Origin of the sequence: Streptomyces qinglanensis (assembly GCF_900111245.1) — a bacterium.
GTDB lineage: Bacteria > Actinomycetota > Actinomycetes > Streptomycetales > Streptomycetaceae > Streptomyces > Streptomyces qinglanensis.
Genome location: NZ_FOGO01000009.1, coordinates 167,739 through 225,409 on the forward strand (window position 1 = coordinate 167,739; position 57,671 = coordinate 225,409).

The window sequence follows — 57,671 nt, forward strand, 5'->3', positions numbered from 1 at the left end:
GAGACGGTGGTCGGGAAGCGGTCCAGGATGGTCTGCCAGACCGGGTCCTGGTTGGCGAAGGAGTAGCCGAAGCACGGTGCGGGGCAGTCCCCGACGTTGAACTGCCGGCCGGCGACGATGCCGACCATGAAGTGCCAGTACTGCATGGGGATCGGTTCGTCGATGCCCATGTTCTTGCGGATGACCGCGAGCGCGTCCGGCGTGCAGTTCTTGCCGCAGGCCAGCGTCGCCGGGTCCCGTGGGACGGCGTAGAAGAGGAAGAAGGTGACGGCGCTGATGATCAGCAGGATCACCACGGCGCCGAGCGACCGGCGGATGAGGAATCGCAGCATGACGGAACGCAGCTCTCGTGCGACAGCGGAATCGAGACGTGCGGGGCAGCGGGGTCCGGACGAGCGGACTCCGGGCTCCGCCGCCCGGCCCTGCGGGCCGGGCGGCGGAGGCGGCGCCTACCGGCGCCGGGCGGGTGCTACTTCTTCACGTACAGCGACGTCGGCTGGATGTCGTGCAGCTGCTCGTCGTAGTACATGCCGCCGATGTTCGAACCGGAGAGCTGGACGGCCTTGTAGTAGTGCATCGGCACGGCGGGCACGTCCTCGGTGAGGATCTTGTCCGCGAGCTTCTGCCACTCCTCGGCCGCCTTGTCCGCGTCGGACAGGGACCGGATGCGGTCCATCTCCTTCTCGAACTTCGGGTTCTTGTGGTGCGAGTAGTTGGCGGAGCCGTCCTGCACCTGGCGTCCGTCGAACAGGTTCGGGATGACGGTCGAGGAGCTCGGCCAGTCGGCACCCCACGAGTTGTGGTAGATGTCGTAGCCGTTCTTGACCTTGCCGATCTGGTCGTAATAGGTGTCCTGGATGATGTCCTTCTTCTGGACGTCGAATCCGGCCTTCTCCAGGTTCTGCGTCGCGGCGACGGCGAACTTCTGCCACTCGGGGGAGTTCTGGTAGGCGAAGGTGAGCTTCATGCCCTTCTTGCCGGACTCCTTGAGCAGCTCGGCCGCCTTCTTGACGTCGCCCTGCGGGTTCTTCAGCTTGTCGAAGGGGTCGGTCTTCTTGTGGCCCACCAGGGTCGGGCTGATGTAGTTGCCCGCCATCTCCCCGCCGCCGGCGCCGCCGAAGGCCGAGACGATGGACTGGTTGGGGATCGCGTAGGCGATGGCCTGCCGGACCTTCTTGTTCTTGATCCGGTCCATGTTGATGTTCAGGTAGCTCACGTAGGACTGGTAGCCGGACACCGAGCGCTTCTTGATCTCCGGGTCGGTGCGCACCTTCTGCAGGCTGGAGGCGTCGACCTGGTTGGTGAAGCTGGTGGCGGTCTGGTTCTCACCGGCGTCCGACATCAGCCGCTTGGTGGAATCCTCGAAGGAGACACCGAACTGGATGTTGAACGCATCCGGGTACTGGTGCCGCGCCGGGTCCGTCTTGGCGTCCCACTCCTTGTTGCGGACCAGCTTCATGCTCTTGCCGGACTTGAACGACGCGATCTTGTACGGGCCGCTGCACAGCGGCTTCTTGTCGTACTTCTCCTTGGTGTCCTCCTTCTCGGACACCGCCGCGTAGCCCGCCATGGCCAGCGCGTAGGGCAGCTCGGCCTGCGGCTTCTTGAAGTGGAAGATGATCGTCTTGTCGTCCGGAGTCTCCAGGACGTCATCGGGCAGGTGCTTGCCCTTGTAGGGGCCGTCCTTGAGCATGTCGCGGTACTTGGCGCCGCCGGTGTCGGCCAGCCACTGCTGGATGAAGGTCGGGCCCTCGGTGATGAAGGGGGCGAACGTCCGCTCGATGGTGTGCCGGATGTCCTTCGAGGTGATGGCCGAGCCGTCCTCGAACTTGACCCCGTCCTTGAGCTTGTACGTCCAGGTCTTGCCGCCGTCGGACTGCTGGCCGCTGTCGGTGGCCAGGTCGCCCACGACCGCGTACTTGTCGCCGCTGACCCGCTTGTAGGTGGTCAGACCGCGGTGGATCAGCGTGGCGAGGGCGCCCTCGTCGCTGACGTAGATCTGCGCGGGGTCGAGGTGGGCGAAGCTGTCGCGCTGCAGCACCTTGATGGTGCCGCCCTTGCGACCGCCGTCGACCTCCTCGGCCGGGCCCTTGGAGCCGGCGGCGTCGGCGAAGGTGTAGGAGACGTCCGAGCCCTGCTGCTTGGTCTTCTCGTCCTTGCCCTCGCTGTCGTCGCCCCCGCCGCCGCTGCTGCAGCCGGTGAGGAACAGCGCCCCGGCGGCGAGCGCCGCGAGGGAGGCACGCGCCGTGCGTATGCTCACTCTGCTCATGGTGGTGTCTGCACCTGCCTGTCGGTTGTCCGTCGCTGCCTGACTGATGCCGTACGGGGTGGCAGCACCCCCCACCACTCGGTCGCGCCTGGCCCTCATCGGCCGGACTTCGGGTCGAACGCGTCCCTGACCGAGTCTCCGAGCAGGTTGAATGCGAGGATGAAGATCACCATCGCACCGCCCGGGAAGAACATGTAGGTGATGTCGCTCTGGTAGATCTCGGCGCCCGTCGCGAACATCCGGCCCCAGTCGGGGGTGGGTTCCTGCAGGCCGACGCCGAGGAAGGAGAGTCCCGCGATGGCGGTCACGTTGTTCGGCAGCATGTAGGTGGCCTGCACCAGGATCGGCGTGACGAGGTTCGGCAGCAGTTCCTTGCGGACGATGCGGCCGGGCGGGGTCCCGGCGACCCTCGCGGCCTCGATGAACTCCCGCTCCCGCAGGGACAGCGTCTGGCCGCGGAGCAGCCGGGCCAGTGTCATCCAGCCCAGCAGCCACATCACGTAGATCAGCACGCAGGCGCGCAGCCAGGTGGGCATCTCGTCCCGCGGGTCGACCAGCAGCGCCGCCACCACCGGGGTGAAGGCCACGAAGAAGAGCTGGTTGGGGAAGGACATCATCAAGTCGGTGAACCGGCCGAGGAAGTAGTCGACCTTCCCGCCGAAGTAGCCGCCCACGACCCCGATCACGATGGCGGTGAGCACCGACAGCAGGGTGATGATGATCGCGAGCGAGAGCGAGGTGCGGATCCCGTAGATGAGCTGGGTGAAGACGTCCCGGCCCAGGCCCGGCTCCAGTCCGAACCAGAATTCGCCGTCGATGCCGCCGTTGGGCTTCATCGGGTAGAAGTTCTCGTTCAGCAGCCCGGGCCGCAACTGCCCGTAGCGGGTGTAGGGATCCTTGCCGTACAGCTTCGCGATCACCGGTGCCAGAGCCGCGATCAGGAAGAAGGCGAGCACGATGCACGCCGAGATCACGCCTGTGCGGTCGCGCTTGAAGCGCATCCACATGAGCCGTCCGGGGGACCGGCCCGCGAGTTCGTCCTTCTTGGCAACTCGCGTAGAACTCGGACCCGCGTCCTCGGGACCAGGGGTGTCGGACCCGGCTGCCGCAGCCTGGGAAGTACTCGTCATCGCGTGTGTGCTCCCGCGCTCAAATCTCGCCGGAACCCGAATCGTTGGGCGTGATGCGGGTGGGTTGAGCCGGACTTTGGCAAGCGGGTTACGTGCCAGTCAAGGGGTGTTGGACGGGCTCGAGGCTGTCCACCGCTTTCTTGAGCGAACGTTGCGCAGATCGAGGTGGCAACGTGCTTGACATCACATCCGGCTGACGGACAGAGCCGTCCAGACCGCCAGGAATCGTCTTAACGGTTCCGCAACACGGCCGTCTTCTCACCGATATCCGAAGCAGCCGCCCTGAAGTGCGTACGGAATCCAACTCCTCCGTATGGCTGAACACTTGGAGTTCCCACGCGCGAGCGGTGCACATCGTGCGAAGATGGACGGGCGGTCGCAGTGCCGTGCGGCGCGGCGCCAGGGGGCGCTTGTAGCCGGACGGCGATCACGGGTAGACACGGACGGATCCGGGGACATCGCGACACCGCACATACGGGGGGCCGAGCCATGGGCCAGGACAGGACACTCTCGCGCGGGGCGCGCGCCTTCGGGGCCCTGCTGACAGCCGCCCTCGCGCTGATCAGCCTCGTGTGGATCGCCCGGGACTTCACCAAGGCCCACGAGGTCGTCGACGTCTGGTGGAACTGGGCGGGGCTCCCCGCCCGCGCCGAGGACGGCGTATGGGTCACCTCGTTCCTCGAACCGACGCTCGTGCTGCTGTACTCCGTCGCCGCCGTGACGGCGTTCCGCTCCTCCTCCTCCGCGGCGATACTCACCTGCACCGGACTGCTGACCGTGGCCGTGCGCGCGCCGGGCCTGTGGAACCTCAACGCCGACTGGATGCAGGGCGTCCCGGGCGGGCTGCTGAGCAAGGTGCTCTTCAGCACCATCGCCGCGGTCGTCATCGGGGCCGTCCTGGTCATCACGGCGACAGCGGGCCGCCGCCCCGCCCACGCCGTCTTCGACGGGTACGGCCCCGGAGCGTACGGCCCCGACGGCCGGAAGGAGCCCGACCCCGCAGACGGCCCCCCGGCGGGGCCCACCCGGAGCGGCGCCGTCGCCGCCTTCCTGCTGCTGGGAACCTGCGGTGTGGTGCTCGCCGCCTGGGAGATACGCACCTGGCAGCAGTACGGCTGGGACCGCTACGCGCACACGCTCACCGGCGAGCGCGCGATCGTCCGGCTGCTGGACGCACCGACCGGCTGGACGCTGTGGGCCGTCGTCGTGCTCAGCCTGGTGACGGCGACGGCGGCCCTCGGCGGTGCGCCCTTCTCCCGCCCGCTCGGCCTGATCGCCTCCGCGCCGCTGCTCGCCCTCGGCGTCTTCGGGGTGGCCTTCACGCTCAGAATGGACTTCTTCGACCACCTCGACACCCTCGGTATCGAGAGCCGGCTCCGCGTGCTGACGAACGTGTTCGAGGTGGTCGCCGGACTCGCCGTGCTGCTGGCCCTCACCAAGGGCACGGTCCGCGACTCCCCCGCCGCCGTCCCTCCCCGGACCGCCACCTGACGACTTCCTGACCGGGCCGGACCGGAGGCCGCTCAGCGCGGCGGCGGCGCACCCCGCCGCGGGCACCCGCACACCGGAGGCGGATCCGGAACCACGCACGCACTCAGCGGCTGGAGGGTGGGATCACCGCGGTGCGCTCAGCCGCGAAGTGGCAGGCGGAAGGGTGGTGCACGGGCTGCTCCGGCAGGGTGTCGGCGAAGTTCTCCGGCAGTGCCAGGGCCGGTTCCTCGACGGCGCAGCGCTGCTGGGCCTTCCAGCAGCGGGTGCGGAAGTGGCATCCGGAGGGCGGATCGGCCGGTGAGGGCACGTCGCCCTCCAGCACGATCCGCTCCCGCCCGTCCTCCGTCTCCGGGTCGGGCACCGGAACGGCCGACAGCAGTGCCTGGGTGTAGGGGTGCGTGGGGTGCTCGTAGATCTCGGTCTCGGTGCCGATCTCCACGATCTTGCCGAGGTACATCACGCCGACGCGGTCGGAGATGTGCCGGACGATGGACAGATCGTGGGCGATGAACATGTAGGAGAGCCCGAACTCGTCCTGGAGCTGTTCCATCAGGTTGACCACCTGCGCCTGCACCGACACGTCCAGCGCCGAGACCGGCTCGTCCGCCACGATGATCTCCGGACGCAGCGCCAGCCCCCGCGCGATCCCGATCCGCTGCCGCTGACCACCACTGAACTGATGCGGATACCGGTTGATGTACTCGGGATTCAACCCGACCACGTCCAACAACTCCTGCACCCGGCGCCGCCGATCCCCCTTCGGCGCCACCTCCGGATGGATGTCGAACGGCTCCCCGACGATGTCCCCCACCGTCATCCGCGGATTCAACGACGTGTACGGATCCTGGAACACCATCTGAATGTTCCGCCGCACCGCCTTCAACGCCCGCCCCGACAGCTTCGTGATGTCCTCACCCTTGTACCGGACGGTCCCCGAAGTCGGCCGCTCCAGGTTCATCAGCAGCTTGGCCACCGTCGACTTGCCGCAGCCCGACTCCCCCACGATGCCCAGCGTCTCGCCCGGGTACAGGTCGAAGGAGATACCGTCCACGGCCTTGACCGCGCCGATCTGCCGCTTGAAGAGGATGCCCTGCGTCAGCGGGAAGTGCTTGGCCAGATCCCGCACCTCCAGGATCGGCTCGGAATTCTCGCGCCGCTCAGGCATCGATCGTCTCCTTCCAGAAGTGGCACGCGCTGCCGCGGGCGTCGTCGACCTCGGCGAGCGGGGGGAGCTCGGTGCGGCAGATGTCCCGCGCCGCCGGACAGCGCGGATGGAAGGCGCAGCCCTCCGGCACCTTGGCCATGTTGGGCGGCAGCCCCTGGATGGCGTACAGCTCCTGGCCCTTGCGGTCGAGCCGCGGGATGGATTCGAGCAGGCCCTTGGTGTAGGGGTGCGCCGGGGCCCGGTAGAGCTCCTTGACCGGCGCCGTCTCCACGATCCGGCCCGCGTACATCACCGCGATCTTGTCGGCCACGTCCGCCACCACGCCCAGGTCGTGCGTGATCAGGATGAGCCCCATGTTGTACTCGCGCTGCAGGTCGGCGAGCAGGGCCATCACCTGGGCCTGCACCGTGACGTCCAGCGCCGTCGTCGGCTCGTCCGCGATGATCAGGTCCGGCTCCAGCGCCAGCGCCATCGCGATCATGATCCGTTGCCGCATACCCCCGCTGAACTGATGCGGATAGTCGTTCACCCGGGCCTTGGCCGCGGGGATCTTCACCCGCTCCATCAGCTCGATCGACCGGGCCTTGGCCTCCTTGCGGCCCAGCCCCTGGTGGACGCGGAACATCTCGGCCAGCTGGTACCCCACGGTCAGCACCGGGTTCAGCGACGAGAGCGCGTCCTGGAAGATCATCGCGATCCGGGCGCCGCGGATCTTGCGCCGCTCCTCCTTGGACATGGTGAGCATGTTCTCGCCGTGGAAGAGGATCTCGCCCTTGGGTATGCGCCCCGGCGGCATGTCGAGGATGCCCATGACCGCCTGCGCGGTCACCGACTTGCCCGAACCGGACTCGCCCAGCACCGCCAGCGTCTCACCGGCCTCGACGCTGTAGTTGACGCCGTTGACGGCCTTGACGACACCGTCCCGGGTCTGGAAATCGACGTGCAGGTCGCGCACTTCGAGGAGGGTCATGTCTTCTCCCGCCTCCCTCAACGGCTCTTCGGATCGAGGGCGTTGCGGACCGCATCGCCGAGCATGATGAACGCCAGCACGGTGAGGGACACCATGACAGCGGGGGAAATCAGAATGTGCGGCGCGGTACGCAGCGCGTCCTTGCCGTTGGAGACGTCCACACCCCAGGAGACCGCGGGTGCGGCCAGGCCGATGCCCAGGTAGGAGAGGGTCGCCTCGGCCGCGATGTAGCCGCCGAGCGCCGTCGTCGCGACGACCACCACAGGAGCGAGCGCGTTGGGCACGATGTGCCGGAACATGATCCGTACCGTGCTCGCGCCCAGTGACTTCGCCGCATGCACGTAGTCGCTCTGCTTGACCGTGATCACCGAACCCCGGGCCACCCTGGCGATCTGCGTCCAGCCCAGGAAGAGCAGGGCGGCGATGACGACCCACAGGTTGCTCTTGGTGAAAGTGGTGAGCACGACCATGGCACCGAGCAGGAAGGGGATGCCCTGGAAGATGTCGGTGATCCGGGAGAGCACGCTGTCCAGCCAGCCGCCGAAGTACCCGGCGACCAGGCCGACGATGCCACCGACCAGCGTCACCGACAGCGTCACCAGTACACCGACGAGCACGGAGGCCCGGGCGCCGTGGACCATGCGAGCCCACACGGAACGGCCCTGGGTGTCGTACCCGAACCAGTCCTCGCCGAAGAAGTGGGTGTAGCGGGGCTCGCCCTGGTAGTGGTGCGTCAGGTCGCCCACCGTCGGAGAGGCGGAGGTGAACCAGCCGGGGAAGGCGACCATCGTGAGCAGCAGCACGATCAGCACGGCCGAGATGACGAACATCGGGTTGCGCCGAAGGTCCTGCCAGGCATCTGTCCACAGACTGCGGCCCTTGGCCGGCTTGGCGTCCGCGCCCGAGGGGTCGGGCTGCGGATCCGTGGACGCCGATGCGGGCACGTTCAGGGTCTCAGTCATAACGGATCCTCGGGTCCAGGACCGCGTAAAGCAGGTCGACGAGCAGGCTGGCGACGAGATAGACGATGACGATCAGCGTGGCGATGCCGACGACCGTGGAGCCCTCGCGCCGGTTGAGCGCTTCGAAGATGGTGTTGCCGACACCGTGCACGTTGAAGATGCCCTCGGTGACGACCGCACCGGCCATCAGCGCGCCGATGTCGGTACCGAGGAAGGTCACCACCGGGATGAGCGAGTTGCGCAGCAGGTGGACTCCGACCACCCGGCGGCGCGGCAGCCCCTTGGCGATGGCGGTGCGTATGTAGTCGGCCCGCAGGTTCTCCGCCACCGAGGTGCGGGTGAGCCGGGTGACATACGCCAGCGAGAGCGCGGCCAGCACGATGGCCGGCAGCATCAACTGCCCGATGTCCCTGGAGTCCTGCACAGTGGGGGTGAGCCAGTCGAGCTGGAAGGCGAAGAGGTACTGGAAGAGGTATCCGAGCACGAAGCTGGGGATCGAGATCAGCAGCAGCGTGAAGATCAGGACGATCCGGTCGAAGGCCTTGTCGGCGAACAGGCCGGAGACCATGCCGAGCAGCACACCCACCACGACGGTGAAGACGAACGCGAAGAGCGTGAGCCGGATCGTCACCGGGAACGCCTGCTCGATCACCTCGGCCACCGGCCGCTGGGTGGCTATCTGGGTACCGAAGTCCCCCTGGAACAGACCGGTGAGGTAGTTCCAGTACTGGTGCCACAGGGGCAGGTCCATCCCGAGCTGATGCTTGATGGCCGCGATCTGTGCGGGGTCCGGCTTCTTTTCACCGTAGAGCGCCGCCACGGGGTCGCCGGGCAGCGCGTACATCATGCTGAAGATCAGCAGAGTCGACCCGATGAAGACCGGGATCATCTGGAGCAGTCGCCGCGCGACATAGCGCCCCATAGTGCCTCCGTAACGGAAAGAGGATTCAGGCGACGGCCGGGGCCGCCCGCGTCCGTGCGGGCAGCCCCGGCGTCAGCGACGTGCTGCTACTTGACGGTGATGTCGGTGATGAGGACGTTGCCGTCGAAGCCGACCTTGACGCCGTCGATGTTCTCGCCGTGCACGATGTTGGCCGCGTAGTCCCACAGCGGGATGGCCGGCATCTTCTTCAGCAGTTCCTTCTCCGCCGCCTGGTAGTCCTCGACGGAGGCGTCGAGGGAGTCGGCGTGGTCGCCCTTGGTGAAGAGTTCGTCGACCTTCTTGTCGGAGAACCGGCCGTAGTTGGTGGAGGCGCCGGTCTTGTACAGGTCCTGCATGAAGTTGATGTTCAGCGGGTAGTCCGCGAGCCAGCCGCCGCGGTAGGTGCCCTTGACCTTGTCGGCCTGGCGGGCCTCGAGGTCGGTCTGGAAGTCGGGCTTGGAGTCACCGACGCACTTGACCCCGGTGGCCTTGGTGATGCTGTTGCAGACCGCGGTCACCCATTCCTTGTGGCCGCCGTCGGCGTTGTACTGGATCCAGATCTTGTTGCCCGGGATGCCGCCGCCGTCCTCGATGTACTGCTTGGCCTTCTTCGGGTTGTAGGACAGCACATCGGTGTCGAGCTTCTGGTAGCCCTTGACCTGGGGCGGCGTGAAGCCCTTGGAGGGTATGCGGGTGCCCTGGAGCACGGTCTTGGTGATCGTCTTGCGGTCGATGGCCATCGACAGACCCTGGATCACCTTGGGGTCGACGTCCTTGAACGGCTTGGAGTAGAAGGCCGGGACGATGCTCTGGGTGCCGGCGTAGGGCACGTCCAGGGCGCGGTCACCGAAGTCGGCCTTGCGCTTGGGCAGGTCCTTGGGACCGACGCCGTCGACCAGGTCGAGGTTGCCGGAGAGGGCGTCCTGGTAGGCGGACTCCAGCTTGGAGTAGTTCTTGAACTGGATGCCCTTGTTCTTGGCCTTGTTGGACCCCTTGTAGCTGTCCACGGCCTTGACCTGGATCAGCTTGTTGTGGGTCCACTTCTGGAACTCGTAGGGGCCGTTGCCCACCGGCTTCTGACCGAAGCCCTTGGGGTCCTTGTAGAACGACTCGGGCAGCGGGGTGAAGGTCTTGTAGCCCAGCTTGTACTCGAAGTACGGGACCGGCTCGGACAGCTCGATGGTGAAGGTCTGGTCGTCGACGACCTTCAGCCCGGACATCTCGTCCTTCTTCGGGTCGCCCTTCTCGGGGTGGACGTCCTCGTAGCCCTTGATGTCGCCGAACCAGTAGCTGTTGGCCTGCTTGTTCTTGACGTTGGCCATCCAGTTCCACGCCTTGACGTAGGACTCGGCGGTCACGTCCGTGCCGTCGTGGAACGTCCAGCCCTTCTTGAGCTTGACGGTCCAGGTCTTGTTGTCCTTGGTGTCGACCGACTCGGCGTTCATGTTGGTCAGGCCGCCCTTGGCGTCGTAGCCGACCAGCCCGGTGAACAGCGCGTCGATGACGTAGCCGCCGAACTTCTCGTTGGTGTTGGACGGCATCAGCGGGTGCTGGGGCTCGCCGTTGAACATCGAGACGTACCCAGCGGGCTTCCCGGCGGCCGAGCCGCCGTCACCGTCCGAGCCGCCGCAGGCCGTGGCCGCCAAGGCCACCGCCGCCGCGAGAGCGGACCACTGCATCGTCTTCGCGCCGCGCATGGGGCGTCCTCCTCAGAGTTTTCGCCAAGAGAAAGGGGGCGGTGCCCGGACCCGACAGTTCCGCCGGATCAACACAACACGCCCCCACGCTCGCGGAGTCGGCGCCCATATGACGGTGCGTGACTCTCTAACCCGAGCTCGATGACTTCACTATCCGCCTTCACCCCCCTGTTGAACCAGAGTCAAGGAGTCTCATTTTGATTACACATGCAACTTCTTATCCGTTATTCGGAGAGTGGCCCTGCACCAATACGGATCAACCGGACAATCCCCTGAGAGGATTCTCTGTTCACCGGACATGGGGGGTTGCTCAGGGAGAAGTCCAGGATGCACGAAGGGGCCCCACCCGTCGGGTGGGGCCCCTGTGCCTGCGATCCGCCCGCTTCCGGCCGCTACGGAGTGCAACCGGTCGTGGAGGCTTCGGGCAGTGCCGGGCAGCGCCGTCGCACCGCCCGGAACCGCTCCTTCGGTCAGCGCTTGGCGCGGGCCGCAGCCCGCGCGCGCTCCTTCATGTCGAGGTTCACCTTCCGGATGCGCACCGTCTCCGGCGTCACCTCGATGCACTCGTCCTCGCGGCAGAACTCCAGCGCCTGCTCCAGCGAGAGCCGCCGCGGCGGCACCAGGTTCTCCGTGGTGTCCGCGGAGGCCGCCCGCATGTTGGTGAGCTTCTTCTCCTTGGTGATGTTGACGTCCATGTCGTCGGAACGGGAGTTCTCGCCGACGATCATGCCCTCGTACACCTCGGTGCCGGGCTCGATGAAGATCGTGCCGCGCTCCTGGAGGTTCATCATGGCGAACGGCGTCGCCACCCCGGAGCGGTCCGCGACCAGCGACCCGCTGCGCCGCGTGCGCAGCTCGCCGAACCACGGCTCGTGCCCCTCGAAGATCGAGTGCGCGATACCGGTACCACGGGTCTCGGTCAGGAACTCCGTACGGAAGCCGATCAGCCCGCGCGAGGGGACGAGCCACTCCATGCGCACCCAGCCGGAGCCGTGGTTGGTCATGGTCTCCATCCGGCCCTTGCGGGACGCCATGAGCTGGGTGATGGCACCCAGGTGCTCCTCGGGGGCGTCGATGGTCATCCGCTCGACCGGCTCGTGCAGCTTGCCCTCGACCTCGCGGGTGACGACCTCCGGCTTGCCCACGGTCAGCTCGAAGCCCTCCCGCCGCATCGTCTCCACCAGGATGGCCAGCGCCAGCTCACCGCGGCCCTGCACCTCCCAGGCGTCGGGACGCTCGGTGGGCAGCACCCGCAGCGAGACGTTGCCGATCAGCTCCCGGTCCAGCCGGTCCTTGACCAGCCGCGCGGTGACCTTGTGGCCCTTGCCGCCCTTGCCGACCAGCGGGGAGTTGTTGGTGCCGATCGTCATCGAGATGGCGGGCTCGTCGACGGTGATCAGCGGCAGCGCCACCGGGTTCTCCGCGTCCGCCAGCGTCTCGCCGATCATGATGTCGGGGATGCCGGCGACCGCGCAGATGTCCCCCGGCCCGGCCTCACTGGCGGGCTTGCGGGTCAGCGCCTCGGTCATCAGCAGTTCGGTGATCCGCACGTTGTGCACGGAGCCGTCCCGCTTCATCCAGGCCACGGTCTGGCCCTTCTTCAGCGATCCCTCCTTGACCCGCAGCAGCGCGATCCGGCCCAGGAAGTTGTCCGCGTCCAGGTTGGTGACGTGCGCCTGCAGCGGCGCGGCCTCCTCGTACACCGGCGCGGGCACCGTCTCCAGCAGGGTGGTGAAGAACGGTTCCAGGTTGGTGCTGTCCTCGGGCACCGCGCCGTCGGCGGGCTGGGTCAGCGAGGCGACGCCGTCGCGGGCGCAGGCGTAGACGATGGGGAACTCGATCTGCTCCTCGTCCGCGTCCAGGTCCAGGAAGAGGTCGTAGGTCTCGTCCACGATCTCGGAGATCCGGGCGTCGGGGCGGTCCGTCTTGTTCACGCAGAGGATCACGGGGAGCCGCGCCTGGAGCGCCTTGCGGAGCACGAAGCGGGTCTGCGGCAGCGGGCCCTCGGAGGCGTCGACCAGCAGGACGACCGCGTCCACCATCGACAGACCGCGCTCGACCTCGCCGCCGAAGTCGGCGTGGCCGGGGGTGTCGATGATGTTGATGGTGACCGGGTCGCCGCCGTCCTTGGGGTGGTACCGGACCGCGGTGTTCTTGGCGAGAATGGTGATCCCCTTCTCGCGCTCCAGGTCGTTCGAGTCCATCACCCGGTCGTCGACGGATTCGAGCTGGTGGGCCGCGAAGGCTCCGGCCTGCTTGAGCATGGCGTCGACCAGGGTTGTCTTGCCGTGGTCGACGTGGGCGACGATAGCGACGTTGCGGATGTCGTGGCGCGTGGGCACTGGGGGGTGTCTCCCGGGTTGACGGATCGGGCCGCGCTTCCCCGGCCTCCCGGCCGGTGGTGCCCGGCCCTGTGCGACCGGCCGCGGTCCCTGACGCCGGGCACGGCTCGCCGCGGCCTCGTCAACCATGGTACGGCCCCGTCCGCCGAGTGCCGGACGGGGCCGTGGTAGCGGGCTCCCGGGGGCCGCGGGCACGCCCGCGGCAGCGGACCGGTGCGGGCGGGCACCGATGGGCACCGACCTGGCGCCGACGGGCGGGGCCCGCGACCGGGGCGGCCGGACGTGCGGGGCCCCGGCGCCGCCCGCTCAGCTCTTCCGGCGCCCCATGTCCTCGTACGCGGGAGAGGCGAATCCGGAAGCGCCGACGTTGGCCAGGTCCCGTTTGACCGCCACGAGCTGCGGACGCTGGTAGAGCGGCAGCGATCCGGCCACCGCCCAGATCCGCCGGTCGGCCTTCTCCATCAGCTCCCGGCGCCGCCCGTCGTCGAGCTCGGCCGCCGCCTGCTCGAAGAGCTGGTCGATCCGGTCGGTACCGACGCGCGCGTAGTTCTGCTCGACCAGCAGTGAGCCGTCGGAGGCCGCGCGCGGCTTGGCGAAGATCGGCCGCGCCTCGGTGGCGGGGAAGGCCGTCGCGGGCCAGGAGAACAGCGCCAGGTCGTAGTCGCCCGCCGCGATGTGGTCCTTGAAGTAGCTGTCGCCGGGCACTTCCTTGATCTGGGTGCGGATGCCGACCTCGTTCAGCATCCGGGCGATGCGCTTGCCGGTGGCCCGCAACTGCGCGGAGCCCTTGCCGCTCGGCAGCACGAACCGCAGCGCGAGCGGCTTGCCGTCCTTGCTGCGCACCGCACTGGCCGGGTCGCCCGCCAGCAGCCGCATCTCCTGTGCCGTGGCCTGTACCTTCTCGGCCGTCTCGAGCGCGGCCCTGGCCCGGCTGAGCTTGCGCTCCGAACCGGCCTGCTCGGCGGAGGCCAGGCTGGAGTGCGCGGCCTGTGCGAGGACGGCGCCGCGCTGGGCGGTGGCCGAGGCCGTCAGACCCAGCGGCCGGTCCACGACCCGGGCGATCTGCGCCGCGGTCAGCCGTACGACGGATGCCTCGGCCGCCGCGCGGTGCGGCGCGCGGCCGCCCGCGTCGGGGGAGCCGGCCGCCGCGGACGGCTCGGCGGGCCCGCCGTCGGCCCGGTCCTCCCCGTCCCCGCCGTCGCCCTTCTCCTTCTTCTTCTCGCCGTCCGCCTTCCCGGCGCTCCCGTCGGCGTTCGGCCCGGCGAGCCCGCCGGTCTTCCAGCCTGCGTCGGCCAGCAGGGACTGCGCGGAGTCGAGGTCGGCGCTGCCGAAGGCCCCGCTGTTGTCCCGGTAGCCGTCCTGGTCGGCCATCCGCAGATGGCTGCCGAGCGGATCGTCCGGCAGCCCGGTGCCCGCGAGTGCCTTCTCCGCCAGCTCGTCCCGGTCGATGGCCTGCGCCACCGCGCGGCGCACCCGCTCGTCGGCGAGCGGACCGCCGGAGGCGTTCAGGGTGAGCTGGGTGTAGGCCGGGTCGAGCGCCCGGCGCACCTCGTAGCCGCCCAGCGCCCGTGCGGTGGCGGCGCCCAGCCGCTCCCGGGCCTTGCGCTTGCGCGCCTCGCGCCGCTTCGCCTCCTGCTTGCGGGCCTCCGCCGCGTTCTTGGCCCCCTCGGCCGCGTCCGGGCGCTGCGGGCCGCCCAGACCGTTCGCGGCACCGATCCGCTCGGCCGTCGAGGCGCCGATGTCGGCGACGTCCACCGTGCCCTTGGCCAGGGCCGCGGTCCGCTTGTCGCGGGGTACGGCCGTCAGCACGATGCCGTCCAGCTTCGCGCGGTCGCCCCACCAGCGGGGGTTGCGCTTGAGGAGGGTGCGGGAGCGGTCCTTGCCCGCCTTCACCACCCGGAACGGGCCCGCGGCGGCGGGCAGCGAGGTGCGGAGGCCGTCGTTGAAGACCTTGGGGCTGCGCATGGCCTGCTTCGGGTACAGCGGGGTGAACAGCGACCGCCAGTCCGCGTAGGGCTTGCCGAAGACGACCTTCACCTCGTCGTCCCCGGCCCCCTTGGTGATCTTGCGGATCCGGTCGTATCCGGCGTTCCGCGCGGTCCAGTAGGCGTTGTTCTTGCCGCGCAGCGCCTTCCACTGGGCGCGGAAGTCCGCCGCGCCCAGCCGCCGCCCGTCGCTCCAGCGCGCCTTGGGGTTGAGCTTGTAGACGACGGTCTGCCGCGGGTCGGTGTCGGTGACCTCGGCGCTGCGCAGGAAGTCCGGGTCGGCCTGCGGGCGACCGCGCTTGTCCAGGTCGAACAGCGAGGGCAGGGTGGCCCCGGCCACCCGCTGGGTCGCCTCGGTCGAGTCGGGCTGGAAGACGTTGAACGTGCTGGGCGGCGCGTCCACCGCCCAGCGCAGGGTGCCGCCGGAGGCGATCTGCTGCCGTGCGGCGGCCCGTACGTCGCCGCCGGCCCGGGCCGAGCCGACGTTCCCGGCCTCGGCGTCCTGCGAGTCCGAACCCCCGCACGCGGCGAGTGGCAGTGGCAGCAGCACCCCGGCGGCCAGTGCGGCCACCCAGCGCCGGGTGCGGCGCCGGTTCCTGCTCAGCGGGACGGTGGCGTACCGGCCGGGGTTCCTCTCCGACCGGGGCGGCCTCGAGGGCCTTCGTGATTCGGCTGGGACGGCTCGCATGCTGAAACCTCCGGGGCTGACCGCGCCCGCGTACGTCCACTTTCGGCGGTTTTGGCGGCTCATCACATCTATTCGCCCCGCCGAGGGCGCCCGCACACCCGGGAGGCGGGCAACACGACGTACGGAGTACACACGCCACCCGTGCGGAGCACTCCGGTGCGGCACGCGGAGAGCACACAGCCCGGCCCCCGCGCCCCCGGGCCACCCGAACGGGCTGACCCGCGCGGCAATCCCGTACGGACATGCGAGCGAGTCGCTGTCGGCGGCCACTCGGGCCCGGCCCGGAACCGGCGACCCGGGGCAGGCGCGCCGGGGCAGGCGGCCCAGGAGAGGCGGCCCAGGAGAGGCGGCCCGGCATCGGCGGCGGAACCGGCGGCCCGCCGGGCCCGGGAGCCGCCCGGGTGGCCCGTACGGCGGAAAGGCGTACCGCACCCTTCACAAGCGGGAGTGTGACGCGCAACACTCGCCACGCGCACGGACCGCGCCAGCCGCCACCACCGCGGAGGTGGGCACGTCATGTCTCTGCACGACGAACTGACAGCCGCTCAGCGCTGCCTGGACGATCTCGCGCGCTGCGTGAGCCGACTGGAGAAGCACGTCGGCACCGGCCTGGAGATCAGGCGGGTACGCAGCGACGCCGAACACCTCAAGGAGTCGCTCTCCCTGCTGAGAGCGACCGCTCCGCCGCCGAGGGCCGAGCCGCCCGCCGAGATGGTGACCATCCCCGACCAGCCCTACGACCCGGGCCTGTGGACGGATGTCGACGACGAGGGGCTCGGAGCGCGCGACCGGCACGCACCGTGACTCGTTGGACAGCGAGTCGTTGAAGGCACGCCCTTGCTGCCCGGGCCTGCCCTGACCCCAGCCGTCTCATCCGGAGAAACCGTTGGCCACTGGCACCGAACCCCGACCGAAGACCGGGTCCCGCCCTCCCGCGGACCCGGGATCCACCGGCGTGCGCGCCGGCACCCGCGCCGCCATCGCCGCGCCGCATCTGCGCACGGACCGGTGGTGGCTCGCCCCCGCCGCGACCGCGCTCGGACTGCTGGCGTTCGTCGTCTACTCGACGTGGCGCGCGTTCGCGAACGCCGACTACTACCACGCACCGTATGTCTCGCCGTTCTACTCGCCCTGTCTGGCGGACAACTGCACGACGATGAAGGGCGGGCCCAACTGGGGCCTGTTCGGCGAGTGGTGGGGACTCTCCCCCGCCTTGCTCATCCTGATCTTCCCGCTGGGCTTCCGGCTCACCTGCTACTACTACCGCAAGGCGTACTACCGCGGTTTCTGGGCCTCTCCTCCGGCCTGCGCGGTCGCCGAACCGCACAAGAAGTACACCGGCGAGACCCGCTTCCCGCTGATCCTGCAGAACGTCCACCGCTACTTCTTCTACGCGGCGCTGCTGGTCGCGGCGATCCTCACCTGGGACACCGCGCTCGGCTTCCGCAACGAGGAGTACGAGTGGGGCCACATGGGCCTGGGCACGCTGGTCTTCCTCGGCAACATCCTGCTGATCTGGGCGTACACCCTCTCCTGCCACTCCTGCCGGCACATCATCGGCGGCAGGCTGCGGCACTTCTCCAAGCATCCGGTGCGCTACCGGATGTGGGGCTGGGTCGGAAAGCTCAACGAGCGGCACATGCTGCTCGCCTGGGCCTCGTTGCTCAGCGTGGCGCTGGCGGACTTCTACGTCTACCTGCTCGCCACCGGCACCATCACCGACCCGCGGCTCTTCTGAGAGGGACACCAGCGACATGGCACACGTCGAACGTCAGCAATGGGACGTCGTCATCGTCGGCGCGGGGGGCGCCGGACTGCGGGCCGCGATCGAGGCCCGGGAGCAGGGGCTGCGCACCGCGGTGATCTGCAAATCGCTCTTCGGCAAGGCCCACACGGTGATGGCCGAGGGCGGCATCGCCGCCAGCATGGGCAACGTCAACGAGGGCGACAACTGGCAGGTGCACTTCCGCGACACCATGCGCGGCGGCAAGTTCCTGAACCAGTGGCGGATGGCCGAGCTGCACGCCCGCGAGGCCCCCGACCGGGTGTGGGAGCTGGAGACCTGGGGCGCGCTGTTCGACCGCACGCCGGACGGCCGGATCTCGCAGCGCAACTTCGGCGGGCACGAGTATCCGCGGCTGGCCCACGTCGGCGACCGCACGGGCCTGGAGCTGATCCGCACGCTCCAGCAGAAGGTCGTCTCGCTCCAGCAGGAGGACTTCCAGGAGAGCGGCGACTACGAGGCCCGGATCAAGGTCTTCCAGGAGTGCACCGTCACCCAGGTCCTCAAGGAGGACGACCGGGTCTCCGGGGTCTTCTGCTACGAGCGCGAGAGCGGCCGGTTCTTCGTCCTCGAGTCGCCCGCGGTGGTGCTGGCGACCGGCGGTATCGGCAAGTCGTTCAAGGTGACCTCCAACTCCTGGGAGTACACCGGGGACGGGCACGCGCTGGCGCTGCTCGCCGGCGCCTCGCTGATCAACATGGAGTTCGTGCAGTTCCACCCCACGGGGATGGTCTGGCCGCCGTCGGTGAAGGGCATCCTGGTCACCGAGTCGGTGCGCGGCGACGGCGGGGTGCTGCGCAACTCCGAGGGCAAGCGGTTCATGTTCGACTACGTCCCGGACGTCTTCAAGGAGAAGTACGCCGAGTCCGAGCAGGAGGCCGACGGCTGGTACGAGGACCCGGACAGCAACCGCCGCCCGCCCGAGCTGCTGCCCCGCGACGAGGTGGCACGGGCCATCAACGCGGAGGTCAAGGCGGGCCGCGGCTCCCCGCACGGCGGGGTCTTCCTGGACGTCTCCACCCGGATGCCCGCCGAGACGATCAAGCGGCGGCTGCCTTCCATGCACCACCAGTTCCGCGAGCTGGCCGATGTCGACATCACGGCCGAGCCGATGGAGGTCGGCCCGACCTGCCACTACGTGATGGGCGGCGTGGACGTCGACTCGGACACCGCGGCGGCCCGGGGCGTGCCGGGGCTGTTCGCGGCGGGCGAGGTGGCCGGCGGGATGCACGGCTCCAACCGGCTGGGCGGCAACTCCCTCTCCGATCTGCTGGTCTTCGGGCGCCGGGCCGGGCTGCACGCCGCGGAGTACGCACGCGGCCATGCCGATGAGCGCCCGCGGGTCGGCGACGCGCAGATCGACGCGGCGGCGGCCGAGGCGCTGCGGCCCTTCGGCGTCGGATCGGCGCCGGAGGAGGAGCGCGCGCGGGAACCGGAGGCGGCCGAGAACCCGTACACGGTCCACCAGGACCTGCAGCGGTCCATGAACGAACTGGTCGGCATCATCCGCCGCGAGGAGGAGATGTCCGAGGCGCTGGAGCGGCTGGCCGAACTGCGCGAGCGGGCCCGCCGCGCGAAGGTGGAGGGGCACCGGCAGTTCAACCCCGGCTGGCACCTCGCGCTCGACCTGCGCAACATGCTGCTGGTCAGCGAGTGCGTGGCCCGCGCCGCGCTGAACCGTACCGAGTCGCGCGGCGGGCACACCCGCGACGACCATCCCGAGATGGACCGCGAGTGGCGCCGCGCCAACCTGGTCTGCACCCTCGCCGCCACCGCCCCGGAACCGCCCGGTGCCGGGAGCGAGGCCGCGGCCGAGGCGGGGACCGAGACGGGGGCGGGTCGCGCGGGCCGGATCGCGCTGCGGCGCCGTGAGATGCCGCCGATCCGCAAGGACCTCCTTGAGCTGTTCGAGAAGGAGGAGTTGATCAAGTATCTGACCGACGAGGAGCTGACGAGCGAGTGACTACCGCACCGGACACGACCAGCTACGACGCGCACTTCAAGGTCTGGCGCGGCGATGTGGACGGCGGCGGCCTGGAGGACTTCACCGTCGAGGTGAACGAGGGCGAGGTCGTCCTCGACATCATCCACCGCCTCCAGGCGACCCAGGCCCCGGATCTCGCGGTCCGCTGGAACTGCAAGGCGGGCAAGTGCGGTTCGTGCAGCGCGGAGATCAACGGGCGGCCCCGGCTGCTGTGCATGACCCGTATGTCGGTCTTCGACCGCGACGAGACCCTCACCGTCACCCCGCTGCGGGCCTTCCCGGTGGTGCGGGACCTGGTGACGGACGTCGGTTTCAACTACGAGAAGGCGCGGCAGGTGCCCGCGTTCGTGCCGCCCCAGGATCTGGGGCCGGGCGAGTACCGGATGCAGCAGGAGGACGTGGGGCGCTCGCAGGAGTTCCGCAAGTGCATCGAGTGCTTCCTGTGCCAGGACACCTGCCATGTGGTGCGCGACCATGAGGAGAACAAGACGGCCTTCGCCGGGCCGCGCTTCCTGATGCGGGTCGCCGAGCTGGACATGCACCCGCTGGACGCCGCCGAGGAGACCGGCCTGGACCGCAAGTCCACGGCGCAGGAGGAGCACGGGCTCGGCTACTGCAACATCACCAAGTGCTGTACGGAGGTCTGCCCCGAGCACATCAAGATCACGGACAACGCGCTGATCCCGCTCAAGGAGCGTGCCGCCGACCGCAAGTACGACCCGCTGGTCTGGCTGGGCAACAAGATCCGCCGCCGGACGAGCTGACGGGCCGAGCGCTTCCGGGCGGCCGGTGGCGCGGCGGGGTCCGCCGCGCCACCGGCCGCCCCCGCGCGTCCGCGCCCCGCCGTCCGAAGACGGCCGCCCTCCCAAGACGGCCGCCGCCCGGCTCGCGGCCCGCCGGACGGCTCGCGAATGCCGGACGGCTCGCCCCCCCCCGGCGGAAGCGCGGCGGGGCTCAGAACAGGTTCAGCAGCGCCTCGGTCGGGTCCGGGGGCGCTCCGCCCTCCTCGGGGCGGGGCAGTTGGAACCAGACGGCCTTGCCCGAGGGCACCCGGCGGCTTCCCCAGCCGGTGGAGAGCAGGTCGACCAGTTGCAGTCCCCGGCCGCCCTCGTCGGTGTCCCGGGCCCGGCGCCTGCGCGGCTGGACCTGCCCCGCGTCCCACACCTCGCACACCAGCGTCCGCTCCAGCAGCAGCCGCAGCCGGATGTTCCCCTCGCCGTACCGCAGCGCGTTGGTGACCAGTTCGCTCACCAGCAGCTCGGCGGTGTCGCTGAGCGCCTCCAGGTCCCAGGCGGTGAGTTGCTCGCACATCAGGTCGCGGGCCCGCGCGACCGACCGCGGCTCGGGCGGCAGCGTCCAGTCGCCGACGTGCTCGGGGTCCAGCCCCTGCACCCGGGCGACGAGGAGTGCGATGTCGTCCTCGCCGTGGTGCACGTTGAGGGTGCGCAGCACCCGGTCCGCGGTGTCCTCCAGCGGCTCGGCGGCGTCGGTGAGCGCCGAGCGGAACCGGTCCAGCCCCTCGTCCAGCGGATGGTCCCGGGACTCGACCAGGCCGTCGGTGTAGAGGGAGAGCATCGCTCCCTCCGGCAGCTCGATCTCGATCTCCTCGAACGGCTCGCCGCCCACGCCGAGCGGCACCCCCTTGGGCACCTCCAGCAGCAGCGCGGGCTCGCCGGGCTCGACCATGATGGGCGGCAGATGCCCCGCGTTGGCGAAGGTGCAGCGCCGGGAGACCGGGTCGTAGACGGCGTAGATGCAGGTGGCCAGATACACCTCGGACAGGTCGGTGTCGCTGCCCCGCTGGCCCCGCTGGGAGTGCTGCTTGCGCGGGTCGCCCAGGCCGCGCGCGATCTCGTCCAGTGCGCCCAGCACCTCGGCGGGTTCCATGTCGGTGAGGGCGAGGGTGCGTACGGCGGTGCGGAGTTCGCCCATGGCCACCGCGGCCCGCAGCCCGCGGCCCATCACGTCGCCGACGACGATGGCGGTGCGGTGTCCGGGCAGTTCGATGACGTCGAACCAGTCGCCGCCCACCTCGGTCGCCGGGTTGCCCGGCAGGTAGCGGCAGGCGATCTCCAGTCCGGCTGCCTCCGGGTCGCCCGGCGGCAGCAGGCTGCGCTGCAGGATGAGGGCGCGCTCGTGCTCCCGGCGGTAGAGGCGGGCGTTGTCGATGCAGACGGCGGCGCGGGCCGCCAGCTCGGCGGCGAGGGCGCCGTCGCGCTCGCCGAACGGCTCGCTGCCCTTGGCCCGGGAGAACTGCGCGAGACCCAGCACCCGGTCCCGGGCGACCATGGGCACCGCGAGCGTCGACTGCACGACGGCGCCGAACTGCGCCGGCACCGTGCCGTCCTGGCCGGGGATGTGCTGCACCCGGCCGGTGCGCAGCGCGGTGGCGAACGGGGAGTGCTCGGCGTAGCAGTGCGTGGAGCCCACTTCGGCGGGCTGGCCCGGCTGCCCGGCGGCGGGCGCGCCGCCATTGGCCCGGGCGCGGGCCGCGCCTTCCGCCGGGTCCGTGCCGTCCGGTGCGGTGCCGTCCGGTGCGGTGCCGCGCGGGCGGATCACCGCCTCGCGGGCCCGTGCGTCCTCGTCGGGAAGGGCGTATACGTAGGGGGTGTTGGCGACGGCGCTGGCGAAGGCGACCCGGCGCAGCTCTCCGCGCGGCGAGCCGACCGGCCCCCGGCGGCGTCGGGGCAGCCCGCCGGCCAACCGGCCCTCGGCCGCCTGGCACCGGCCGGATTCCGGCCCGTCGAAGCCCTCGGCCTCGTCGGTGTCCTCGGGAGGCGTCGGTCCGACGGGGCGGGGTTCGTCCCCGGCCAGCACGCTCTCGTAGAGGTCGACGGAGGCCAGATCGCAGAACTGGGGCACCGCCACGTCCAGCAGCTCGCGAGCGGTGGTCTCCAGGTCCAGTGAGTTGCCGATCCGCGCGCCCGCGGCGTTCAGCAGGGCCAGGGCACGACGTACGTCGTCCTGCTTACCGGCCGCCTCCACCGGGATATCGCTCAATGCCGCCCCTTCCACTGCCGGTGCTCGCCTCCGGTCCGAGAAGTGTGGCAGGCCGGAGAGCCGTCCGGAGCCCGCTCTTCCCGATCGCCACAAGTCTTCCTTGTCACGACGAGGCAATACGCGCACACCCCCGCTGTTCACGGGAGTCACCCCTGACTCCTAACCAGGGAAAGCCGGATCGAACCCCAGGAGTACGCACCGGCCACGGACCGGGCCATGCCGGCGTTTCGCGCCACCCCACGCCACCCGAGCCGCATCCGTTGCTGCTGTTGCGGACGGGGTGACCGGCGCCGTCCCGGTCCGCTCAGGGCAACGGCAGTTCGAACCAGACGGTCTTGCCTTCGGGGCCGTGCCGGGTGCCCCAGCGGCGGGCCTCGCTGGCCACCATCTGGATCCCCCGGCCGCCCTCCTGTTCCTCCGTGACGACGCGCTCACGGGGCGGTTCGGGGAGCAGGTCCGACACCTCCACGATCAGCACTCCCCCCGGCCCGGCCGGATCGCGACCGATGTCGCGTACCACCCGTACTCCGACAGGGCCGTGCGCGTACCGCAAGGCGTTGGTGACCAGTTCGCTCACCAGCAGCACACAGGTGTCCTCCAGATCGCTGAGCCGCCACTCCCGCAGTGTCTTCCGTACGGCTTCGCGCGCCCTGCGCACGGCGTAGCTGCCGGGGGTGAAGGACCAGGAGGCGGCGGTGTGCCCGGGCAGTCCGCCGAGTCTGGCCATCAGGAGCGCGACGTCGTCCCCCGTGCCGGACCGGCCGGGAGTTCCGGAGCCCTGCCCGCGCAGCGAGTCGATGAGCAGGTCGCAGGAGTTCTCCAGCCCGCCGCAGCCGGTGGCACCGACGGGTCCCGCCGAGACGTAGGCGGCCGCACCGTTCCAGGTGCACCCGTCCCCGGGTGCCGAGCGGCGGGATCCGGGACCGGCGAGCAGCGCGCAGACCCGGTCGATGCCCTCGGTGATGTCCTCGCCTCTGCTCTCGACCAGGCCGTCGGTGTACAGCACCAGGATGCTCCCCTCCTCGACCTCGGTCTCGGTCAGCGGGTACTCCTGGTCCGGTTCGGGTCCGACAACGCCGAGCGGGACGCCCGAGGGCACGTCGACGGGCCGGACCCGGCACCCGCTCTCGCCCTCGCGGGTGACCAGCAGCGGCGGCACATGACCCGCGCTCGCCATGGTCAGCACCCCGCAGCGGGAGCCCGCCGAGGTGGGGGCCGGTTCGAAGACCGCGTACAGGCAGGTGGCCATCAGGGGGTCGTCGGGCCCGTGGGAGAGGTCGTCCCCCACCGTGCTGACCCGGGCGAGCAGTTCGTCCGGCGGCAGATCGAGGCCCGCCAGCGTGCGGACGGCGGTACGCAGCCGCCCCATCGTGACCGCCGCGTGCAGTCCGTGCCCCATCACGTCGCCGACCACGAAGGCGACCCGGCCGCCCGGCAGCGGGATGACGTCGAACCAGTCGCCGCCCACCTCCGTACCGCTGCTGCCCGGAACGTAGCGGTAGGCGAGGTCGACCCCCGGCGGCTCGGGGATGCGCTGCGGCAGCAGGCTGCGCTGGAGCATCAGCGCGCCCTCCCGCTCGCGTGCGTACAGCCGGGCGTTGTCCAGGAAGGTGCCGGAGCGGTCGGCCACCTCCGTCGCGAGCGCGCGGTCGTCGTCCCCGTACGGCTCGTCCCCCTGCGCCCGGCTCACCAGCAGCAGCCCGAGCACGGTGCCGCGCGCCCGCAGCGGCACCGCCATCAGCGAGTGCACCCCCAGTTCGAAGCCGGCCTCGACCCGGGGGTCGCCGGACCGGGTCGCGCGCAGGATCTCCTCGGGCGTACCGGCGAGTTGCGGCATGCCGCTGTCCAGCGCCCGGCCGAGCAGCGACTCCCGTTCGTAGCGGATCTCGCTGCCGAGCCGCAGCAGCCGCTCCACCTGCTCACCGCTCTCCCGGGCGGCGAAACCGAAGAGGCGCAGCGGCGTGCCGACGGGAATCACCGGTTCGGGAAGCTCTCCCCCGACGGCGACCTCGTCGCGCAGCATGATCCCGGCGTAGCCGGCGAACCGCGGCACCAGCACCTCGGCGAGCGCCTGCGCGATGGCGTGGACGTCCAGCAGATTGCCGAGCGCCACGCCGACCTCGTCGAGCAGGGCGAGCCGCTGCCGTGCCGCCTCCGCCTTGTTGAGCGCCTCCAGCCGCTCGGTGATGTCCATGACCGTGCAGCTCACCCCGCGGACCGTGCCGCTGCGGTCGGTGATCCGGGCGTAGGAGAGGGAGCGGGCCCCCCGGCCGTCGGGCGCGGTGGTCACCAGGTCCACCACCGAGCGCCCGGTCTCCAGCACCCTGGACTGGATCTGCAGCACCTCCTCGGCCATGGCGGCGGGGAGCAGGTCGGCGACGGTGTGGCCGATGAGCTCGGCGCGGGTTGCGTTGTTCAGTCGTACGAGGGCGTCGTTGAAGCGGACGAAGCGCCGCTCGGTGTCGAAGACCGCGATGCCCAGCGGCGAGGAGGCGAACAGGGCGTCCAGCACGGCCAGATCGTGCTCGACGGCGCGCAGCCGGCTGGTCTCCATGATGCTCGCCAGGACGAACGGGCGCTGCTCGGTGTCCCGCAGCATCGAGCCGCGGCCCTCGACCTCGACCACGTTCCCCGCCCGGTGGCGGACGTGCAGGATGCCCTGCCAGCTTCCGGTGCGCCCCAGGCTGTTGCGGCGGGCGCGGCGCTCGGCCTCGTCGCTCTCGACGAAGTCCTCGATCGAGCGGCCGACGGTGTCCTCGGCCGACCAGCCCAGGATCTCCTGGGTGGTCGGGCTCCAGACCAGGACGGTGCCGTGCCCGTCCAGCATGACGACCCCGACGCGGAGGGTGTCCAGGAGCGAGGTCGCCTCGCCGGCGGGTTCGGTGCTCACACGGCCCACGCCCCTGGTCGGGAACTGGATACCTTCGACGTGGGCTCATTATCCACATATCGGACACGGGGTGCGAAGGGGCGCACGCGGGGCGCCGTACTCGGCGCCGGGGCAGAAGGGGACGACAGGGGCACAGGGGGACAGAGGGGACAGGGGGGGCAGGAGCGGAGCGGGAGCGGGAAGGGGAGCGCGCGTGCGGCGTCAGCCGCGACCGCCGTCCGCGTGCTCCGGGTGCACAGCCAGCCGGTCCCGGTGCTCCACCAGATACCCCTCGGCCTGTTCGCTCAGCCGTTCGGCGAGATGCTGCGCCTCGGCCCGGGTGGCATAGCTGCCGACGCGGTAGCGATTGCCGTGGCAGTCCTGGCGGATGAGCTGCCAGGGCAGCACCGCGTCACTGTCGCCGCTCGCACTTCGCATATGCCGGAGCTTACGCCCGGCCCTCACTCACCGCATTCGGCTTTGCACATTGCGGTCAACATTTCGGCCAGGCGTTCGCCCGCCCGGCGGCGGCGCCCCGGCGCGCCTCAGCGGCAGAACCGGACCGTACGCGCCGGGTCGGCTACTTCACCGGCAGGTGGTACGCCAGCTTGAACCGGTCGGCGGGCACCACCACATCCGCCGTCTCCACCGGGCGCTTGCCGGCGAAGTAGGTCCGCGCGATCACGAGTACGGCGTGCCCCGGGACGCCGCCCAGCGCCGTCATCTCCCCCGCCCGGCCGGGGCGGCTCGCGACCTCCTCGGTCACGTTGTCCACCACCAGGTCGATCGCCGCCATCCGCTCCACCACCCCCCGGCCGCCCAGCGGCCCCTCCTCGGGCAGCATGACCGGCGTCCGGCCCGTCACCGCCAGCGGCTCCCAGGAGACGGAGAGCATCACCGGGTCGCCGCCGACATGGAAGACGTAGCGGGTACGCATCACTCGGTCACCGCGCTCGATGAACAGCCGCTCGGCGATGTCGGCCGAGGCGTCCTCCTGCTCGCTCTGCGATTCCCAGGTGCCTCGCACCCGCTCGTCCGACTGCTCCTGGCGGAAGGGCGTGCACTCCCCCAGCGAGCGGTAGCCGGTGCGGGAGACCCGGCGGGCGGCGGGCAGCTCCCGCACATAGGTCCCGGAGCCGGAACGACCCTCGACCAGCCCTTCCGCCATCAGCACCTTGCGCGCCTCCAGCGCGACCGTGTCGGAGACGCCGTACTCCTCGCGGATGCGGGCCTGCGAGGGGAGGCGGGTGTGCGGCGGAAGAGATCCGTCCGCGATCTTGCTGCGCAGATCCGAGGCCACGCGCAGATACGCGGGTTGCTCACCGAATGGCACGTGTGCCCTCCCCGTTTCGGCCAGATGCCGAGTGAAGCTGACGGGCACCGGGCGATACTGACGGTCAGCAACAGCTTGGCAACAGAGCGTTGTTGCCCGCAACAGTCGGCCAAAGTTTCACCCGATGTGATGAGCACCTGCTCAGACCCGCCCGACCCGCCCTCAACAGCGCGACGCCGGGCGGGCCGTCGACGGGAGGCCGGTACGGGAACGGCGCCAGGGCCCGGGCAGGTCCGGGGGGCCGGCCGGGGCGGACCCGGGGGCGCGGAGCCGATAGTCTGCCGCATCACCGGCCACTCGGGGCGTATCCGGCCGAGGCCGTACCTGCGGCTCGAGGCACCCGCATCGACGGCACACACCATCTCGGCACGGGAGAGCGCCCGATGACGTTCCGGCAGCACATGAGGCAGCAGACGGTCAGCGCGCTGGGAGAGCTGACCGGCGGGCCCGCCTCCGACGTCTACGCCGTCACGTTCCGCATCGACAGCGTCGACCAGGACCCGCGCTTCCCCTACCTGGCGCTCGGCTGCACCACAGAGGACGAGCCGGCCCGGCTGCTCGCGCAGCCGGAACCCCCCGGCCCCTGGGAAGCCCGCTGGCACTACGCCTACTTCCCCCCGTCGGGACTGGACGGCATCCGCGTTCTGGGGAACGACGCGGAACACGACCCGCACGGTGCCGCACTGCACCGCCGGGAGGCCGAAGCGGACGGCCTCTGGTACGAGGACGACGCCCCCGAGCACGTGCAGGACGAACGGGGAGCACTCCTCGAGACCCGGTTCCGCGAACTCTGCGTCGACCTGGCCCGGCTGCTCCACACCGAAGGCGACCTGGTGCGCGCCCTCGGACGGCCGGTGCCCGTCCTCCTCTACGACATGTTCGACCCCGAGGCGATGTTCGCCCTCACCCGCGCCGCCAACCCGCCCGATTCCGTGGCGGACTTCCTCGCCGGGGACGGGCCGTCCACCTGAGCCCGGAGGGTTGTTCACAACCGTGCGGGCAAGCCGCCGCTGCCGTGCCCGCAGCGGCCCGCAGCGGCACGCGGCGGCACGCGGCGGCACGCGGCGGCACGCGGCGGCACGCGGCGGCACGGAGCGCGGGATTCCGCCGCCCGACCGCGGAACGCCCCGGCGCGTCCGCGTGCCGCAGCCTCGTCCGCAGCCACCGCACATGACCGGCCGGACGAGACCTAGTCGGCCGGCTCGGCGGGCGGGGTGCTCTCCGCCGCTCGCATCGCGAACAGCACCATCGTCGCGCTGACCCGCACCGCGCCGTCCGTACCGGGCGGGAGCGCACAGCGGTGGAGTTCGTCCCCCACCTCTCTGGCGCGCTCGCGCACCCCGGCCCACACCTCCGGCTCCAGCCAGACCTCCGCGTCGGTCATCTCCCCCCGCACCGCAGTGTCCCGCTGGGCCGTGCGCCGCCGCAGCTCCTCGCCCAGCGCACCGGCGAGCGCGAGGTACGCGTCGACGCCCTGCGGCACACCGCGGCCCAGTCGCTCGCCGCTGTCGGGGTCGTGGCGATAGCGCTTGGCCGTGCCGCCCCGTACGGTCACCTCGCCCACCGCGTCGACGAGTCCGGCCTGATGCAACCTGCGCAGGTGGTAACTGACATTGGCCTGCGACTGGTCCAGGATCCGGGCCGCCTCCGCCGCGCTGTACGCCTCGCCGGTCAGCAGGGAGAGCAGCCGCAACCGCAGCGGATGGGCCAGCACCCGCAGATCCGCCACGGACGCCTCGGTGGCCGCGGAATCGACGGCGGCGCCCTGCGCGGCAGCGGTACGGGAGGTGCCCGGGCCGGGCGGGCCGGACGGACCGGAACGGGAGTGCGGCATCCGGCCAGTCTGCCTCACACCGCCGCGTGCTCCGGGGCTCCCTCGTCCGGCGCCGTCCCGCCCGCTGTCAGCCCCCGCACCTGGCTGCTGCCGAGCGCGCCCGCCGTCACCAGCAGGACGAGTCCGACCCCGCACAGCAGCGTCGGACGGACGCCGAAGCGTTCCGCCAGTGGTCCGGCGGCCATCTCGCCGAGCGGGAGGGCGAGCGTGGAGCCCAGCGCGTCGTAGGAGTAGACGCGGGCCAACGTGTCCTGCGGGACGTTCTCCTGGAGCGAGAGGTCCCAGGCCACGCTGAACTGCTCCAGCGCGATGCCGTTCACGAACATCGCCACCAGCAGCAGCGCCAGGCCGGCCGACTCCGCGAGGGCGACGAGCGGCAGCGCGTCCAGGGCCACGACGGCCACCCCGATCCGCAGCGCGTGGCGGGACCGGGACCGCGCCACGAGCAGCCCGCCGACCAGAGCGCCGGCCATCTGGGTGGCCAGGACGAAGCCCCAGGCGGCACGGCCGAAGGTCGCGTCGGCGACGGTCGGTCCCAGCACCTGGATGCCGCCTGCCGAGACCGCGTTCACCACGAAGAACTGCAGTACCACGACCCACACCCAGGTGCGGGAGGCGAACTCGCGCCAGCCCTGGCGCATGTCCTGCCAGGGCCGCGCCCGCTCGGCGGACCCGGTGGACCCGACGGCCGGCACGGGATCGGGAACCGGCACAGGGGCGCGAACCGGCACGGGATCGGGAACCGTCGCGGGCTCCGCGGCCGCAGCGGACGACGGGACTGCGGCGCGTCCGGCGAGTACGCGCCCGGTGAGGCGGTAGGCGGCCGCGGCGCCCAGGAAGGCCGCGCCGTCGAGCACCATGCCCCATCCCGGACCCGCGACGGCTGCCAGCATGCCACCGAGCGAGGTCCCCGCGATCATGCCTGTGTTGAGCCCCATCCGGGAGAGCGCGTTGCCGGGCCGCAACTCGTCCGGCGGCACGGTGCGGGGCAGCAGCGCAGCGGAAGCCGGTATGGAGACGGCCGCCACGGCCCCCTGCACCATGCTGAGGACCAGCAGCGCAGCGATCGGCGCCCGGTCGGCCAGTACGGCCAGCCCCACGCCGCTCTGCACCAGCGCGGCGGACGCGGCAGCGCCCTGGAGCACCAGCGCCCGCGGCAGCCGGTCGGCCAGCAGCCCGCCGAAGATCAGCAGCACGACGCTGCTGACGGACCGGGCGCCGACGACGAGTCCCACGTCCACCGCGGAGCCGCCGAGGTCCAGCACGGCGAAAGCGAGCACGACGGGCGCCATGGAGTTGCCGAAGAAGGTCAGGGACCGGCCCACCGTGAGCGCGCGGAAGGCGCGATGACGCAGGACCCCGCGGAGCACGTCGCGGTCGGGGCGGGGGGAGGAGATGGCCACGCGGTGAGTGTGCGGCACGCGGAGCCAACCGTCAAACACTTCTTTGAGGGTAGTCGGGGCCGGACCGGCTCCAGTCCCCGGAAACCCGTCGTCCCCGCACACCACCGGTGCGCGGGGACGAGGACGAGCCGTCGGCTACTCTCCGCCGCCGTCCGAGTCGCTTCCACTGGAGGAGCCGCCGTCGTCACCGGACTGTGAACGCCTGTTCCTGTCATCACCTGTCATGGGCGAAGCATTCCTGGCGGGACGCCCGGACAACCGCGGCCCCGGGCACGGCTTGCGGAACGAGACGCACCGGCCGCCAGGGCGCAGCGCCTCGGGACGACCGGCCGGTACGCGCCCCTGCTCCGTGCCGTCTGCTGGTCCGTGCCGTCTGCCGAAGCCGCACGGAGACACCCGGAACACGCCCGTGCCGCCGGTCCGCCCGCGCACGGACTCCCCGTGCGGAAGTGAACCGGACGGTCACCGCGCCCGTTTCTGGGACCGGTGCCGGCAGAACCGGCACCGGTCCGCGACGTCGACGGACCGGTGCGGCTCTCACGTGTCCAGGGGTGAACGCCGCGCACCTTCCCCCGCCCCCTACGCGAGGTGACCATGCTCGGATCGGACAGCAGACAGGACTTCTCCCCCGCAGCCGGTGGATTCCACCGCCGCGCCCTCTTCGCCGTCCTGAGCGGCTTGTGCGTGGCCGCCGTGGTCGCCGCGCTGCTCGCGGTCGACACCTCCGGCGGGAGCGACGAGCGGGCGGGGCTGGCCGGGGGCACGCACGCGTCGGAGACGGGCGGGCCCAAGAACGTCGGCTACTTCACCGAATGGGGCGTCTACCAGCGCAACTACCACGTCAAGAACATCGAGACCTCCGGCTCGGCGGACAAGCTCACGCACATCAACTACGCCTTCGGCAACGTCCAGGGCGGCAAGTGCACCCCCGGTGACAGCTACGCCGACTACGAGAAGACCTACACCGCCGAACAGAGCGTCGACGGCGAGGCCGACACCTGGGACCAGCCGCTGCGCGGCAACTTCAACCAGCTCCTGAAGCTCAAGAAGAAGCACCCGGACCTGAAGGTGCTGTGGTCGTTCGGCGGCTGGACCTGGTCCAAGGGCTTCACCGAAGCTGCCGAGAACCCGGAGGCGTTCGCCGAGTCCTGCTACAACCTGCTCGACGACCCGCGCTGGAAGGGGCTCTTCGACGGCATCGACATCGACTGGGAGTACCCCAACGCCTGCGGACTGAGCTGCGACACCAGCGGCGAGGGCGCCTTCGCGAAGCTGATGAAGGCGCTGCGGGGCAAGTTCGGCGACAAGCTGGTGACCGCGGCCATCAGCGCCGACGCCACCGACGGCGGAAAGATGCAGGCGTCCGGGTACTACCGGGAGGCCGCCCAGTACGTCGACTGGTACCTGCCGATGACCTACGACTACTTCGGCGCCTTCGACAAGGAAGGGCCCACCGCGCCCCACTCGGCGCTGGAGGACTACGACGGCATCCCCAAGAAGCTCTTCGACACCAAGTCCTCCATCGCGGCCCTGCTGTGGAACGGCGTCCCGCCGGAGAAGATCCTGATGGGGCTCGGCTTCTACGGCCGCGGCTGGACCGGGGTGACGCAGAAGGAGCCCGGCGGCACGGCGACGGGCCCGGCCCCCGGCACCTACGAGCAGGGCATCGAGGACTACAAGGTGCTCAAGGACCGCTGCCCCGCCAACGGCACGGTCGGCGGCACGGCCTACGCGTACTGCGGCGACGAGTGGTGGAGCTACGACACCCCCGAGACCCTGAAGGGCAAGGTCGCCTGGGGTGAGAAGCAGAAGCTGGGCGGCACCTTCGTCTGGGAGCTGAGCGGCGACACCCCGGACGGCGAGCTGATCAAGTCGATCCGCTAGACGGGGGCAGCCCCGCACCGAACCCCGCACGGGCGGCCCCGCGGTTCCGTACCGCGGGGCCGCCCGCTGCGCGGACACGGAGGTGCGGACGGCTGCCGCCCCGGACGCAGGTGACGGCCGGCGTCCCCGGAGTGTGCGCGGTCAGCAGCCGCGCCCCGGCTCAGCCCGCGGCATGCGCCGCGCGGTCGAGGAGGCGGCGCCAGGTTCCGTAGGAGAGGGCCTCGTCGGAGGGGCGCAGGCCCATCCGGTTGCAGTGCATGTGCAGCAGAGACAGGACGATGTCGCCGCGGTCCGCCTGGAGTTCGCCGGCCCGCTCCAGCTCGGCCATCCGCCGGGTGAGCCGCTCCGCGGCCGGGCGCCACACGGCGTCGGCCCCGTCGAGCAGTTCGCGGACCGGGCCGTCGTCCGTGCGGGCGGTCCACAGGCCGCGGCCGACCGTGCGGTAGAGGTCGCCACCGGCGTTGCGCTGCGCCGCGAGGCGGGCGAGGGCGTGCCGCTCCTCGGGATCGGGGACGAGGGAGCCGCACAGCCGGTCGAGGGTGAGGGCGGCCAGCGCGGCACGTTCCCGGGACGCGTCCAGGCCGAGGGGTGGCAGCCCCGGCAGACCGGTTCCGGAGGCGCGCAGCTTCCGGAGGAGCTGGACGACGGCCGCACTGTCCTGCCGGAACCATTCCTCGGCGTCCGCGATCAGCTCGGGGCCGCCGTAGCGCTCGACCTCGCGCTGATAGCTGACGAAGGTGTGGTCCGCGAGGTGCCCGCCCCGGGCGAGTTCGTACGCCCAGGCGGTCACCTCGCGCAGCACGTCCGCACGCACGGACTCCTCGGGTATGTGGAACCGCACCCGCAGATGGGGGGCCGGATCGCCGTAGCGCAGGAAGAACGGGGAGGGCACGCCGTACTGTTCGGCCAGCCGGCCGGTGAGACCGGCCAGGCCCGCGCCGAGCAGGGTGTCGTGCGCGTCCGGCTCGGCGTAGAGCTTCACGGCCAGCCAGTCGCTGCCGATCCGCTTGCTCCGTGCCCCGGGGTCCGCAACGTCGGGGACGGACCGGGGCCGGATGTGCCGGGCCACCGGGCCCGGGTCCTCGCCGGTCCGGACGAGGGGCACCACGATCTCGGAGGCGTACGGTTCTCCGGCGGTGTCCCGCAGGAAGCCCTCGTCCGGCGCGGGCAGCACCTCCTCCAGGGTGATCCCGTCGTCGGTGGCCCGGTCCAGGCTGTCGCGCAGCTCGCGCAGCGAGGCGGCGCTGGTGAGGTCGAGCAGCAGGGCGTTGTCGTTGTCGGTGAGGTTGACCAGGCGGGGCACCATCCACGTGTCGGCCCAGACGCCGACGGCTTCGGCGAACGCGGCCGTCGCGGCGTCCGCCCCGCCGCCTTCTCCGCCGCCCTTCCCGCCGTCGCCGCCGCCGGAGCCCGGTGCCAGGTCGCCGGGACGCAGCCGCCACCGTGCCCGGCGCAGCACCAAGTCCCCCCGTTCGACGCGGGGCAGGAACGGCATGGTCCAGGTCAGGCTCTCCCAGCTGAACCACGAGACGGTGCCCGAGAGGCCCTGGGAGACCTCCAGCATGAACCGGCAGGGGTCGGGCGCCCCCGCCCAGTTGAGCATCGCGCGGTCCGTGACGTGCAGTCGGCGGCCCAGCGAGCGGCTGCGCAGATAGAGCTTCCCGTCGGCCACCCCGACCAGGACGTCGTCCAGCCGGATCACCCGGTCCTCGTCCCGGCCGGGGGTGACGTTCACCGGCAGCTCCCAGGTGTGCACGGTGGGCCGGATCGTGACGTTGACGGAACGGGCGTGCTGGGGCAGGGAGGACAGTTCGGCGCAGACGGCGTCGCCCTGGCGCTGTTCCTCGGCGGCGGCCAGCTCGCGCAGCGACGTACGGGTCTCCTCGTCGAAGAGGTCGTGGAAGCGGGAGAAGGTCCTCCCGCCCATCACCACTCCGGCGGTGCCGCAGACGGCGCGCCAGCGCTCACGGCCCGGACCCGGTGCCAGCAGGCCGAGATACAGATCGAGGACCGGCATCGGCGGCCGGTGGTCGTCCTCGGCGGCCGAGACCTCGGTGAGCTCGTCGAGCAGCCGGTCCTCGAGCTGGACGCTCAGCTCCCGGCGGGCCAGGGCCCCGGTGACCATCCGGTTCAGCACGGCCTCCCGGGGCCGCTCGTCCGGCCGGTCCGCTCCGTCCACGGCCCGCTGGGCGACGCCCGGCAGCGGGTACGCCTGTCCCGGGGAGCGGTATCGGCGCGGCGGGCCGAGGCCGGTCTCCGGGGTAAGTGCCTCCAGCAGGGGGATCTCGGAGCGGTGGCCGTAGCGTTCGGAGAACGCGTCGGCGTACTCCGTGAGATGCGGCGGGTAGCGGTCCTCCGCGCCGACGCGCCGGAAGAGGCGGGCGGCCTCTTCCGCCAGCCCGGCCACGGCCCGGGGGAGGACGAGAGGCGCATCGAGGTTCAGCGTCGAGTCGATCTGCAGCGTCGGGCCCGAGTGTCCCCCGACAGCCTCGGGCATGGGTGTGCTCGCCGCCTCCAGCAGTGCGGACACCGGGATCTCACCCTGGTTGAACGCGCTGACCGCGGCCTCCACCCCGTCGATCGCCCCGGCGACGGCAGGATCGGTGACGGGAGGCAGCATCGAGCGCAGCAGCGAGGCGTCGTGGTCCGTCCGGCCGGTCGGGGGGACCAGCAGCCGGGGGCGCTCGGCGGTGATGAGGATGTCGCTGTCGAGGAGGCCGTCGAGCAGGGTCGTGATCCGCTCGGCGGCTGCCGTCGGGAAGTCCTCGATGAGCCGGGCGGTGAGGTCGCCGAGTGTCGTCGGCGTCCGGGTGTGGTCGAGCACGGACCGGATCGGCGCCGTGAGCCGTACGCTGACGGAGCGTCGGCCCTTGGGCGTGGTCCGGCCTCCGTCGCCGGGTACGGCGGTGCGGGCGGCCTCGGCACCGGCGTCGAGCCCGTAGCCCTCGGCCGTGGACAGCCACACCCGGCCGCGGGCCACGTGGAGCAGGTCGTTGCGCCGCACCCGCAGGTCGCGGGGCTGCTGTGCGCCGAAGGCGAGCCGCTTGACCAGGTGCATGACCCATCCGGAGTCCGCTCGTGCGCGGGCCGCTCCGATGGCGGTGTCGCCGAGCCGGGTGCGCTGCTCCTCGCCGAACACGCCGGTGGTGACGCCCGCGAAGAGGCCGAACGGCGTCGCGCGGAAGCTCATCCGGTTCAGATAGCGGCTCAGACCGCGGACGGCCTTGCGGCTGTCCTTGCGGCCGAGGCTGTCGAACCGCTCCACGGCGTCCGCCAGATGGGGCGAGGCGGCCCGCACGGCATCCGGTATGCCCGGGGTGGACCACAGCTTGCGGAGCTGGTTCGCGTAATCGTCCTGCCAGGCGTCGGCGTGCACGGCCTCGCCGTCCGCGGCGGGCAGCGACCTGAGCAGTTCGAGCATCGGGCGGGCGGGCAGAGCCGGGGCCCTGAGCATGAAGAACCCGCAGGCCCGGTAGGTGTCGGCACTCTCTTCGGTCACTTCTCCCCCATGCCTCGGTCCGGTCCCGTCTCCGCTCCGGTCCCGCCCGACTGGTGCCCGCGGGCCGGTCTCGGGGTCAGGAACAGCAGCTCGTCCCACTCGGCCGCCGTGCCGGAGACGGCACCGAGGAGGGCGAGCATGACTCCGGCCGCACCGGTCAGCAGGCCGGGACTGTGCTCGTGCCCTCCCCACGGGTCGTAGTCGGGGAAGAGGTAGGGGTGGTCCGGGTCCGCGTAGGAGCACATCCGGGACAGGAACGCGTCGTGCATGCGCCGCAGATCCGGCAGGCCGGTCTGGGCGGCGGCCCGGCCGTAGACGGTCACCAGTCCCGCCAGCCCGTGGCACAGCGTGGGCGAGTTGATGCGCTGCTGCTCGGCCGGGGTGCGTTCGAGGCCCTGCAGGGTGGCCACCGCGAGGTCGGTGGGCTCCGGCTCGCCGCAGGCCGCCGAGGCCGGCAGCAGGGACGCGGCGACCCCGGGCGGGCCGTAGCACCAGGCGCTCCTGGCCGGTACCTGCTCGGCGCCGGTGTCGGGGCGTCCGGAGTCCGGGTGGGGCAGCAGAAGGTTGGCCCATGCCGGATAGTCGAGGCTGTCGATGCGCAGCGCTTCGAGCGTCCGGGCGAGTTCGCGGACGCCTTGCCGCACCCGGTGCGAGCGTGCCTCCTGGTCCGCGGTGCCGGCCGCGTGGGCGGTGTCGGGGCGGCAGAGGGCCGCGAGGATGCCGGGTGGCCCGTGGGCGAATCCCAGGTTGTACACGCCGTCGGGAAACTGCTTCACATATCCCGGGAGGGGCGTCGGCTCTCCGTCGGGGCCCAGGATGGTGGGGAAGTGCGAGGGTGCGCAGAACCATCTGAGCGGGCCGCCGTCGTCCCGGGTCAGCTCCACCAGATAGTCGACGAGGCGGTCTGCGGCCTCCCGGGTGACGTCCGTCGCCCGCCCGCCGAGGACGTCCGCGGCCTTGCGGAGCGCGGCGAGCCAGCCGGCCGCGCCGCCGATGACGTCGTAGTCGTGCGAGGCGACGCTTCCCGGGGCGGGGTTCAGCGAGATCGCCCGGGTCTGCCGGGCCAGTTGGTCGGTCATCGTGGCCAGCGTCGGGAGGTAGCGCGGCTCCAGACGGGCGTACTCGGTCACCGCCCAGACGACACCCGCGGTGCCGAGGTACAGACCGGGCGCCTGCAGGGGCGCGGCGGCACTCATCTCGGCGGTGCGCCGCAGATGGAGCTGTCCCGCTTTGAAGTAGCGGTCCTCGTCGAAGACTTCGGCCGCGTACCGGAGAGCGAGCGCGATGCCGGGGGCGCCGTCGGCGAGGTCCGCCTTCTCCGCGGCGCCGCCGGCCGATTCCATGAGCCGGTCCGCCACCTCGCGAGCCAGCCGCAGAGCCTCTTCGTCGGTCACTTTCTCCGCCGGACCGGCCTCCATGGCGCCCTCTCTCAGCCTCTTCGGTGCATCTCGGCCTTCGTGGCGAACAACCAGACGGAGGGCTCTGAGACCCCCTGTGCACGGACCGCGGGGCCCTCCGCGTGGCTCACCGTGGATGTGCGTCACCTCAGGGACGACGGTGTCAGCACATCAGATGTGGCGTCTCAGCAGCACGTGCTGAGCGTGTCGGTGCAGAGCGAGGTGCGCGAGGTCTCGCAGCCGCCGTTGTTCGTCGCCGCGGCGGAGCTGGTGGAGACCGCGGTGTGCCCCACACGCAGGTCGAGGGCGAACTCGTCGTCGAGCAGTTCTTCGTTCATTTCGTTCCCTCCGGACAGAGGTCAGCAATGACTTCTCCGCGAGATCGACGCTCGTACGCGCGCCGGGCCTCCCGGAGCCTCGTGGAACGTAATCGAGCAACATCAGCAGCGTCAACACACCAGCCACATACGCCACTTGAGAGTTTCACCGCCTGTTCCGGGCGCCCCGGTGGCGTGGAGTCCGGAGACCTCGACAGACCGCCACGACCGCCAGTTCAGCACCCCGTGGCAGCAGCAGCGACAGCGGAAACACACCTTCCCGTTCATCCGGCTTGTCCTGCCCTGCCCTGCGAAGTGGGCAGAACTCCGGCCGAATCGCCTTCAGTCGGCTGCCCCCGTGCCCTGCTGCGGCGGAACGGCCATGCCGCTGCGGGGCGCGGGGACGGCACCCACCGGGAACGAGGTGAGCCCGTACTGCGCGGCCTGCGCGTCGAACATGCCCCGGTACAGCCCGCCGTCCCGGCCCATGAGCCCCTCGTGGGTGCCGTGTTCGGCGATGTGCCCGCGGTCCAGGACATAGATGTGGTCAGCGGAGGCGGTCGCGGCGAGCCGGTGGGTGACCAGCACGACCGCGACCCCGCTGTCGGCCAGGGTCCGCAGCCGGTCGAACGCCTCGATCTCGGCGTGCGGGTCGAGCGCCGAGGTCGGCTCGTCGACCAGCAGGAACGGCGCACCCCGGTAGAGGCTGCGGGCCGTGCCCAGCTTCTGCCACTGACCGCCCGAGAGCTGCACCCCGCGTTCGTAGCCCTTGAAGACGATGGAGTCCCAGCCGTGCGGCAGGCCCTCGATCAACTCGGCCACGTCGGCCGCGCGCGCCGCCTCCCGGACCCGGGCCATGTCCCGCGGACGGTCCCCGGCACCGACGGCGACGTTCGCGGCGGCCGTCATCTGCCAGTTGGGGAAGTCCTGGGTCAGCATCCCCACCGACCGGAAGACGTCGGCGCGGGCGGCCTCGCGCACCTCCACCCGCTCCCCCTCCGGACCCACCCACCACACGTCACCGCTGTCGGGCAGCAGCAGCCCGCCCAGGATCTTGGCCAGCGTGGATTTGCCGGAGCCGTTCGCGCCCACGAGCGCGGTCACCGCGCCCCGCCGCACGGACACGTCCACCCGGTGCAGCGCGGGCACCGTGGCCCCGGGGTAGGTGAAGGAGACGTCCCGCACCTGGATCTCCCGCACCGGCGAGGGCAGCGGCCTCCCCGTGGCGGGGATGGCGTGCCCGGCCGCCAGCCGGACGGCCTCCTCGGTGTCGCCGAGCCGGAGCATCTCCTCGTACATGCGGTTCACCTGCTGCACCAGCGAGGTGAGGCGCGCGGTGGAGGTACGGATGGCGACCACGGCGGTGCCGCCCACCGCGATCGGGAGACCGCCGCTGGTCAGCAGCCACCACAGCACGCCGTAGCAACCCAGGGACGCCAGACCGGAGAACGCCGCGGCGACCAGGTCGGTCCGGGCCTGGGCGCGGGCCAGCCGCCGCTGCTCGGTCTCCATCAGTCCGGACATCTCCTCGTACCCGCGCAGCAGCAGCGAGCCCGCCGCATGCGCCCGGATCTCCCCGGCGGCGTGCGGCATCGTCAGGTACTGGAGCAGAGTGGCGACCGCCCGGCGGTGGTCCACCCAGTGCCGCCGGGAGGTGTACTCCCGGCGTGCCGAGCGCACCGCCCCCCAGGCTTTGGGCAGCGCGATGGCCAGCAGCATCGGCAGCAGCGCCCAGTGCAGCGAGGCCAGCACGACGGCGGCGGCCACCATGCCGATCACGACGTTGGAGGCCCCCACGGACAGGCTGAGCATGCGCCGGGCCGACTCCGTGCCGAACTTGCCCGCCTCCAAGTGGCGTTGGATCTCGGGCTTCTCCGTCGCCGCGACCTCCACCCGGGTGACCGCCCGGTAGTAGCGGAGCGAGACGGCCCGCTCGACCTGCGGCTCCAGCCGGCCGGACATCGCCGTCGACCAGGCCGCCAGCACCGCCATGCCCACGGAGACGAGAGCCAGCAGCACCAGCGCCGGAACGGACTCCCGCAGCTTGTCGTCCGTCGGCCCGTTCGCGAACAGACTGCCGAGCACGCCGTTGATCGCCACGAGCCCGAACGCGGTGGTCAGGCCCTGGCCGGCCTGCGCCACCACGACCCCGGCCAACGCGCGCGGGTCGGTTTCCCAGCCGGCCCGCAGGACCACGCCCATCATGCGCGGCAGCGCGGCCGCCATCTGCCCGAAACGCAGCCGCGCCACCGAGCCCTCGTGCTCGACGAACGCGTCGTCCCAGCGCAGTCGCCCTCCGAACAGCTCCCGTTCCGCCGCCGAGACGCCGTCCTCGCCCGCCGGTTCCGAGGCGCGGGCGGTGGATTCCGAGCCTTGGGCCATGGTCTTCGAGTCCTGGTCGGTGGACTCCGAGCCCGGGGGCGTGGACCCCGGACCCGGGGGCGTGGGCTGGAAGCCCGGGGGCGTGGGCTCCGAGCCCTGAGCCGTGCGCTTCCTGCCCCGAGCCGTGCGCTTCGGGTCCCGGGCCCCCGGCGCCGAGTCCTCGCGGTGCCGGCTCGCCCGGCCCGGCTCGCCACTCGCGGCCGAGGTCGGTTCGGGGCCGCCCGCGCCGACGGTCCCGCTCACTCCGACCTCCCAGGCGCCGGGTCTGCCGCGCACCGTGCGGAGCGGTCCGCCCGGAGTCGTCGGCGTACGGCAAGACCGCTCTCGGGGGCGCGGCTCAGGATCACGTGGCCTCCAATTCGGGCGCGTCGGGGACGAGGTCGGGGCTCCCCGGCTGAAGCGGGCCGCGGCCACGGACACCTGAAGCACCAGCCCCGGCCCGCGCTCCGGCCGGTTCGGAAACCGGGCTCCGGAGGGCGGGCGGACGCCACCGGCACCTCCCGGCCGGGGGACCGCGGGGGATCACCGTACTCACGCATCGGCACAAATCCGAGAGCGGGGCGCCCAGTTCGACCGCGCGTCCCGTCCGGACGCGTCTGCGTGCCTCCGTCGGTCCGGGGGGCGATTCCCGAGCGCCGCGCGCCGACCGGACGGCAGGTGGAGCACAGGGCTTCGGCCTCGGACGCCTCGCGCGCCGCGCCGCGCCGCGCTCGGCGCCCGGCGCCCGGCCCCGCGCCCCGGTGCCGGTCCCAGCGCCGGGCCGGCACGGCGCAGGCGACCGGCACGGCGAGCACCGCGCGGCAGACCGGAGTCCGCAGGGAGCAACCGCACCGGCATCCGGCCCGGCCCCCGGCCCCTCCCGGCCGGGCCGGATTGTCGGTGGCCGCTGCTTCGATGTCGGCATGAGCACTGTGCACGAGACCGCCGCCCTTCTCCCCCACCCCGATCAGCTCCGCACCCATCTGCGTGCGCTGGCCGTCCTGGACGCGGCGATCGGCGACGATCCGGACTTCGTCGAGTACACCTTCGACCCCGACTGGAGTCCCCACACGGCGGCGGCGCTCATGGACAGCGGCTCGGGGGACGACTTCGCCGTCCTCTTCACCCCGGCCGGAGTGCTCATACGCGGCTTCGACCACGAGTCGGAGATGAGCCCGTACGGCACGGACGACGAGCAGGTCTGGCCCGGGGTCGTCGACGACGTGCCCGCGGCGCTGCGCCCGCTCCTGGACGAGCCCGCCTTCCACGCGACGGGCCTCGACGCCCCTCGGATCACCGCCTGCCTGTGGCGTGAGACCGGCGACACGGCCTGGCGCACCGGCTCGTCCATCGCCTTCCCCACCGGCACCGACGACCCGGACGGCTCCGGCTTCCTCTTCCACCTCCTCACCGACCGCTCCCCCGAAGCCGTCCAGGCCCACTTCGAGGAGTACTACGAACGTCCCGTCCCCCTGGACGCCATCCGCGACGTCCTCGCCGGACATCCCCTCACCCCCGCCCTCGCCAGGGCCCTCGACCCGGCCGCCTTCTCGGACGAGGCACTGCTCCGGAGAATCACCGCGCACCCGGAGGCCGCCTCCTATCTCTCCTGCGACGGCGAGTTCGACCTCGCCCGCACCGACCCGATCGAGTCGATCACGCTGCCCAACGGCCTGCCGGTGGAGCCGGTCGCCGGCTGCAATGCGGGCGGCACCCACTACCTGTGCGGCTCCGCCGCCTCCGACGCCCCCCGCGCCGTCCTCTACACCGACTCCGAGGGCCGGGCCACGCTCATCGCCGAGTCCCTCGCCGAGGCCCTGACCCTCGCCATCGTCCTGCCGTCCTGGCACGACGCCCTGGCCGGCCTCCGCCCCCCGGCCCTCGACTCCGACTATGACGAGGAACATCCGGACCATCCCGCCGTCCGCGACCGCCTCCTGGCCGCACTCGGACTCCCCCCGGCCACCGAGGAGGACGTCCTGGACCGCCTGCTCGCCGCGGCCGCCCGCACCGTCCCCGACGGGTTCCTCCCCCAGGCCCGGGACGAGGAGGAGTCCGCTTTCGAGCCGATGCTCGAACCGTCCGCCGCCCCGCGGAGCCGCCCCGGCCGGCACTGACACCCCGCGCGGACCGGTCGCGGCCTCCGGAGTGCGGACGGCGCGCCGGACCGCTCCGCACCGCGCGGCCGCAGGGCGGACATCCGCGGTCCGCACCGCGCGGCCGCAGAGCGGACGTCCGCGGGCTGCCGGCCGTCGGCCACCCGGCCGTCAGAAGGCGGGAAAGGCCCAGCCCGACGGGTGGAACGGGGCGCGCTCGCCGCGGAAGGCGAGCGAGACGGCGGCGACCGCGCCCGGCCGCAGTTCCTCGACGCGCCGCGCGGCGGCCAGCTCCGACAGGGTGGTGCCGCCCAGATACGCCGCGCCCAGTTCCGCTGAGGTCAGCCGCAGGTCGGGCCGGGCCCGGGTGGGTTCGCAGGTGACGGAGTCGCCGTCGGCGCACAGCCGGTGGCGTCCGGTGTTCCAGGGGCAGAACGTGTCCTGGACCTCCAGCACCACATCCAGAGGGGTCGCGTAGCGGCGTGCGGTCAGCGCGCGGTCGATGTCCACCAGCCGGACCCAGAGATTGTCGGTCACCGTGGGGCGGACCGCGCGCGGATCGGTCAGCAGATGCTTCAGCGGCTCGTCGACGGCGCCGTCGTAGACGAGACCGTCGTGCGCGTCGAGGTCGACGAGGAAGCGCCACAGGGCGGCGTACGACTGCCGCGAGGCCGCCGCGACCTCGATGACCCGTGCCACCCCCGCCTTGGAGCGGTAGAGAGCGTAGCCGGTCGCCTCTCCGCCGGGTTCCCGGTGGACGGCGAAGCGCAGCGCCGTGCCTCCGTCGCGTGCGCAGGCGCCGTCGGCGAGCCGCGCCTCCCAGTACTTCTCCGTCCGGTCCACCCACCCGACCGCGGTGCCGCGTACGGTCTCGTAGACCTTCTCCAGCAGCGGCCGGGCCTCCGCACGGTCGAGCAGGCGGACCGTGCCGTCGCCCAGGTCGGTACCGGGACGGAGGACCATGGACCTCCGGTCCCCCCGGATCTCGGCCACGTGGCTGCCGAGGCCGTACCCGAAGCGGCTGTAGATCGCGGCTTCGGCGGCGTTGAGAGCGGCGATCGGCTCGCCCCCCGTGTCGTGCAGGCCGGTGAGCTGCCTGCGCATCATCGAGGTGAGGATGCCGCGCCGCCGGTGGGTGGGCAGGACCGCGACGAGCGTGATGCCGGCGACGGGTACGGCGCCGCCGGGGACCGTCATGACGCGGCCGTAGACCGACGCGCCACCGACGATCTCCCGCCCGTCCCAGGCGGCGATGGTGCGGTCGGGGTCGAGTGAGGTGGCGGCGTTCCGCAGGCCGCCCTCCTGCCAGTCCTGGCCATAGGTCGTGGTGACCATCCGGGCCCACGCGTCGACTTCGTGCGCGGCGATGGTCCGCAATGGGTAGGTCGCTGTCATGCCCCGAGCGTGGCGGGGTGAACAGGCGCCGCGCATCGAGAGATCTCCCTATTTATATGCTGGCGCCGTGGTGGCGCAGCGCGTGGTCAGTCCGGTGTTCGTCGGCCGGGGCGAGGAGTTGTCGGCGCTGGCGGCGGCGCTGGACACCGCTGTCGAACAGGGTCCGGCCGTGGCACTGCTGGCCGGCGAGGCGGGGATCGGCAAGTCACGGCTGCTCGCCGAGTTCACGCGGTCGCTGGGCCCGGCGGTCCGGGTGGTCGGAGGCGTCTGCGCGGAGCTGGGCCGGGACGCGCTGCCGTACGCACCGCTCGTGACAGCCCTGCGCACACTGATCCGTGTCGAAGGGGTCACCCCCGGCCCCTACCGTCGGCTGGCCCGCTGGTTCCCCGAGCTCGGCGAGAGCGGAGACGGGCCCGAAGGCGGCCGGCACCGGCTGTACGAGGAGGTGCTGGCGCTGATCGAGCGGGTGGCCGCCGACCGGCCGCTCGTCATCAGCGTCGAGGACCTGCACTGGGCGGACGCCGCCACCTGCGAACTGCTCGGCTTCCTGGTCAGAAACCTGACCCGGCCCAGGGTGCTTCTCGTGCTGACCCACCGGCCGCCCGGATCCGGACCGCTGCTGTCGGAGCTGGCCCGCCGCCCGGGCACCGTCCGGCTGCGGCTCGACCGCTTCGACGAAGGGGACGTGGGCCGCCAGCTGACCGCCATCCTCGGCACCGAACCCGACCCGGCCACCGTGGGCCGCATCCATGGACGCAGCGACGGCAACCCCCTGTTCGTCGAGGCACTCGCCCACGCCGAAGGGCGGCCCGGGGACGGCACCCGGGCCGTGGAAGCCGCGCCGCCCCTGGACGGCACAGGGGACTCCGACGCCGCGCGGACCCCGGAGGGCGCGCGCGACCTGCTGCTGGACGGCCCGCGGTCGCTGCGGAGTCCGGCCCGCGCGCTGCTGCGCCTCGCCTCCGTGGCGGGCGTGCGGGTCGGCCACCGCCTGCTGGCCGAGGTGGCCGGGCGGGACGGGGCCGAGCTGGACGTCCTGCTGCGTGAACTCGTCGACCGCAGCCTGCTGGTCGCGGCCGACGACGGCTACGCGTTCCGCCATGCCCTGATCCGGGACGCGGTGTACGAGGACCTGCTGCCCGGCGAGCGTGCGCGGCTGCACGCCCGCTACGCCGAGGCACTGCGCGACGGGGCGGCCCCGGCCGAGCTCGCCGCGCACGCCCACGCCGCCGGGGAGCGCGGCCTCGCCCGGTCGGCCGCCTACCTGGCCGCCGACCGGGCACGCCGGTCGTACGCCTATGCCGAGCAGGTCCGCCTGCTCGGCATGGTCCTCGACCTGTGGGACGCGGACGTCCGGTTCGACACCGACCGGATCGGCGTACTGACCGACGCCGCCGAGGCGTGCATGCTCAGCGGCGACTACGCCCGCGGCATCGAGTACGCGAGCGCCGGGCTGGCCGCGGTGGACGAGCGGCGGGAGCCCGAGCGCACCGCCCTGCTCCTCGAACACCGGGGCAGACTGCGGCACCGGCTGAACGCCACCGGTGTCGAGGACTGGGAACGCGCGCTGGAACTGCTGCCGCCCGGCAGTTCCCGGCGCGGCCGGCTGCTCGGCGTACTGGCGATGGGCCTGCTGCCCGAAGTGGACCGGGCCCGCGGACCGTTCGAGGAGGCGCTGACCATCGGCCGGGCCACCGACGACGCCCTCGTCACCGTCCGCGGGCTGCTGGGCGTCGGCTCCCTGAGCGGCGACCTCGGCATGCTGGCCGAGGCCCGTGCGCTCGCCGAACACCTGGACAGCAACGACCTGTTGCTGACCGTGCCCATGTACGAGGCCACGCTGCACACCAGAGCCGGCGACCACTCGCGCGCCGCCGAGGTCGCGGACGACGGTATCCGCCTCGCCCGCCGCTACGGTCTGGGCCGCAGCCGTGGAGCCGAACTGGCTCGCCACACGGGAAGCGGACTGATCCTGGCCGGGCGGTGGGACGAGGCGGCAGCCGTGCTGGAGGAGAGCCTCCGCCTCGATGCCCCGCCGCAGTCGCGGCGGGGCCTGCGCATCCTCGCCGGCCGGCTGTCGCTGCTGCGCGGTGACCTGACGGCGGCGGCCGAGGCCGCGGCAGCCGTGGAGCACTCCGAGGGCGGGAGCCTGTTCGCCCGCCATCAGCTGCTCTGCCTGCTCGCCGTCGCGCAGGGCGACCCGGAGCGGGCCGACCTGCTCCTGGAACGGGCGCTGAGCGATCCGGCACTCACCCGGATCCACAGCAGCGACGCCCGGCAGGTCCTGGTCGCCGGTGCCCTGGCGCAGCGGGCCCGGCTGTCACCGCGGCCCGGCCGGGAGCTGCGGGAGCGTGTCGCGGCCCGGCAGACCCAGCTCGCGGCGGCCGACGCCGCACTCGGTGTGGACGGGGCCCTCGACCAGGCGTGGCAGACCATGCTCCGGGCGCTCGTCGAGGACGACGGCTGGGACCACGCGGTCACCGCCTGGCGCCGGCTCCGGCAGCCGTACGAGCTGGCACTGTGCCTGTTCCACAGCGCGCAGGCCCGGCCGGCCGCGGACGACCGGTCCGCCGCCACGGCCCGCCTGCGGGAGGCCGCCCGGCTGGCCGAGGACCTCCGCGCCGCGCCGCTGGCCCGGCAGATCGCCCGCCTCCTGCGACCGGGCCCGGCCCAGGAGGGGCTCACGCAGGGACTCACGCAACGCGAGCAGGAGGTGCTCCGGCTGCTCGCCGAGGGCCTGAGCAACCGGCAGATCGCCGCCCGGCTGCACATCTCCCCGAGCACGGCGGGCGTGCACGTCTCCCACATTCTGACGAAGCTCCACGCGGCGACCCGCACCGAGGCAGCGGCCATCGCCTTCCGCGACGGACTGGCCGGCTCCGGCCACGGGGGCGGCTGAGGCCGGAGGAGGCTCCTCGGCGGCGCGGCCTCCGCTGCGGCCGGAGGAGGGGGGAACACCCCCGTCGTCATCGGTACACATCGGCTCAGTCAGCTCGAAGTCAGCTCGATCAGCTCAGTCGGCTGTGCCGGGCTCCACGACGGCACTCGGCCGGTGAGCCCGCTCGCCGGGGTGATCACGTCGAATGCGCCGTCGTGTGCGGAACCGTGGCCCGGAGAAGCGGCACTCACCCGCGAAATCACACCACTGCGGCCCGGCAACCAGCGTATGGGGGGCAATCTTCTACGCATTGCCCGGAACCCGGGGCCGCCACTCACGTGCACTGCACGGGTACGGCACATGCTGAGGGCATCGAGAGTCCGCCCCGGCCCTCTTCGGTGCCCCGCCTCCGCAACTGCCGCACATCACCGGCGTCGTATCGAGCGGGCCCGGTTCCAGGGACAGGTGTAGGCGGCATCTCCCGACCGGGTCGGAAGTACCGTTCCCGCACGGCTCCTCGGAAGTACCGTTCCCGCACGGCTCCTCGGAAGTACCGTTCCCGCACGGCTCCTTCGCGGAGCCCAGCCCGAATGCCGTTGGTCGAAGAATCAACAGCACCCCCCGGCGGGGGATTCCGCAGGAGGATTGCACATCACCCGGCGGGTGTACAGATCTGCTCGGGTTCCCGCAGCGTCGGCCTGCATGTGGGCGGGCACCTGTCGCCGCACGGCGGCGGATCCCCGCGATGCCGCTTGCAGGCCGGTGCGCATGGTGTACGGTCTCGAAGCCACGTGGCCGGTGCTTCCGATCAGACGGCGATCCGACCTGCTCCGGAAGTACCGAGAGTGCACTGTGGGACCTCGGCGTCCCGCCCGCATTCTCACCGCGGTTATCCGACGGGGGTGGACTCGATCGAGGTTTTCGGAAATGGGAAGAACTTTCATAGCGGCCCCCCGCAGTTGGCGAAGACCCCGTTCAATTGTGCTGGGTGCCACGGCGCTGGTGCTGCTCTTCACGGCAGCCATTCTGCTGGCTCCGGGCGCGCATGCCGCCGGGATGTCGGATGCCATACCCGGCTCTCCTTTGGACGCCCATCGCAAGCAGATTCCGTACGACAACGGGGTACACAAGATCGCCCGGGTGACGGCGCTTGTCGCCTATGCCTTGATGGTGGCCACCGTATTGTTCGGCTTCCTGCTGCGGCTGCGATTCCTGCAGCGGGCCATCAAACGGTCCACCGCCTACGGGGCTCATATGTCCCTGGGCCTCTCCGCGCTGATCTTCGGCGCGATGCACGGTCTGACGTTTCTGTACCAGCCCGTCTGGCGCATCGGCGTGAGCGAACTGATCACGCCCTTCAGCGCGGAGCTGCAACGCTTCCCGGTCGGTTTCGGAGTCCTCGGCACCGAACTGGCCGTCGCTGTCACCTGCGCGCTCTGGCTGCAGCGGTGGCTCGGGTACCACCGCTGGTTGAGGTTCCATCAGTTCGCCTACGCAGCTTTCTTCCTGGTATGGCTGCACGTCTTCACGGTGCACCCGGAGCCCCGCCATCTCGGGCTTGTCGCGGTGCTGGTGGCCGGTGGCGCGACGGCCTGTCTGCTGCTGTTCCTGATCCGGGTGTTCCCTCCCCGATCCCGACAGCGCCAGGAGTCCGCACGGCTCGCTGAGGAGATCTACCGATGACCTCGCCCTCCCCGGACGCACAGCCGCAGACTTCGCCCGGAGCCGTGCCGCCGAGGGCATATCCACCGCCTCCGCATCCACTCTTCGCCGAGCGATCGCCCGTTCCCGGACTCCAGCAGTCTCGCGGACCCCAACCGGTCCAGCCGTTCCCCCACGCGCCGGAACAGGGGGACGCCCACCCTGTGCCGGGCGCCGATCCGGGAACACCAGCGCACCGGAGTACCGACACGGCGCCGATCCGGTCCGACGTGGTACCTCCGCACGGACCGACGCTGGTGCCCGAGACGGAAGCCGTGCGGGTCAGCGTCGACAACAACCGCTGTCGCATCTACGGGATCTGCCAGCAGGAGGCGCCCGAGGTCTTCCGGATCTCCCGCGGTGGTTCGCTGCACTACACCCGCAACGTACCCGCCGACTACGCCGCGCAGGCGCGCCAGGCGGTGCGCTGCTGCCCGATGCAGGCGATAGACATCAGTGGGCGCACCGCAGCCGGGCACAAGGACAGGCCGCCCCGGCGTCCGCGGAGCGGATCCGCGACCCGCGTCACCCAGCAGCGCATCGTGGTGGCCGGAGGCGGTCTCGCCGGGTTGAGCGCCGCGACCCGCCTGCGGGAGCGCGGCTTCGAGGGCGAAGTGGTCCTGGTGAGCGAGGAGGGCCGGCAGCCCTACAGCCGGCCGCCGCTGTCCAAGCAGTACCTCGCCGGGACGGTCCGCGCGGAGCAGTTGACGTTCTCGGGCGCGGAGACACTCGACGCGCACTGGCTCCTGAACACTCCAGTGGTGGGCCTGGACGTCCGCGACAAGACCCTCGAGCTGCGCGGCGGGGAGAGCCTCCCGTTCGACGGACTCGTGATCGCCACCGGCGTGGATGCGAAGCGACTCCCCGAAGCGCCCGTCTTCAGCGACCGGGTACGGACGATCCGTACCCTCGCGGACGCCGCCACTGTTCAGCGAGCCATGCACGCGGCCAGGGCCCGACGGGTGGTGATCCTCGGAGGCGGGTTCGTCGGCTGTGAACTGGCCTGTACGGCAGGCCAGCAGGGCATGGACGTCACGCTGGTGACGCACAGCGCCCCGCTGCTCCGCCGGGTGCTCGGCTCCCGGGTCGGCGAGGTGGTCGGCGCGATCCACCGACGCGCGGGAGTGAACCTGCGGTTCGGCACGCAGGTGACCGACTGGGTGGACGAGGGTGACGGACTGACGCTGCGATTGGATTCCGGCGAAGTGCTCTCCTGCGACTTCGTGGTTCTGGGCCTCGGCAGTGTGCCGCGCACCGAGTGGCTGCGCGGCAGCGCACTGGAACTGTCCGACGGGGTGCTGTGCGGCCCGACCTGCCATGCGGTCGACGTCCACGGCCGCCCGGTGCCCTGGATCGTGGCCGCGGGCGATGTGGCTCGGTGGCCGAATGCCCGGTTCGGCTCGGAGCCCTCTCGCGTGGAGCATCTGATCCATGCGGTGGAGATGGGACAGCATGCCGCGGACTCGTTGCTGCTCGGTCCGAAGAGCGCGAAGCGGTTCAGCCCGGTGCCGCGCTTCTGGTCGGAGCAGCACGGCGTCCGCATCCAGGCAGTGGGCATGCCCGGCCTGGGAGAGGAGGTGGACATAGTGGAAGGTTCGCTGCGTTCGGAACGCTTCGTGGCCCGCTACTCGCGGCGCACCGCCTACGGCCGCCAGGTCGTGGCAGCGGTTGCCTTCGACATGCCGCTCGAGTTGCTGAGGTACCGGGACACCATCGGCCGCGCGCGTCCGCGTGCGCTGGCCGGGGGCAGGAGGAGACGCCGATGAGCCGCCACCGAAGCCGTAGACGCCGCCATCAGACGCCGCACGAGGATCTGCTGACCCGGGCGCGGAACATACCCGCGCGCTGGCATGTGCGATGGCTGCTCATCCTCGTGGTCGTGGCGGTCGCCATGTGGACCTACGGGCGGCTGCTGATGACGGCGGGTGCCATGCCGCCGAGCAAGGTTCCGGCCGTGGGGCACCAAGACGCGACATCCCGGCCGACGGGGCTGTCCGGCACCGGATGAACACCTTCCGCCTGCACCGGGACGGCGCGTACCGGCGGCGCACAGCAGTCCGAGCAGCGCAGTTCCCGGGTACCGAGCCCGGCAGATCCGGACCGTGGCCGTCGGAGGAGTGCGAGGGCAGGGGCGAGCATGCGCACGATGGCGGCCGTTGCGGAAGGGGGGTCGGCCATGGCTCGTCGCCCTTCTCAGCAGCCGCGGACCGAGTGGGGACAGCATCGCTCCGGGTGGCCGGCAGGCGTGATCGACGGAAACGCCGGGGCGGGCTGCTGCGCCGTGGACACCATGGCTCCGCATACCTGCTGGATGGCTCCGGATACCTGCTGGACGGCTCCGCATACCTGCTGGACGGCTCCGCGAGCGGGGCATCGCCCCGGAGATCGCGCGTCGCGGACAGGCCCACGGCGCGGGGCCGGGCCGCGTCCGGTGGGGCGCCGAATCCGCCCTCGCTCCTCTCCATGGCCCGCGTCGCCCACGCGTGCGGGGAGGGGGGAGTCCCGTTCGCGGCGGCGGAGTGGCACATCCGGGCTCTGTCGCTCACGCGTGCGGGGGCCCGCGACGGCATCCAGACTTCCTCGGACTCGCCCTCTGCATGCACCTCGCCCACAGGTTCCCAGCTCTCTGAGGGAACGCTATTCCCCCACCAGGACGCGCTCCGCGTTGTGCTTACCCGCATCTGCCGCCGTGTCGATCTTGTACAGCACGCCCTTCTCCGTGTCCCATTCGTCGTCACTTCCGGCATATTCGGCGTTCTCTCGCAGCCAGAGGCGTGCGAACGCACTGATCTGCCGCCCTCGCCCGGCGCTGACGGATTTCTTCTCCAAAGTCCCGTCCTCGGCGATCTGGTCCTGCTCGTCCTCGGTCCAGAACTTGCTGACGGCAAACGCGGTGTTGGCTATGTGCGCGCTGAAGGGGGCGATCTTGGGGGCGGTGGATGCCTCGGCGACCCCGAAGTACGTCCAGAAGCTCTTCTGGCCGGCGGACTCCTGCTCGGCCGCCGTCATCTCGTCGATGGCCTGGTGGCGGGCCTCCACCTGGAAGCCAAGGGCCCGTCCGACCTGTTCCGCGCTCAGCGTCGGGTGATCCTTCCGGGTCATGATGTCGTGGACCATGGTCTGGTTCATGGCCTGGTTGAGCGCGGCGTAGCCTTCCGGTGACCGGGAGATCTGCTTGGTTATCTCCATCAGCTTGCCCTGGTCGAGCGGGGTGGGTTGGCCGTAGACCGTGTTCATCGTCTCGTACGTCTCGTTCCCGTGATTGCCGAGGAGAAGCGCCATGTCCTCGCGCAACTCGGGCATCATGTCGTTCTTCTTCACCGCGAGACGGTCGAAGATGTTGTGGAACGCCTTGTTCTGAGCTGAGGTGTGCTCGAGGTACTCGGCGCGCGGGTCACCGGGGTTCATCCCGCTGCCACCCGCGTAGAGCGCGTCTCCCAGAGCCTCGGCCGCGCGATTCTTGCCGTCCCCCAGTTGCGGGTTGTCAGGGAGATATGTGCGGTCCTTGAGGTAGTAGTCGGCCGTGTCCTCGTTCTCGAACAGCTCCGTGGCGAAGTCCGGGTTGTGACTGGCCGCCTTGAGGAAGCCGGCCATCGGGTCGGCGCCCCGCCCCGAACTGGACGGATCAAGGTCGCTCCACGACCCGAACCACGCCCTGCCCTTGTCCCCGATCGTCTCGTCGTACTCGCGAAGCTCCTTCCCGTAGTCGCGCAGGAAGTCCGTGTCGAACCTGCCCTTGCCCATGAGGCTGCTCATGAGCTGGAATCCGGACGGGTCGTGCTTCGGGTGGCCGGGGTTGGAGATCGGCCTGGGGCCGAGCCACAGTATGTCGTCCTTCCACTTCGCTATGGCCGGGCCCTTCTCCCGGGACGCGGTCGCCAACGTCATGCCCAGGTTGTCCCGCAGTCGGACCAACTGCTTGCCACGCGCGGTCTCGTTCGTGATCTCGGAACCGTCGCCGCACATCATCCGCCAGAACAGCAGGGTGTCCTTCGCCCCCAGTTGTGTCGTCAACCGCTTCGCGAAAGCCGGATTGCTGCGCTGGAGTTCGGCCAGATCATTGAACGAGTCAAGCTTGGTCAGGCTGGCGCTGTCGCCGTTCTTCGCCTGCTTGTACAGGTCGCGGACCTCGTCGATGGCCTTGTCGGCGTCAGCCCGGCCGACGATCTTCCGGATGTCGTCGTAGCTGCCGTAGTCGGCGCCGGAGAAATCATGCGCGTCCTGCACCAGGAGACGCAGCCCTTCGGCGAGGTCGTGCTGCGTCGAGGCCGCCGCTTTCAGCACCTTCTCGATCCGCGCCCCGGCAGCCTTGATCTTCTCCTCCGCCGCCTTCCGCTTGCCCTCGTCGGTATAGTGCTTGGAGTCGCTGACGGTGCCGTTACCCGAGACATGCAGACCCTCGTCGCGGATGTCCTCGACCTTCTTCTGCAGATCCGACTGGTGTTTCTGCATCCGCTGACGGGAGAGCTTGACCGCCAGGTGGATGCTCTTGGCCTGTTGCGCCGCATCGTGGAACTCGCGAGCCACCTCGACGACGAACTGCTTACTGAGATCGGCGTTGGCACCTGTCCAGTCGGCTCCCGTGGCCTGCTTCTCCAGTCTCACGACATCAGCACCCTTGCCCTCGCCGGTGGCGATGTCGTGGAACTCGTCCTTGATCCCCTTCCACTTGGTGATGGCAGTGTCCAGCTTGGTGAGCTTCAGCTCACTCAGATCGCGGTACGACACCATTTCGGCGGTCACGGTTGAGGCCCCTCAGGTTCGCTTCGTGTCGGAGTCGTTGTGGAAGTACTTGGTGATCTTGGAGGGGTTCTCCATACCGAGAACGATGTCGCGTTCGTCCTTCGCATGGGCCTTGCGTGTGAAGTCCAAGTGGTTCGAGATCAGTCCGAAACCGTTCTTGAGCGTGGTGACCTGTGTGTTCCAGTTGTCGTTCACCTTCAGCAGAGCGTCGGAGAGATCGTCGAATCCGCCCTCGTTGAGCAGGTAGATCGCGGCAGCGTGCGTCTCGGAGCGGGCGTCGTCCGCTTTCTTCTTGACACGGCCGTGCAGCTCGAAGGCCATGTTGCCGATCCTTCCCAGCTCGTCGTCATGCACCGTGAGATCAGCGTTCGATCCGCCGCCGGGCCCCTTCGCCCCGTCCAAGCGCATCCGCGCAGACTTCTCCCCCGCCGCCTTGTGGGCCGCCCATTCCTGCTCGAACGACATCCCGTTCCTCCCCCGCGTACGGGCCCGTGAAAGGCCCTCGGATTCAGGCCCTCACGGCGTGGGCCCGATGACAGATCCACCGACTTCCCACTGTTCTCGATGACCGCTGTCGACGATGCACAGGCGCATCGCGGGTCAGGGCCGGCCCTCCGGTGGTTCCGCCGCTGTCCACGAGCTCCTGGTCGCCGTTGCCGAGCAATGCGACGATCACATCGCGTCGACGACACGCCACGAGGTTCCGTGGCGTACTACCGACGGGCGGCCGAGATACTGCAACAGCGGCTGCTTGCGCCTGAAATACGAAGTCCAGCAGGCGGACGCCGCGGCGCGGAAGGTGATTCGACCAGTTCGAAAGTCGGGACGAGACCCGTGAAAACCATTCCGCCGGCCTCGATCCCGCACGAGGGCCCGTCAGTCTGCGGTGCCCGCGGCGGCCCCTGCCGGCTCGTTCGGTGTGAAGTCCCTGCCCACGGGCAGGCCGATGGCCCGTCTGTCGCTTCGGAGGGCGCCGGTTTCCACGGCTCCGGACGAGCGGTGCTCGTCATGCCCCGTTCGGGCCACCCCGATGAGTTACGACAGCGACCGGATCCCAGAGACGGACACCACCAACCGGGCACCCGCCTCGGGTACGGCTGAGCGCCAGTGAGCGCTCTGGCGGACCAGTTGGCCTCCAAGCGAGGGCGCGAATGCTGTTGGACGTTCGACTGCATCGGTGGCATCCGCACCGATCGTGACGGAGCACGGCTTCCCGGCGCCGGCGCCGCAGTCGCAGTCGCAGTCGCAGTACGCCACGACCGGTGAGCTGCCCTCGACAGCGGCGCAGCGAAACCGCCGTCACCGGCGGAATCGCACCGCTGAGGTTCGGTGTCCAGCGCATGGCCCGGCAACCGTCGACGGACCGCTCACAAGCCTCCTGAACCACGGCGCTGACCACTTGTGTTCACCCGGGTGCGAGAAGAAGCGTCGACCCCACGCGCGCCGAATGCAGCAGGCAGCCGGACCGGCCGATCCGCACACAGGTCGGCGCAGGGACCAGCGCCCAGTCTCCAAATCTGCCCCGCTCAGGGCAGGCGGGTCCTCCACGACCGCGACTCGACCGAGCGGGGAAACCACGACGCGCTACCGGACCACAGCTTGGCTCACGCCGGCCCTCCCCCTGTTCGACCTGCGCTCCCTGGCGGCCGCCATGCCACTGAGACGCCCCGAACGACACCCGGCCCGAACAGGCTCATGGACCATCCACCCGTGGCACCGGCTCTCTGCCACCATGGACCAATGACAAGGATCCACAATGACAAAGAACTGGCAAAGCCCCACTAGCAGGGCAGGTCAGGAAGTGTGGTCCCCGCGCGAGCGGGGGTGGTCCCTCGTAGTCCGGTTCCTTGACCAGCCTCAGGGCGTGGTCCCCGCGCGAGCGGGGGTGGTCCGGAGTGGAAGCGGCCGCTGGTGGTGCCGTCCTGGTGGTCCCCGCGCGAGCGGGGGTGGTCCGTCGCCGTTCTGCTGGCACGCGAACCCGCCGAAGTGGTCCCGGCGCGAGCGGGGGTGGTCCGTGGCGGCGTCTCGCCGACGAGCTAGTCGCCAAACACTGCCCTGAAGCCGACAAGGAGCCGGGGCGCCGTTCGGCGGGGTCCGGCAACCGCGCAGCAGGCAGGCGCCCATCACGGCCCATTCCGAGGACAACCGTCCGCTTATACCTGACTGTGCGTCAAGTTCGACCAGCGCATATCCAGCGACCGTACGGACAACGACAGGTGATGACAGGTGACGCGACGTATCAGTTTCACCCAGCGACCAACCAGCGAAGGAAGACCCAGCGGGGTGGGCCCAAAATGGGCAAACCCCGCCTGACCTGCTAGTTCGACTGGGCAAGGAAGGCCAGTCAGCCGTGCTCGCTACACATTGAAGCGGAACGTCGACGGCATCGCAGTCACCTGCGAAAACGCGCCGCTGCGGGACAGTAAGCAGCACACAACCAGCAACCGTCGACGGTCCACACGCAGTTCAACGTGGGATAACCGCGGTCTCCGCATCTCTCCTGCTCGGGGCAGGGAGTTCCTTCGTGTTTGCAATACAGAAGGACCCCCGTGCACGGGTGACACGAACCACTGCCCGCACCCGCAGGGTTGCCGCTCCCAGACACGAACATGTCGCTCTGGGAATCGCGTGCCCAGGCACGAAGCCCTACACGGATGTGACGTGTCGTGGTTGAACTCGGACGCGACTCAAGCCGCACGTCAGAGTTTTCACGGATGCGACTCGTAATTTTCATTTAGCAGGTATGAGGGTAGTTTGCCTTGGGCTGCCGTGCGGACATACTGCAACCTTTCGGCTTCTTCTTCCATCAGAGCTATGATTTCGTGGGAATAAACTGCAGCGTCCATTGAACGCCCAGAGGTGATTTCTTCGTAAAGTAGCCACTTGCCGCCTCGGATGACGTCCAGGCACTGGGCTGCCACAGCGTCTTGTTCACCGCACGCCAGGGATTGGAGGACTTCCAGAAGGTTACACCGGTGGTGGACCGGCACTCCAACTGCGAGAGCACTCATCACCATCGAGGCCGTGGCCACGGCCGGGGCCATCAGGTTCGACTGGATGTAGGCATGGTTGTCCGCCCAAGTAGCACCGGCATCATCTGAGGGCACTTCCTCGGAAAGTGAAACGAGAAAGTCGCGGGGGATATGGTCAGCAGTCCTGTGACAACCACATGGCAAGGCAGACCAATTGAATCGGAGAATCTCAACCTGGAGCATATTCATGATGTCTCTAGAAGTTACCTTCACCCCAGGGGCCTGGAGATTTGCGACGAGCGCCTTTTCGAAATTGAAAGGGGCTCGAATAGTCTACCTGACAGCTCTCACAGACGGGTTTGGGCTTGACGAAAATCCCTTCACCGGTCTTCCTCACGGTATAGGCGTTTGTGAATCTCACCTTCGTGATGTCACCGCCGAGGGCGAGGCACACGTTACCTTCCGCGCAGTAGGCCATACCCGGGAAGCGTCCTCCAGAGGATGCGACCGCGATCTCGCCGGTCCTTGTGTTGTATCCGCCTACGTACGTGCGAGTGCCTGTTCTCCTTGTGTAGTTCTTGAGGGCGAATCCCTCGATCAGGCCCTCAGCTCGCTGCATCTGGCTCGCGTGGCTCCAGTTGGGTGGGGCGCTGTGCGTTTCGACAACGGCGGGGGTCTTCCCCGCCGGGCCTCATGCCGAGGGAAGCTGGGGCATGTCCAACTGGAGTCCACTTGCGCGCGCCGTGGGCGTCTTGCGCAGGGATGCCTTGAGGCTGCTCCAGGCGGGTCCGGTGAGGTTGGCGGCGCCCCCTCCGGTGGCGCCGATGAGGAGGTCGGTGGGGGTGGTGGGCTGGCATTGGACGGTGTTGACGGCCCAGGTGTATCCGGCTCCGACGCCTGCGTTGACGAGGGTGGAGGTGAGGTAGGCACGGCCTCCTTGGAGGCCCATGGCGGCGGAGAAGCTGCCGCCTGCGGGGGCGAGGAAACCCGCGCCTGCACCGATCAGGGCGCCTTTGCCGCTGGCTTTGGCGAAGTCGCGCCAGTTGAAGTCGTCCCAGTGGTTGAGGGTGTAGCTGGTGCCGCCGATGAGTCCGCCGATGGTGCCTCCGCCGATGATGCGCACGCACGGCGGGCACAGGCCGGAGGGGTCGGACTGGTTGGCGGGGTCGTTGTCGGCGTAGGCGTAGGGGGACTGGTTGGCGCTGTCCGGGCCCGCACGGATGGGGTCGGTGGTGGTGAAGCGGTGCTGGGTCGGGTCGTAGCTGCGGGCGCGGAGCAGGAGTCGGTCGGGCAGGACGGGGTCTTGGTACTGGCCGGTGTAGCCGAAGGCGCTGGGCTGGCCGCTGCCGCTGCCCTTCTCGCTGTCGTTCTTGCGTGCAGCCCGAGCACCTGGCCGAGGTCACGAGGTGGGTAGCGCAGCTACGCACAGCCCGCGCCACCTGACGACTGATGCCCTCGCTGCCACGAGCAGCGAGGGCATCAGGGTGCGCTGCGGGCCCTGCACCAGGGGGCTACTGCCACAAGTCCGCTCCATCGCGCCCACTCGGGTCCATGGCCAAGAGATCTTCGTGCAGGCCCGAGAGGGCTCGACCAGTCGGGGCGCCGTCTTCGGCTGACTCCATGACGCGCCAGCCGACATCGATGCCCGATACGTTCACATCACTCCCGGTGTCGAGCTCATCGAGCGTTGCGCACACTGCCTCGTAGGCGACCGCTCGCGCCAGGCGAGCGAGATCCTCCTTGTTCGCCCCAGCAGCAAGGATCCGCTGGGCGACAGGAAGCTGATCGATGGCCTCCGGCTCGGCCCAACCGCCGATCGGACCGCGCCACAGACTTCGCAGCAGCATGAACCGCGCGAGGTGTGGAAGGTCCTCGCAGATCTCCGACTTGGCCCAGTCGCCGGCATCGGCTGCGCCGAGTGCTTCGAATCGCGCGCGCAGCGACTCCGCTGCCGCCCTTCCACGCGCGTCCAGACTGTTCAACCAAGCCTGCCACTCGTTTGAGGATTCACTCACCGTGACACCATGCCCCATGCGTACCTCGACTGGAGATCCGCCAGCACTATCAGCAGCTTGGCAGTCCATGCCGATCGCTACTCTGTTCGCATGACCGTGAACGGAGATCGCCAGTTCCCCGCCGCGCTCGCCGCTGCCATGGCGGTCCGACTCGAGTGCCTTGGCGAGGATGGTGTCCACTTCGAACCCTGCGAGTCCTTTCTGACTGCCGATGAGACCACCGAGTGGTTCCGCGCGTGGACAGGCAACAGCGAACTGAACGGCGACGGCTTCCGCGTATTCGGCCAGGACGGCACCGGCGGGAACGCAGCGTTCTGGCTGGTTCGTCCAGGTCGGGAACTGGTGGAGCAGCCCGTTGTCTTTCTTGGGTCCGAAGGAGAGACAGGCGTTGTCGCTCGCGACCTGGGTGCCTTCCTGTGGCTGCTGGCTGACGGCTTCGGCCCGTGGGAAGCAGCCACCTCGTATGAGCCCGAGCCTGATTGGGCTCCCCAGATCAATCGCGACCTGACGGCCATCGCGGAGCAGTTCGCTCCGGACCGCCGCGCCCCGGCAACGGCGATCATTGCGCAAGCCACACAGGAATTTC

General features: G+C 70.7%; 39 protein-coding genes and 2 pseudogenes (2 of these 41 cut by a window edge). 14 read left to right on the plus strand and 27 right to left on the minus strand.

Annotated features, from left to right (window positions below):
- From BMX65_RS20045 to BMX65_RS20055, 3 genes are all read right to left on the minus strand, one after another.
- Positions 1–332: the 5' end (the start) of an ABC transporter permease gene (locus tag BMX65_RS20045; protein WP_075001719.1), read on the minus strand. It extends 646 nt beyond the left edge of the window; the window shows 332 of its 978 coding nt (coding positions 1–332); the start codon lies at positions 330–332; its stop codon lies off the left edge, out of view.
- 137 nt (positions 333–469) lie between these two features.
- Entirely contained in the window at positions 470–2,269 is a 1,800-nt protein-coding gene (locus BMX65_RS20050) for an ABC transporter substrate-binding protein (RefSeq protein ID WP_075001720.1), read from the minus strand.
- A 95-nt stretch (positions 2,270–2,364) separates the two neighbouring features.
- Positions 2,365–3,399: an ABC transporter permease gene (locus tag BMX65_RS20055; RefSeq protein WP_075001721.1), complete on the minus strand. Its 1,035-nt coding sequence runs from the start codon at positions 3,397–3,399 to the stop codon at positions 2,365–2,367.
- Positions 3,400–3,888: 489 nt separating this feature from the next.
- Between BMX65_RS20055 and BMX65_RS20060 the strand changes: the two genes are divergently transcribed.
- A complete protein-coding gene (locus BMX65_RS20060; protein WP_075001722.1) occupies positions 3,889–4,890 on the plus strand; it encodes a hypothetical protein in 1,002 nt (333 codons plus the stop codon).
- A gap of 103 nt (positions 4,891–4,993) precedes the next feature.
- Here BMX65_RS20060 and BMX65_RS20065 read toward each other — a convergent pair whose 3' ends face one another.
- The 7 genes from BMX65_RS20065 to BMX65_RS20095 form a co-directional block, all read right to left on the minus strand.
- The gene (locus BMX65_RS20065; protein ID WP_075001723.1) at positions 4,994–6,055 is read right to left on the minus strand and encodes an ABC transporter ATP-binding protein; all 1,062 of its coding nucleotides are present in this window, start codon (positions 6,053–6,055) and stop codon (positions 4,994–4,996) included.
- A complete protein-coding gene (locus BMX65_RS20070; protein ID WP_019354458.1) occupies positions 6,048–7,025 on the minus strand; it encodes an ABC transporter ATP-binding protein in 978 nt (325 codons plus the stop codon). The genes BMX65_RS20065 and BMX65_RS20070 overlap by 8 nt, the downstream gene beginning before the upstream one ends.
- A 17-nt stretch (positions 7,026–7,042) precedes the next feature.
- Positions 7,043–7,987: an ABC transporter permease gene (locus tag BMX65_RS20075; protein ID WP_019354459.1), complete on the minus strand. Its 945-nt coding sequence runs from the start codon at positions 7,985–7,987 to the stop codon at positions 7,043–7,045.
- Positions 7,980–8,909, minus strand: a complete 930-nt coding sequence (locus BMX65_RS20080) for an ABC transporter permease (protein WP_019354460.1) — start codon at positions 8,907–8,909, stop codon at positions 7,980–7,982. The genes BMX65_RS20075 and BMX65_RS20080 overlap by 8 nt, the downstream gene beginning before the upstream one ends.
- A gap of 86 nt (positions 8,910–8,995) precedes the next feature.
- Positions 8,996–10,606 (minus strand): peptide ABC transporter substrate-binding protein, encoded by a 1,611-nt coding sequence (locus BMX65_RS20085; protein ID WP_075001724.1) that lies wholly within the window; start codon positions 10,604–10,606, stop codon positions 8,996–8,998.
- A 470-nt stretch (positions 10,607–11,076) separates the two neighbouring features.
- Positions 11,077–12,948: a translational GTPase TypA gene (gene typA, locus BMX65_RS20090; RefSeq protein WP_075001725.1), complete on the minus strand. Its 1,872-nt coding sequence runs from the start codon at positions 12,946–12,948 to the stop codon at positions 11,077–11,079.
- A 306-nt stretch (positions 12,949–13,254) separates the two neighbouring features.
- Positions 13,255–15,504 (minus strand): ABC transporter family substrate-binding protein, encoded by a 2,250-nt coding sequence (locus tag BMX65_RS20095; protein ID WP_239502111.1) that lies wholly within the window; start codon positions 15,502–15,504, stop codon positions 13,255–13,257.
- A 633-nt stretch (positions 15,505–16,137) separates the two neighbouring features.
- Between BMX65_RS20095 and BMX65_RS20100 the strand changes: the two genes are divergently transcribed.
- From BMX65_RS20100 to BMX65_RS20115, 4 genes are all read left to right on the plus strand, one after another.
- Positions 16,138–16,425 (plus strand): hypothetical protein, encoded by a 288-nt coding sequence (locus BMX65_RS20100; RefSeq protein ID WP_075001726.1) that lies wholly within the window; start codon positions 16,138–16,140, stop codon positions 16,423–16,425.
- 82 nt (positions 16,426–16,507) lie between these two features.
- Positions 16,508–17,359 (plus strand): hypothetical protein, encoded by an 852-nt coding sequence (locus BMX65_RS20105; RefSeq protein WP_075001727.1) that lies wholly within the window; start codon positions 16,508–16,510, stop codon positions 17,357–17,359.
- Positions 17,360–17,375: 16 nt separating this feature from the next.
- On the plus strand, positions 17,376–19,367 hold the full coding sequence (locus BMX65_RS20110; protein WP_075001728.1) for a fumarate reductase/succinate dehydrogenase flavoprotein subunit: 1,992 nt from the start codon (positions 17,376–17,378) through the stop codon (positions 19,365–19,367).
- On the plus strand, positions 19,364–20,152 hold the full coding sequence (locus BMX65_RS20115) for a succinate dehydrogenase/fumarate reductase iron-sulfur subunit (RefSeq protein WP_075001729.1): 789 nt from the start codon (positions 19,364–19,366) through the stop codon (positions 20,150–20,152). Before BMX65_RS20110 ends, BMX65_RS20115 begins: the two co-directional genes overlap by 4 nt.
- 190 nt (positions 20,153–20,342) lie before the next feature.
- On the opposite strand, the gene BMX65_RS20120 is transcribed toward BMX65_RS20115, so the two are convergent.
- The 4 genes from BMX65_RS20120 to BMX65_RS20135 all read right to left on the minus strand — a co-directional run bounded on the left by BMX65_RS20120 (position 20,343) and on the right by BMX65_RS20135 (position 26,590).
- Positions 20,343–22,388, minus strand: coding sequence for an ATP-binding SpoIIE family protein phosphatase (locus BMX65_RS20120; protein WP_075001730.1), 2,046 nt, complete (start codon positions 22,386–22,388; stop codon positions 20,343–20,345).
- 304 nt (positions 22,389–22,692) lie between these two features.
- On the minus strand, positions 22,693–25,278 hold the full coding sequence (locus tag BMX65_RS20125) for a SpoIIE family protein phosphatase (RefSeq protein ID WP_239502110.1): 2,586 nt from the start codon (positions 25,276–25,278) through the stop codon (positions 22,693–22,695).
- Between the two features lie 201 nt (positions 25,279–25,479).
- Positions 25,480–25,695, minus strand: coding sequence for a hypothetical protein (locus tag BMX65_RS20130; RefSeq protein WP_075001732.1), 216 nt, complete (start codon positions 25,693–25,695; stop codon positions 25,480–25,482).
- A 142-nt stretch (positions 25,696–25,837) separates the two neighbouring features.
- Entirely contained in the window at positions 25,838–26,590 is a 753-nt protein-coding gene (locus BMX65_RS20135; protein WP_075001733.1) for a GntR family transcriptional regulator, read from the minus strand.
- A 383-nt stretch (positions 26,591–26,973) separates the two neighbouring features.
- On the opposite strand from BMX65_RS20135, the gene BMX65_RS20140 reads away from it, so the two are divergent.
- Positions 26,974–27,561, plus strand: coding sequence for a hypothetical protein (locus tag BMX65_RS20140; RefSeq protein ID WP_079171990.1), 588 nt, complete (start codon positions 26,974–26,976; stop codon positions 27,559–27,561).
- Positions 27,562–27,779: 218 nt separating this feature from the next.
- Here BMX65_RS20140 and BMX65_RS20145 read toward each other — a convergent pair whose 3' ends face one another.
- Positions 27,780–28,424, minus strand: coding sequence for a helix-turn-helix domain-containing protein (locus tag BMX65_RS20145; RefSeq protein WP_079171991.1), 645 nt, complete (start codon positions 28,422–28,424; stop codon positions 27,780–27,782).
- 14 nt (positions 28,425–28,438) lie between these two features.
- Positions 28,439–29,827 carry an MFS transporter gene (locus BMX65_RS20150; RefSeq protein WP_239502109.1) on the minus strand — a complete coding sequence of 463 codons (1,389 nt, stop codon included), beginning with the start codon at positions 29,825–29,827 and terminating at the stop codon, positions 28,439–28,441.
- Positions 29,828–30,421: 594 nt separating this feature from the next.
- Here BMX65_RS20150 and BMX65_RS20155 point away from each other — a divergent pair.
- Positions 30,422–31,711 (plus strand): glycoside hydrolase family 18 protein, encoded by a 1,290-nt coding sequence (locus BMX65_RS20155; RefSeq protein WP_075001735.1) that lies wholly within the window; start codon positions 30,422–30,424, stop codon positions 31,709–31,711.
- A gap of 160 nt (positions 31,712–31,871) precedes the next feature.
- Here the strand turns inward: BMX65_RS20155 and BMX65_RS20160 are convergent, their stop codons facing one another.
- From BMX65_RS20160 to BMX65_RS20170, 4 genes are all read right to left on the minus strand, one after another.
- Positions 31,872–35,210: a lantibiotic dehydratase gene (locus tag BMX65_RS20160; RefSeq protein WP_075001736.1), complete on the minus strand. Its 3,339-nt coding sequence runs from the start codon at positions 35,208–35,210 to the stop codon at positions 31,872–31,874.
- Positions 35,207–36,604: a lanthionine synthetase C family protein gene (locus BMX65_RS20165; RefSeq protein WP_162637670.1), complete on the minus strand. Its 1,398-nt coding sequence runs from the start codon at positions 36,602–36,604 to the stop codon at positions 35,207–35,209. Before BMX65_RS20165 ends, BMX65_RS20160 begins: the two co-directional genes overlap by 4 nt.
- Before the next feature lie 188 nt (positions 36,605–36,792).
- Positions 36,793–36,945 carry a hypothetical protein gene (locus BMX65_RS32975; RefSeq protein WP_019357929.1) on the minus strand — a complete coding sequence of 51 codons (153 nt, stop codon included), beginning with the start codon at positions 36,943–36,945 and terminating at the stop codon, positions 36,793–36,795.
- A 321-nt stretch (positions 36,946–37,266) separates the two neighbouring features.
- The gene (locus BMX65_RS20170; protein WP_075001738.1) at positions 37,267–39,306 is read right to left on the minus strand and encodes an ATP-binding cassette domain-containing protein; all 2,040 of its coding nucleotides are present in this window, start codon (positions 39,304–39,306) and stop codon (positions 37,267–37,269) included.
- Between the two features lie 902 nt (positions 39,307–40,208).
- Here BMX65_RS20170 and BMX65_RS20175 point away from each other — a divergent pair.
- Entirely contained in the window at positions 40,209–41,402 is a 1,194-nt protein-coding gene (locus tag BMX65_RS20175; RefSeq protein ID WP_075001739.1) for a hypothetical protein, read from the plus strand.
- 150 nt (positions 41,403–41,552) lie between these two features.
- Here BMX65_RS20175 and BMX65_RS20180 read toward each other — a convergent pair whose 3' ends face one another.
- A complete protein-coding gene (locus tag BMX65_RS20180) occupies positions 41,553–42,776 on the minus strand; it encodes a GNAT family N-acetyltransferase (RefSeq protein ID WP_075001740.1) in 1,224 nt (407 codons plus the stop codon).
- Positions 42,777–42,843: 67 nt separating this feature from the next.
- Here BMX65_RS20180 and BMX65_RS20185 point away from each other — a divergent pair, with 67 nt between their 5' ends.
- The 5 genes and pseudogenes from BMX65_RS20185 to BMX65_RS34330 form a co-directional block, all read left to right on the plus strand.
- Positions 42,844–45,675, plus strand: coding sequence for an ATP-binding protein (locus tag BMX65_RS20185; RefSeq protein WP_075001741.1), 2,832 nt, complete (start codon positions 42,844–42,846; stop codon positions 45,673–45,675).
- Between the two features lie 960 nt (positions 45,676–46,635).
- The gene (locus tag BMX65_RS20190; RefSeq protein WP_075001742.1) at positions 46,636–47,337 is read left to right on the plus strand and encodes a ferric reductase-like transmembrane domain-containing protein; all 702 of its coding nucleotides are present in this window, start codon (positions 46,636–46,638) and stop codon (positions 47,335–47,337) included.
- A 275-nt stretch (positions 47,338–47,612) separates the two neighbouring features.
- Positions 47,613–49,121 (plus strand): FAD-dependent oxidoreductase, encoded by a 1,509-nt coding sequence (locus tag BMX65_RS20195; protein WP_162637669.1) that lies wholly within the window; start codon positions 47,613–47,615, stop codon positions 49,119–49,121.
- Positions 49,118–49,363, plus strand: a complete 246-nt coding sequence (locus BMX65_RS32510; protein ID WP_143081866.1) for a hypothetical protein — start codon at positions 49,118–49,120, stop codon at positions 49,361–49,363. The genes BMX65_RS20195 and BMX65_RS32510 overlap by 4 nt, the downstream gene beginning before the upstream one ends.
- A 346-nt stretch (positions 49,364–49,709) precedes the next feature.
- Positions 49,710–49,845: pseudogene (locus BMX65_RS34330) on the plus strand (IS5/IS1182 family transposase); the annotation flags it as partial.
- A gap of 147 nt (positions 49,846–49,992) precedes the next feature.
- Here BMX65_RS34330 and BMX65_RS20205 read toward each other — a convergent pair.
- From BMX65_RS20205 to BMX65_RS20225, 6 genes and pseudogenes are all read right to left on the minus strand, one after another.
- A complete protein-coding gene (locus BMX65_RS20205; protein WP_143081867.1) occupies positions 49,993–52,098 on the minus strand; it encodes a hypothetical protein in 2,106 nt (701 codons plus the stop codon).
- Between the two features lie 12 nt (positions 52,099–52,110).
- Positions 52,111–52,563, minus strand: coding sequence for a hypothetical protein (locus BMX65_RS20210; RefSeq protein ID WP_075001745.1), 453 nt, complete (start codon positions 52,561–52,563; stop codon positions 52,111–52,113).
- A 2,243-nt stretch (positions 52,564–54,806) separates the two neighbouring features.
- Positions 54,807–55,319 carry a hypothetical protein gene (locus BMX65_RS32515; protein ID WP_143081868.1) on the minus strand — a complete coding sequence of 171 codons (513 nt, stop codon included), beginning with the start codon at positions 55,317–55,319 and terminating at the stop codon, positions 54,807–54,809.
- Positions 55,320–55,761: 442 nt separating this feature from the next.
- The gene (locus tag BMX65_RS20215; protein ID WP_075001746.1) at positions 55,762–56,193 is read right to left on the minus strand and encodes a hypothetical protein; all 432 of its coding nucleotides are present in this window, start codon (positions 56,191–56,193) and stop codon (positions 55,762–55,764) included.
- 24 nt (positions 56,194–56,217) lie between these two features.
- Positions 56,218–56,397, minus strand: a pseudogene (locus BMX65_RS34335) (RHS repeat-associated core domain-containing protein); the annotation flags it as partial.
- 184 nt (positions 56,398–56,581) lie between these two features.
- Entirely contained in the window at positions 56,582–57,085 is a 504-nt protein-coding gene (locus BMX65_RS20225) for a hypothetical protein (protein ID WP_239502108.1), read from the minus strand.
- 90 nt (positions 57,086–57,175) lie between these two features.
- Between BMX65_RS20225 and BMX65_RS20230 the strand changes: the two genes are divergently transcribed.
- Positions 57,176–57,671, plus strand: the 5' portion of a protein-coding gene (locus BMX65_RS20230; RefSeq protein WP_075001837.1) for an SMI1/KNR4 family protein. Its footprint extends 38 nt past the window's final position; only the first 496 of its 534 coding nucleotides appear in the window; it begins with the start codon at positions 57,176–57,178; its stop codon lies off the right edge, out of view.

Bases quoted from the DNA above. Each gene is read 5' to 3' on its own strand.
- BMX65_RS20050 (WP_075001720.1), bottom strand. From the start codon at position 2,269: ATGAGCAGAGTGAGCATACGCACGGCGCGTGCCTCCCTCGCGGCGCTC.
- BMX65_RS20055 (WP_075001721.1), bottom strand. From the start codon at position 3,399: ATGACGAGTACTTCCCAGGCTGCGGCAGCCGGGTCCGACACCCCTGGT.
- BMX65_RS20060 (WP_075001722.1), top strand. From the start codon at position 3,889: ATGGGCCAGGACAGGACACTCTCGCGCGGGGCGCGCGCCTTCGGGGCC.
- BMX65_RS20065 (WP_075001723.1), bottom strand. From the start codon at position 6,055: ATGCCTGAGCGGCGCGAGAATTCCGAGCCGATCCTGGAGGTGCGGGAT.
- BMX65_RS20070 (WP_019354458.1), bottom strand. From the start codon at position 7,025: ATGACCCTCCTCGAAGTGCGCGACCTGCACGTCGATTTCCAGACCCGG.
- BMX65_RS20075 (WP_019354459.1), bottom strand. From the start codon at position 7,987: ATGACTGAGACCCTGAACGTGCCCGCATCGGCGTCCACGGATCCGCAG.
- BMX65_RS20080 (WP_019354460.1), bottom strand. From the start codon at position 8,909: ATGGGGCGCTATGTCGCGCGGCGACTGCTCCAGATGATCCCGGTCTTC.
- BMX65_RS20085 (WP_075001724.1), bottom strand. From the start codon at position 10,606: ATGCGCGGCGCGAAGACGATGCAGTGGTCCGCTCTCGCGGCGGCGGTG.
- BMX65_RS20100 (WP_075001726.1), top strand. From the start codon at position 16,138: ATGTCTCTGCACGACGAACTGACAGCCGCTCAGCGCTGCCTGGACGAT.
- BMX65_RS20110 (WP_075001728.1), top strand. From the start codon at position 17,376: ATGGCACACGTCGAACGTCAGCAATGGGACGTCGTCATCGTCGGCGCG.
- BMX65_RS20130 (WP_075001732.1), bottom strand. From the start codon at position 25,695: ATGCGAAGTGCGAGCGGCGACAGTGACGCGGTGCTGCCCTGGCAGCTC.
- BMX65_RS20140 (WP_079171990.1), top strand. From the start codon at position 26,974: ATGACGTTCCGGCAGCACATGAGGCAGCAGACGGTCAGCGCGCTGGGA.
- BMX65_RS20145 (WP_079171991.1), bottom strand. From the start codon at position 28,424: ATGCCGCACTCCCGTTCCGGTCCGTCCGGCCCGCCCGGCCCGGGCACC.
- BMX65_RS20155 (WP_075001735.1), top strand. From the start codon at position 30,422: ATGCTCGGATCGGACAGCAGACAGGACTTCTCCCCCGCAGCCGGTGGA.
- BMX65_RS32975 (WP_019357929.1), bottom strand. From the start codon at position 36,945: ATGAACGAAGAACTGCTCGACGACGAGTTCGCCCTCGACCTGCGTGTG.
- BMX65_RS20170 (WP_075001738.1), bottom strand. From the start codon at position 39,306: ATGGCCCAAGGCTCGGAATCCACCGCCCGCGCCTCGGAACCGGCGGGC.
- BMX65_RS20175 (WP_075001739.1), top strand. From the start codon at position 40,209: ATGAGCACTGTGCACGAGACCGCCGCCCTTCTCCCCCACCCCGATCAG.
- BMX65_RS20180 (WP_075001740.1), bottom strand. From the start codon at position 42,776: ATGACAGCGACCTACCCATTGCGGACCATCGCCGCGCACGAAGTCGAC.
- BMX65_RS32510 (WP_143081866.1), top strand. From the start codon at position 49,118: ATGAGCCGCCACCGAAGCCGTAGACGCCGCCATCAGACGCCGCACGAG.
- BMX65_RS20210 (WP_075001745.1), bottom strand. From the start codon at position 52,563: ATGTCGTTCGAGCAGGAATGGGCGGCCCACAAGGCGGCGGGGGAGAAG.
- BMX65_RS32515 (WP_143081868.1), bottom strand. From the start codon at position 55,319: ATGAATATGCTCCAGGTTGAGATTCTCCGATTCAATTGGTCTGCCTTG.